The 52,595-nt window shown below is 57.2% G+C and carries 46 protein-coding genes, 1 tRNA gene and 6 pseudogenes; 20 read left to right on the top strand and 33 right to left on the bottom strand.

Features of this window, described 5'->3' with window-relative positions; all coding sequences use genetic code 11:
- The 3 genes and pseudogenes from F8N21_RS20140 to F8N21_RS20130 form a co-directional block, all read right to left on the bottom strand.
- A pseudogene (locus tag F8N21_RS20140) lies at positions 1-196 on the bottom strand (DNA lesion error-prone repair protein ImuA); the annotation flags it as partial.
- Positions 196-813: a transcriptional repressor LexA gene (gene lexA / locus F8N21_RS20135; RefSeq protein ID WP_150643771.1), complete on the bottom strand. Its 618-nt coding sequence runs from the start codon at positions 811-813 to the stop codon at positions 196-198. The pseudogene F8N21_RS20140 and the gene lexA, both read right to left, overlap by 1 nt.
- A 232-nt stretch (positions 814-1,045) precedes the next feature.
- Positions 1,046-1,933: a Dyp-type peroxidase gene (locus F8N21_RS20130; RefSeq protein ID WP_150643770.1), complete on the bottom strand. Its 888-nt coding sequence runs from the start codon at positions 1,931-1,933 to the stop codon at positions 1,046-1,048.
- A 359-nt stretch (positions 1,934-2,292) separates the two neighbouring features.
- On the opposite strand from F8N21_RS20130, the gene F8N21_RS20125 reads away from it, so the two are divergent.
- Positions 2,293-3,918: an NADP-dependent glyceraldehyde-3-phosphate dehydrogenase gene (locus F8N21_RS20125; RefSeq protein WP_150643769.1), complete on the top strand. Its 1,626-nt coding sequence runs from the start codon at positions 2,293-2,295 to the stop codon at positions 3,916-3,918.
- Between the two features lie 55 nt (positions 3,919-3,973).
- A complete protein-coding gene (locus F8N21_RS20120; protein WP_191624362.1) occupies positions 3,974-5,029 on the top strand; it encodes an FUSC family protein in 1,056 nt (351 codons plus the stop codon).
- Positions 5,030-5,036: 7 nt separating this feature from the next.
- Here the strand turns inward: F8N21_RS20120 and F8N21_RS20115 are convergent, their stop codons facing one another.
- Positions 5,037-5,930 (bottom strand): DMT family transporter, encoded by an 894-nt coding sequence (locus tag F8N21_RS20115; RefSeq protein ID WP_150643768.1) that lies wholly within the window; start codon positions 5,928-5,930, stop codon positions 5,037-5,039.
- 132 nt (positions 5,931-6,062) lie between these two features.
- Here F8N21_RS20115 and F8N21_RS20110 point away from each other — a divergent pair, with 132 nt between their 5' ends.
- Positions 6,063-6,500 (top strand): Lrp/AsnC family transcriptional regulator, encoded by a 438-nt coding sequence (locus tag F8N21_RS20110; RefSeq protein WP_150643767.1) that lies wholly within the window; start codon positions 6,063-6,065, stop codon positions 6,498-6,500.
- Positions 6,501-6,624: 124 nt separating this feature from the next.
- Here the strand turns inward: F8N21_RS20110 and F8N21_RS20105 are convergent, their stop codons facing one another.
- Positions 6,625-7,296, bottom strand: a complete 672-nt coding sequence (locus tag F8N21_RS20105) for a Bax inhibitor-1/YccA family protein (RefSeq protein ID WP_150643766.1) — start codon at positions 7,294-7,296, stop codon at positions 6,625-6,627.
- Positions 7,297-7,420: 124 nt separating this feature from the next.
- Between F8N21_RS20105 and F8N21_RS20100 the strand changes: the two genes are divergently transcribed.
- From F8N21_RS20100 to F8N21_RS20090, 4 genes are all read left to right on the top strand, one after another.
- Positions 7,421-7,508, top strand: a tRNA-Ser gene (locus tag F8N21_RS20100).
- 207 nt (positions 7,509-7,715) lie between these two features.
- Positions 7,716-7,892, top strand: coding sequence for a hypothetical protein (locus F8N21_RS30525; RefSeq protein ID WP_191624361.1), 177 nt, complete (start codon positions 7,716-7,718; stop codon positions 7,890-7,892).
- Positions 7,893-8,265: 373 nt separating this feature from the next.
- Positions 8,266-9,192: a transporter gene (locus tag F8N21_RS20095; protein WP_150643765.1), complete on the top strand. Its 927-nt coding sequence runs from the start codon at positions 8,266-8,268 to the stop codon at positions 9,190-9,192.
- A gap of 243 nt (positions 9,193-9,435) precedes the next feature.
- The gene (locus F8N21_RS20090; RefSeq protein ID WP_150643764.1) at positions 9,436-10,272 is read left to right on the top strand and encodes a hypothetical protein; all 837 of its coding nucleotides are present in this window, start codon (positions 9,436-9,438) and stop codon (positions 10,270-10,272) included.
- 37 nt (positions 10,273-10,309) lie between these two features.
- On the opposite strand, the gene F8N21_RS20085 is transcribed toward F8N21_RS20090, so the two are convergent.
- The 6 genes and pseudogenes from F8N21_RS20085 to F8N21_RS20055 all read right to left on the bottom strand — a co-directional run bounded on the left by F8N21_RS20085 (position 10,310) and on the right by F8N21_RS20055 (position 16,170).
- The gene (locus F8N21_RS20085) at positions 10,310-11,191 is read right to left on the bottom strand and encodes an HlyD family secretion protein (RefSeq protein WP_150643763.1); all 882 of its coding nucleotides are present in this window, start codon (positions 11,189-11,191) and stop codon (positions 10,310-10,312) included.
- A gap of 27 nt (positions 11,192-11,218) precedes the next feature.
- Positions 11,219-11,425, bottom strand: coding sequence for a DUF1656 domain-containing protein (locus tag F8N21_RS20080; protein ID WP_150643762.1), 207 nt, complete (start codon positions 11,423-11,425; stop codon positions 11,219-11,221).
- Positions 11,412-13,374: pseudogene (locus F8N21_RS20075) on the bottom strand (FUSC family protein). Before F8N21_RS20075 ends, F8N21_RS20080 begins: the two are co-directional and overlap by 14 nt.
- An 867-nt stretch (positions 13,375-14,241) precedes the next feature.
- A pseudogene (locus F8N21_RS31035) lies at positions 14,242-14,352 on the bottom strand (maturase); the annotation flags it as partial.
- 106 nt (positions 14,353-14,458) lie between these two features.
- The gene (locus tag F8N21_RS20060) at positions 14,459-14,908 is read right to left on the bottom strand and encodes a potassium channel family protein (RefSeq protein WP_150643761.1); all 450 of its coding nucleotides are present in this window, start codon (positions 14,906-14,908) and stop codon (positions 14,459-14,461) included.
- Between the two features lie 176 nt (positions 14,909-15,084).
- The gene (locus F8N21_RS20055; RefSeq protein WP_150643760.1) at positions 15,085-16,170 is read right to left on the bottom strand and encodes an AI-2E family transporter; all 1,086 of its coding nucleotides are present in this window, start codon (positions 16,168-16,170) and stop codon (positions 15,085-15,087) included.
- Positions 16,171-16,519: 349 nt separating this feature from the next.
- On the opposite strand from F8N21_RS20055, the gene F8N21_RS20050 reads away from it, so the two are divergent.
- Positions 16,520-18,379 carry an ABC transporter ATP-binding protein gene (locus F8N21_RS20050; RefSeq protein WP_150643759.1) on the top strand — a complete coding sequence of 620 codons (1,860 nt, stop codon included), beginning with the start codon at positions 16,520-16,522 and terminating at the stop codon, positions 18,377-18,379.
- 332 nt (positions 18,380-18,711) lie between these two features.
- Here the strand turns inward: F8N21_RS20050 and F8N21_RS20045 are convergent, their stop codons facing one another.
- From F8N21_RS20045 to F8N21_RS20005, 7 genes and pseudogenes are all read right to left on the bottom strand, one after another.
- On the bottom strand, positions 18,712-20,847 hold the full coding sequence (locus F8N21_RS20045; protein WP_150643758.1) for a calcium-binding protein: 2,136 nt from the start codon (positions 20,845-20,847) through the stop codon (positions 18,712-18,714).
- A gap of 492 nt (positions 20,848-21,339) precedes the next feature.
- Positions 21,340-21,504, bottom strand: a complete 165-nt coding sequence (locus F8N21_RS31030; RefSeq protein WP_224788258.1) for a DUF6527 family protein — start codon at positions 21,502-21,504, stop codon at positions 21,340-21,342.
- A gap of 23 nt (positions 21,505-21,527) precedes the next feature.
- The gene (locus tag F8N21_RS20035) at positions 21,528-22,037 is read right to left on the bottom strand and encodes a glycoside hydrolase family 104 protein (protein WP_150643757.1); all 510 of its coding nucleotides are present in this window, start codon (positions 22,035-22,037) and stop codon (positions 21,528-21,530) included.
- Positions 22,037-22,444 carry a DUF1353 domain-containing protein gene (locus F8N21_RS20030; RefSeq protein WP_150643756.1) on the bottom strand — a complete coding sequence of 136 codons (408 nt, stop codon included), beginning with the start codon at positions 22,442-22,444 and terminating at the stop codon, positions 22,037-22,039. Before F8N21_RS20030 ends, F8N21_RS20035 begins: the two co-directional genes overlap by 1 nt.
- Before the next feature lie 44 nt (positions 22,445-22,488).
- Positions 22,489-25,243 (bottom strand): annotated as a pseudogene (locus tag F8N21_RS20020) (host specificity protein J); the annotation flags it as partial.
- A gap of 59 nt (positions 25,244-25,302) precedes the next feature.
- Entirely contained in the window at positions 25,303-25,884 is a 582-nt protein-coding gene (locus tag F8N21_RS20015) for a tail assembly protein (protein WP_150643755.1), read from the bottom strand.
- Positions 25,885-26,297: 413 nt separating this feature from the next.
- Positions 26,298-27,233 (bottom strand): hypothetical protein, encoded by a 936-nt coding sequence (locus F8N21_RS20005; RefSeq protein ID WP_150643753.1) that lies wholly within the window; start codon positions 27,231-27,233, stop codon positions 26,298-26,300.
- 618 nt (positions 27,234-27,851) lie between these two features.
- Between F8N21_RS20005 and F8N21_RS20000 the strand changes: the two genes are divergently transcribed.
- Entirely contained in the window at positions 27,852-28,376 is a 525-nt protein-coding gene (locus tag F8N21_RS20000) for a retropepsin-like aspartic protease (RefSeq protein ID WP_150643752.1), read from the top strand.
- Between the two features lie 196 nt (positions 28,377-28,572).
- On the opposite strand, the pseudogene F8N21_RS19995 reads toward F8N21_RS20000, so the two are convergent.
- Together F8N21_RS19995 and F8N21_RS19990 are read right to left on the bottom strand one after the other, a co-directional pair.
- Positions 28,573-29,334: pseudogene (locus tag F8N21_RS19995) on the bottom strand (C40 family peptidase).
- A gap of 3 nt (positions 29,335-29,337) precedes the next feature.
- Positions 29,338-29,487 (bottom strand): annotated as a pseudogene (locus tag F8N21_RS19990) (phage minor tail protein L); the annotation flags it as partial.
- 449 nt (positions 29,488-29,936) lie between these two features.
- Between F8N21_RS19990 and F8N21_RS19985 the strand changes: the two are divergent.
- A complete protein-coding gene (locus F8N21_RS19985; protein WP_150643750.1) occupies positions 29,937-31,157 on the top strand; it encodes an RtcB family protein in 1,221 nt (406 codons plus the stop codon).
- Positions 31,158-31,329: 172 nt separating this feature from the next.
- Complete coding sequence (locus F8N21_RS31300; protein ID WP_263597305.1) at positions 31,330-31,455, top strand: hypothetical protein; 126 nt, start codon at positions 31,330-31,332, stop codon at positions 31,453-31,455.
- Positions 31,456-31,486: 31 nt separating this feature from the next.
- On the opposite strand, the gene F8N21_RS30520 is transcribed toward F8N21_RS31300, so the two are convergent.
- The 3 genes from F8N21_RS30520 to F8N21_RS19970 form a co-directional block, all read right to left on the bottom strand.
- The gene (locus tag F8N21_RS30520) at positions 31,487-31,723 is read right to left on the bottom strand and encodes a hypothetical protein (RefSeq protein ID WP_191624364.1); all 237 of its coding nucleotides are present in this window, start codon (positions 31,721-31,723) and stop codon (positions 31,487-31,489) included.
- A gap of 88 nt (positions 31,724-31,811) precedes the next feature.
- Positions 31,812-32,795 (bottom strand): GlxA family transcriptional regulator, encoded by a 984-nt coding sequence (locus F8N21_RS19975; protein WP_191624363.1) that lies wholly within the window; start codon positions 32,793-32,795, stop codon positions 31,812-31,814.
- 136 nt (positions 32,796-32,931) lie between these two features.
- Entirely contained in the window at positions 32,932-33,912 is a 981-nt protein-coding gene (locus tag F8N21_RS19970; protein ID WP_150643748.1) for a 4-hydroxyproline epimerase, read from the bottom strand.
- Between the two features lie 133 nt (positions 33,913-34,045).
- On the opposite strand from F8N21_RS19970, the gene F8N21_RS19965 reads away from it, so the two are divergent.
- The 3 genes from F8N21_RS19965 (at position 34,046) to F8N21_RS19955 (ending at position 35,415) form a co-directional block, all read left to right on the top strand.
- Positions 34,046-34,285 carry a hypothetical protein gene (locus tag F8N21_RS19965; protein ID WP_150643747.1) on the top strand — a complete coding sequence of 80 codons (240 nt, stop codon included), beginning with the start codon at positions 34,046-34,048 and terminating at the stop codon, positions 34,283-34,285.
- 396 nt (positions 34,286-34,681) lie between these two features.
- Entirely contained in the window at positions 34,682-34,993 is a 312-nt protein-coding gene (locus F8N21_RS19960) for a hypothetical protein (protein ID WP_150643746.1), read from the top strand.
- A 215-nt stretch (positions 34,994-35,208) separates the two neighbouring features.
- The gene (locus tag F8N21_RS19955) at positions 35,209-35,415 is read left to right on the top strand and encodes a hypothetical protein (protein ID WP_150643745.1); all 207 of its coding nucleotides are present in this window, start codon (positions 35,209-35,211) and stop codon (positions 35,413-35,415) included.
- 108 nt (positions 35,416-35,523) lie between these two features.
- Here F8N21_RS19955 and F8N21_RS19950 read toward each other — a convergent pair whose 3' ends face one another.
- Positions 35,524-36,699 carry a cytochrome P450 gene (locus F8N21_RS19950; RefSeq protein ID WP_150643744.1) on the bottom strand — a complete coding sequence of 392 codons (1,176 nt, stop codon included), beginning with the start codon at positions 36,697-36,699 and terminating at the stop codon, positions 35,524-35,526.
- Positions 36,700-36,897: 198 nt separating this feature from the next.
- Here F8N21_RS19950 and F8N21_RS19945 point away from each other — a divergent pair, with 198 nt between their 5' ends.
- Complete coding sequence (locus F8N21_RS19945; RefSeq protein WP_150643743.1) at positions 36,898-37,245, top strand: hypothetical protein; 348 nt, start codon at positions 36,898-36,900, stop codon at positions 37,243-37,245.
- 94 nt (positions 37,246-37,339) lie between these two features.
- Here F8N21_RS19945 and F8N21_RS19940 read toward each other — a convergent pair whose 3' ends face one another.
- On the bottom strand, positions 37,340-37,567 hold the full coding sequence (locus tag F8N21_RS19940) for a hypothetical protein (protein ID WP_224788257.1): 228 nt from the start codon (positions 37,565-37,567) through the stop codon (positions 37,340-37,342).
- A 278-nt stretch (positions 37,568-37,845) separates the two neighbouring features.
- Here F8N21_RS19940 and osmE point away from each other — a divergent pair, with 278 nt between their 5' ends.
- Both osmE and F8N21_RS19930 read left to right on the top strand, forming a co-directional pair.
- Complete coding sequence (osmE, locus tag F8N21_RS19935; protein WP_150643742.1) at positions 37,846-38,217, top strand: osmotically-inducible lipoprotein OsmE; 372 nt, start codon at positions 37,846-37,848, stop codon at positions 38,215-38,217.
- 688 nt (positions 38,218-38,905) lie between these two features.
- A complete protein-coding gene (locus tag F8N21_RS19930) occupies positions 38,906-39,220 on the top strand; it encodes a c-type cytochrome (RefSeq protein WP_150643741.1) in 315 nt (104 codons plus the stop codon).
- Positions 39,221-39,423: 203 nt separating this feature from the next.
- On the opposite strand, the gene F8N21_RS19925 is transcribed toward F8N21_RS19930, so the two are convergent.
- From F8N21_RS19925 to nosR, 6 genes are all read right to left on the bottom strand, one after another.
- Complete coding sequence (locus tag F8N21_RS19925; protein ID WP_150643740.1) at positions 39,424-39,936, bottom strand: nitrous oxide reductase accessory protein NosL; 513 nt, start codon at positions 39,934-39,936, stop codon at positions 39,424-39,426.
- A gap of 24 nt (positions 39,937-39,960) precedes the next feature.
- Positions 39,961-40,791, bottom strand: a complete 831-nt coding sequence (locus tag F8N21_RS19920) for an ABC transporter permease (protein WP_150643739.1) — start codon at positions 40,789-40,791, stop codon at positions 39,961-39,963.
- Complete coding sequence (locus tag F8N21_RS19915) at positions 40,788-41,711, bottom strand: ABC transporter ATP-binding protein (protein ID WP_150643738.1); 924 nt, start codon at positions 41,709-41,711, stop codon at positions 40,788-40,790. Before F8N21_RS19915 ends, F8N21_RS19920 begins: the two co-directional genes overlap by 4 nt.
- Positions 41,708-43,006: a nitrous oxide reductase family maturation protein NosD gene (locus F8N21_RS19910; protein ID WP_412071655.1), complete on the bottom strand. Its 1,299-nt coding sequence runs from the start codon at positions 43,004-43,006 to the stop codon at positions 41,708-41,710. Before F8N21_RS19910 ends, F8N21_RS19915 begins: the two co-directional genes overlap by 4 nt.
- A 30-nt stretch (positions 43,007-43,036) precedes the next feature.
- Complete coding sequence (gene nosZ, locus F8N21_RS19905) at positions 43,037-44,983, bottom strand: TAT-dependent nitrous-oxide reductase (RefSeq protein WP_150643736.1); 1,947 nt, start codon at positions 44,981-44,983, stop codon at positions 43,037-43,039.
- A 77-nt stretch (positions 44,984-45,060) separates the two neighbouring features.
- Positions 45,061-47,250, bottom strand: a complete 2,190-nt coding sequence (gene nosR / locus F8N21_RS19900; RefSeq protein WP_150643735.1) for a transcriptional regulator NosR — start codon at positions 47,248-47,250, stop codon at positions 45,061-45,063.
- A gap of 512 nt (positions 47,251-47,762) precedes the next feature.
- Here nosR and F8N21_RS19895 point away from each other — a divergent pair.
- Positions 47,763-48,308 (top strand): DUF488 family protein, encoded by a 546-nt coding sequence (locus F8N21_RS19895; protein WP_150643734.1) that lies wholly within the window; start codon positions 47,763-47,765, stop codon positions 48,306-48,308.
- Between the two features lie 31 nt (positions 48,309-48,339).
- On the opposite strand, the gene F8N21_RS19890 is transcribed toward F8N21_RS19895, so the two are convergent.
- Both F8N21_RS19890 and F8N21_RS19885 read right to left on the bottom strand, forming a co-directional pair.
- Positions 48,340-48,693 (bottom strand): hypothetical protein, encoded by a 354-nt coding sequence (locus tag F8N21_RS19890; RefSeq protein WP_150643733.1) that lies wholly within the window; start codon positions 48,691-48,693, stop codon positions 48,340-48,342.
- Positions 48,694-48,835: 142 nt separating this feature from the next.
- Positions 48,836-49,555 carry a metallophosphoesterase gene (locus F8N21_RS19885; RefSeq protein WP_150643732.1) on the bottom strand — a complete coding sequence of 240 codons (720 nt, stop codon included), beginning with the start codon at positions 49,553-49,555 and terminating at the stop codon, positions 48,836-48,838.
- 525 nt (positions 49,556-50,080) lie between these two features.
- Here F8N21_RS19885 and F8N21_RS19880 point away from each other — a divergent pair.
- Together F8N21_RS19880 and F8N21_RS30515 are read left to right on the top strand one after the other, a co-directional pair.
- The gene (locus F8N21_RS19880) at positions 50,081-51,874 is read left to right on the top strand and encodes a DAHL domain-containing protein (protein WP_150643731.1); all 1,794 of its coding nucleotides are present in this window, start codon (positions 50,081-50,083) and stop codon (positions 51,872-51,874) included.
- A 284-nt stretch (positions 51,875-52,158) separates the two neighbouring features.
- Entirely contained in the window at positions 52,159-52,311 is a 153-nt protein-coding gene (locus F8N21_RS30515) for a hypothetical protein (protein ID WP_191624360.1), read from the top strand.
- Positions 52,312-52,595 lie beyond the last annotated feature (284 nt).

Raw genomic sequence — 52,595 nt, 5'->3', positions numbered from 1 at the left:
CCAGCCGCAACTCGCCGACGCCCGGCCCGGCGATGAGGATTTCGGTCAGGGCCGACTCCGGCCAGCCGCCAGTGGGCAAGGCTGCGTCCAGCGCTGCATGGCCAGTGGGTTGAGGACTGGCCGGCGGCGCGGCGGGCCGGCCCTTCCAGACCTGACCGCCATTGAACAGCGTGTCCAGAGCAACGACGGCGCCCATCACCCTTGCCTCACCAGGCCACAGAACACCCCTTCGATGGCCAGGTCCTGATCGGCGCGCACAACGATGGGTGCATAGGCCGGGTTGCGCGGCAGCAAGCGCACACTCCCGGCGACCCGTTCAAAACGCTTGATGGTGACTTCACCGTCGAGCCGCGCCACCACGATCTGGCCGTTTTCAGCCTCGGGGCTGCGCCGTACGCCCACCAGGTCGCCGTCGAGAATGCCGTCCTCGATCATCGAATCACCCTGTACCCGCAGCAGGTAATCGGGGGTTCGCGAGAACATCGCCGGGTCCAGCATCAGCCGGCTGTGCACCTGCGCATCGGCCCCGATCGGCGCCCCGGCGGCCACCCGCCCCAGCACCGGAACATCCAGCAGCTCGGGCCGGGGCGGCTGGTTCAACAGCCGGATACCCCGCGCCTGATGGGCGTTGACCTCGATGAAACCGGCCTCGGTGAGAGCCACCACATGCTTGCGCGCCACACTGCGCGAGGCAAAACCAAAGGCCTCGGCGATCTCGGCGAGGCTCGGGGGCTGGCCTTGCTGCGCGATACGGTCGCGGATAAAGGTCAGGATGGCAGTACGGCGGGGGCTTAAAGTCGTCATGGAGTACATTTGTACTCCTGTCGGGTTTTTCTGACAAGAGCCGCCAGTCGTCAACGGCATCGATACGGGTAAGGATCGCCTGGGCGAAGATCAAAAGATCGCAGCCTGCGGCAGCTCCTACGGGGGATTGCCGTACACCCGAGAGTTCACGGGTGTACTCGGTTGGCGTAGGAGCTGCCGCAGGCTGCGATCTTTTGGGCATAAACACGCCCTGAAGGTATTCGGTCCGCAACTGCCTCACTCAGCCAATCCGCAACGCCCGCAGATCCAGATAACCGTCCTTGAGCGGCGGGCACCAGTAGTAGCCACCGGTAATCGGCCGGCTCATCCGATAGAGGCCATCAACGATGCCGTCCTCCAGACCGCTCATGCGCCGCAGCTGGACTTCAAAGGCATCGAGGGAATAGCCGAAGGCAAGGAACATCAGGCCCGCGCGCTCACCTTCCAGCCACGGCATCGAACGGCGCACGACGAAGGCTTCAGGGGCGAAGCTCTCCTGGGCGGTACGTTTGACGTGAGCGGACGCCGGTGCGTCTTCAAGCTCTTCATTGTCGCTCTTGCGCCGACCGATGATGTGATCCTGTTCCTCGGCCGGCAGCGCGGCGAAGCCATCCAGGTCGTGCTGCCATTGCTGAAGCGCCGCAAAGCTGCCGCCATGCAGGCCATCAACGCCCTCGCCCACCAAGGCTGCCGTCACGGCCGCTTCGTTGAGGGGGTTTTCGGTGCCGTCTTCGTAACCGCTCAGATCGTGCCCGGCCTTGTGGCGGAAGGCCTCGGTCATCTGCACCAGGCGCAAGGCCGGGGCCAATGCCATTTCAATGGCGCGACTGCGGTGCAGCAGCTCGCCACGGTCTTCGCCGTGCAACCAGCACCAGAGCGCGTGTTGGGTCGACGGGTTATCCACGCCGACTCCGGCCATCGCCGGAAACGCCCGCAGACCATCGATCCGGCCGCCAAGGGCCCTTACCAGTGACTCGCCGAAACCGACTACCGCGGCTTTCCCGTCCACCAGCTGCAGCAATTTGTCGATCGCCGCCGGCAGTGCTTCGACGGATTCGAGGGTAAAAAACAAATGACGTGCCTGCGGCGGTACTGGAGTGGCGAGGATGCCCGGCTGGTAGTAACTCATGTGAACTCCTTGTGAAAACCCGAAGTTTAACCGGCACGCGGGAATATGCGCTTGCCGTTTCAAGGGAAATGAACCCTGCGCGACAAAAAACCGCGACAAGGATTGCCGGGGAACGACTTGCTCAGTGTCAATGATCAACAGTGTTTTCAGTAGCCTGCGCCCTCCTCTCAGGGCGGCATTGAGCTAGAGTCGAACAGACTTGGATAAATGGCGCATGACAACCCCTGTCGCAATCAGGTAAAACGATTCAGCAAAGTCGATCGAGGGGCACAGCGAACTGCCTGAAAACCTTGACCCTCAGCCAAAGCTCCGCGATAACAATTCTTGTCTGCATCACCCAATCCATACGGGGTAGCACCATGACCACAGATAACCTTCTCAGCCAGCTGTTTCCTGCCGCCGCCGACATTCCGGAAAAGTACCGCCTCGATGGCCGGATCGAACAACGCGAATACCTGGTCGATGGCACCTTGCAGATCTGGCCCGGCCCCCTCGCGCAGGTGCGCAGCCCGGTCTACCTGGCCGGTGACAACGCTGATGAACAAGTTATCCTCGGCAGCACTCCGCTGCTGGACGCCAGCACCGCCTTGACCGCCCTGGATGCCGCCGTGCGGGCCTACGACAAAGGTCAGGGTGAATGGCCGACGATGCGCGTCGCCGAGCGCATCCGCCATGTCGAAACCTTCCTCGGGCGCATGCGCGAACAACGCGAAGCGGTGGTCAAGCTGCTGATGTGGGAGATCGGCAAAAACCTCAAGGATTCGGAAAAGGAATTCGACCGCACCTGCGACTACATCGTCGACACCATCAACGCCCTCAAGGAACTGGACCGTCGCTCAAGCCGTTTCGAGCTGGAACAGGACACCCTCGGCCAGATTCGCCGCGTACCGATGGGCGTGGCGCTGTGCATGGGACCTTACAACTACCCGCTGAACGAAACCTTCACCACCTTGATCCCGGCCCTGATCATGGGCAACACCGTGGTGTTCAAACCGGCCAAGCTCGGCGTGCTGTTGATTCGCCCGCTCCTGGAGGCCTTTCGCGACAGCTTCCCGGCCGGGGTGATCAACGTCATCTACGGCAGCGGCCGCGAAACCGTCAGCGCGCTGATGGCCAGCGGCAAGATCGATATCTTTGCCTTCATTGGCACCAACAAAGCTGCCAGTGACCTGAAGAAACTGCACCCAAGACCTCACCGTTTGCGCGCCGCCCTGGGCCTGGATGCGAAAAACCCCGGCATCGTCTTGCCCGAGGTCGACCTGGACAACGCCGTCAATGAAGCGGTGACCGGCTCGCTGTCGTTCAACGGTCAACGCTGCACCGCCTTGAAAATCCTCTTCGTCCATGAGGACGTGGTCGACAGCTTCATCGAGAAATTCAACCAGAAGCTGAAGTCCCTCAAACCGGGCATGCCTTGGGAAAACGGCGTGGCGCTGACACCGCTGCCGGAATCGAGCAAAGTCGATTACCTGCACTCGCTGGTGGCGGATGCCGTGAGCAAAGGCGCCAAAGTGGTAAACGCCAACGGCGGCGAATCCCGAAGCTCGTTCTTCTATCCCGCCGTGCTCTACCCGGTCACCACCGAGATGCGCGTGTATCAGGAAGAGCAGTTCGGCCCGGTGGTGCCGATCGTTCCCTACCGCGACCTGGAAACCGTGATCGACTACGTCCTGGAATCCGACTTCGGCCAACAGCTGAGCATCTTCGGCACCAACTCCACCGAGGTCGGACACCTGGTCGACACCTTCGCCAATCAGGTCGGCCGCATCAACATCAACGCCCAGTGCCAGCGCGGACCGGACACCTACCCGTTCAATGGCCGGAAAAACTCGGCCGAAGGCACGCTCTCGGTCCATGATGCACTCAGGGTATTTTCGATCCGCACCCTGGTCGCGACCAAGTTCCAGGAGAGCAACAAGGAACTCATCAGCGATATCATCCGTAATCGCGAGTCGACCTTCTTGACCACCGATTACCTATTCTGAGAGCGCCTTTGGAGGACAGCACCTGAGCCCGATAAGCTACCTGCGATCATTTCCAATGCCCGCGCTGTTGCGCCGATTCCTGCGTCCGCTGCTGGACCCTTATCGGCGCTATCGCCATGCCCGACTGATCCACGCGGTGCGGGTCTCACTGGGGTTGCTGGCGACTATCCTGCTGACCAGCGGGATCAACCTGCCCCATGGCGAGTGGGCTTCGGTGACCATGCTGGTAGTGATCGGCGGGCTGCAACATCACGGCAATATCGGCAAGAAAGCCAAGGAGCGAGCCTACGGCACCTTGATCGGTGCCGGGGTCGGCCTGTTGCTGGTGGCCCAGCATGCCTGGCTGGGGATGCCATGGCTGACCTATCTGGGCATGTCGGTGGTCTGCGGTTTCTTCTCCTACCATGCGATCGGCAAGGGCGGCTATACCGCGCTCCTGTCGGCGATCACGGTGTTCATCGTCGCCGGTCACGGCGACAACCCGGTGACCGACGGCCTCTGGCGCACGGTCGACATCCTGATCGGCATCGCCCTGGCCCTGGCGTTCTCCTTTGCCTTGCCGCTGTATGCGGTCTATTCCTGGCGTTACAACCTGGCCAGCGCACTGCGCGACTGTGCAGCGATCTACAGCCGAATCGTCAATGGCCGGTCAGTCACCGACGACGAATATCACAAACTGATGAACCGGTTGAACGGCGTCATGCTGCAACTGCGTTCGTTGATGCCATCGGTATCCAAGGAGGTGCGGATCTCGATGACCGAACTGGATACCTTGCAACGCCACCTGCGGATGTGTGTCAGCACCCTGGAAATCCTCGCCAACACCCGACCGGATGCCAGCGACGAACAGGCCATGGCCCAGATGCAGTCGGCGCTGAAACCCGAACACCGGCAAATCCGCGTGCAACTGATCGGCATGGCCCGCGCCCTGAAATCCGGCGCCACCCAGCGGCTCGAACGTCCGCTCGATGGAGCCCATAACGACCCGCCACTCAATGCCCCGGTCTACAGCGCATTGGATGGCTATCGGCTGTTGACCCGCCAACTGGCGGCCAACATCGCCGAAATGCACCAGCGGCTGGGGAAAACCGCGACGCACTGGAAGATCTGAAAGCCAGTCACTGCACCGCAGTGCGACGCAAACCAAAGCCCCACCCCTGCTGCATGCCTGCCGCCGCCAGCAGGATTGCGATCACCCCAACCCACTGCAGCAGTTCAAGGCTATGGCCGAAGGCGAACCAGTCGACGAAAATCGCCGCGATCGGGTAGATAAATGACAGCGCACCGGTCAAGGCAGTCGGCAGTTTCTGAATAGCCCCGTAAAGCAGCACATACATCACCCCGGTATGCACCACACCCAGTGTCACCAGGCTGGCCCAGGCTGATGATTCCTGTGGCAGCGCGGCGATATTCGCCCACGGCGCCAGCAACAGCACGCCGGTGCAGACCTGAATCAATGCGATCAAATGCGGTGGAGTGCCGGTCAGGTGCTTGATGATCAGCGCGGCGATGGCATAGAGCAGTGCCGCCCCCAACGCCAGGCCGATCCCCAGCAGGTATTCATTGCCGCCGGCGCCCTGCTCGCCATGGGCGCTGACAATCGCCAGCATCCCGACAAACGAAATACTCAGCCAGAACAGTTTTTGCGCAGTGATCTTCTCACCGAGAAAGAGCGCGGCCAACCCCACCAGCATAAAGGGCTGGACGTTGTAGACCGCAGTGCCGATCGAGATCGAGGCTCGGGAATAAGAGGCAAACAGCAGCACCCAGTTACCGACAATTGCCACGCCGCTGAGGACCGCCAGCAAAAAGGTGGTGCGACTCAAAATACCCGGACGCAGGAATCCCAGGACCGCGCAGATCACCAGCAAGGTCACCGCGCCAAACACGCAACGCCAGAACACCACGTCCAGCACCGGTTGCCCGGACACCAGCACAAACCAGCCAATGGTCCCTGAAATCAGCATCGCGGCGGTCATTTCAAACGACCCACGACGTATCGACTTATCCATCATCCACCTCCTCAGCAAGTGGCTGAATTATGCCAATCCTCAGCCAGGCATCTCCAGCGCCAAAAGCAGGCTAAAATCTATTTCTACCTTTCTTATCAAGGCATATCGAACCATTTGCCTAACGAGGTTTATATGACCGACGACATTGACCAAGTGTTGATCGCCGCGCTGATGGCAGACTCGCGACGCTCACTTAAAGCATTGGCCCAGATCAGCGGCCTGTCGTCACCGAGCGTCGCCGAACGGCTGCGCCGCCTCGAAGAACGCGGCGTGCTCAGGGGCTACACGGTCGAGATAGACCCGAAATGTTTTGGCTATCAACTCCAGGCCATTGTCCGCATCCGCCCGCTTCCGGGCCAGTTGCAGGAAGTCGAACGGCAGATCCAGGCCATCCCCGAATTCACCGAATGCGACAAGGTCACGGGTGATGACTGCTTCATCGCCCGCCTGCACGTGCGCTCAATGGAACAACTGGACACCCTGCTCGACCGCCTCAACAGCCACGCCGAAACCAACACCGCGATCGTCAAGAAGACCCCGGTCAAGCGCCGGTTGCCACCGATGCTGTGAATGCTTTGCAGCATTGTCATCAGCGAATGCTATTGCCCTGCCGGGCACCACTTGATGATCGATGAGCCGATTTTCAGACAATAAAAAACCCGCCGAAGCGGGTTTTTTTATTCACGGCTGGTGATCAGTCATCGCGGCTCATGATGCCGAACAGCTGCAACAAGCTGATGAACAGGTTGTAGATCGATACATACAGGCTGATGGTCGCCATGATGTAGTTACGCTCGCCGCCATGGATGATGGCGCTGGTCTGGAACAGGATGCAGACCGAGGAGAACAGCACGAAGCCCGCGCTGATCGCCAGTTGCAGGCCGCTGATCTGGAAGAACAGGCTGGCCAGCACCGCGCCCATCAGGACAAAGAAACCGGCGGTGATGAAACCACCGAGGAAGCTCATGTCCTTGCGGGTGATCAGCACATAGGCCGACAGGCCGCCAAACACCAGCGCAGTCATCGCAAAGGCCGAACTGACAACTTCAGCGCCGCCCTGCATGCCCAGGTAACGATTGAGGATCGGGCCCAACAGGAAGCCCATGAATCCGGTCAGGGCGAATGCCGACACCAGGCCCCATGCCGAATCGCGCAGCTTGTTGGTGAGGAAGAACAGCCCGTAGAAGCCGATCAACACCACGAAAATGTTCGGGTAGCCAACGCGCATCTGCTGCGCCATGAACGCCATCACGCCGCTGAATGCGAGGGTGAGAGCGAGTAGGCCGTAAGTGTTGCGCAGGACGCGGCTAACCTCTAGCTGCTCAGCCTGCACGCTGTTATTAACTGCGTAATCCTGTTCGCGCATGGCGACACTCCTGTTGGTTTGAAACGTTCAGTCGCAAAGATCATAACAGACCCCCTGCAACAAGCTACGCAGAGAGTTTGACAGTGTGTTTCATTCAGGTATTATGGCGCCCGCAACGCAATACGGAGGTGTGGCCGAGTGGTTTAAGGCAACGGTCTTGAAAACCGTCGACTGTAACAGGTCCATGAGTTCGAATCCCATCGCCTCCGCCATATTTGTACGACAAAGCCCTGATTTTTCAGGGCTTTTTCGTTTCTGGGGTTTGGCGAAAATCCGACCACACCCGAAGCGTTACAAAACTTTTCGGGTGGCGTTACAAAACTATCCCGTTTTCCCCGCCTTCCCGCATCCTGCCAACACCCCCGATTAGCATCCGAGAAATCCTGCTGCTACGCTGAAAACTCCACGGAGGATTCGCTATGCCAAACTCAGATCTGCTCCCTTCCCTGCTCTTCAAGATCAACGAAAACCAACTCGCCCTTGAGGCTGCCATCCTGGAGCTTTCGAACTGGGTGGAGATGCGCGGATCGGCCGACGTTGGCGACAATGTGCGCGGCGCCCTGGACACGATCGACCGGAATGAGGAGTTCATCTAGATGACACTCGCGGTACTCATGACACCTGAGTGATTTCCCGTCTCCAGCTCTAGGCTCCGACGTCGTACCTGCTGAGCGAGACCAGTTACAAGCTGAGTGAAGCTGGCCCAATGATGGATTGGGCGTAGCTCTCCCCCAACGCCCCAGCCAGACTGGCTAATCCGCTGCAACTTCTTCGCTTTGTAGCAATTTCTAAGCAAGCCGTAATAACTGCCTGACAGGGGCACTGCCGGTACTATGCTTGTACTTTTTATCGAAAGGAGTCGACGCTATGCTTGGTGATTATTCGCTGTCGGATGTGCTCGAGAGGATGCAGATGCGCTACAACAATACGTAGAACTCTGGGGTCCTCACAGGAAGCGAGCGAATGTGAATGAAACACAAACTCCGCGTCGTCAGGTTGGTCCGGTTCACGTCCGCTTCGCTCATCATAGTAGCCCCCGGTGCAGTCGCAGAGGATCTCGAACCCAGGTCCTACGCCAATACGCCGGTCGGAATCAATTTCCTGCTCATGGGCTACAGCGATCTCAACGGCAGCGTGACGGCCAACCCGTCAATCCCGCTCCAAGATGCCAAGCTCAACATAAAGACTGTCGTGTTTGCCTTTGCCAGATCTCTGGACGTCTGGGGTCGCTCCGGGAAGTTCGATATCGTCGTGCCTGAGGCAAGATTGACGGGCTCTGCTCTGCTCGCCGGTGAACCCAAGGAGCGTAATGTTACTGGGTTGATCGATCCAAGATTCCGCTTCTCGGTCAACTTACATGGCGCCCCGGCGATGTCCCTGGCTGAGTTCCCCAGCTATCAACAAGATGTGATTATCGGCGTCAGCCTGGCGATCACGGCGCCGCTCGGCCAATACGACGCTAGCAGGCTGGTAAATCTCGGCAACAATCGCTGGTCATTCAAGCCTGAACTTGGGGTTTCCAAGCGCCTGGGGCAAGTGACCCTGGAATTATCCGGCGCGGGAACCTTTTACACCGACAACGACGAGTTACTCGGCGACCACGTACTTTCCCAGAACCCGATTTACCAGGTACAGGGGCATCTTATCTATGCCTTTAGCAACGGTGTTTGGGCGTCGCTGGATACGACCTACTTCGCTGGCGGGAGTAGCTCAGTCGATGGAGTCGGTAACCACGATTATCAGGAAAACACACGCTACGGATGCACCCTCACGCTACCGTTGAACCGGAACCATTCGCTAAAGCTGAATGCGAGTAATGGCGGGCATACCCGCACGGGCAGCGAATACGATGTCATTGGCATAGTCTGGCAGTATCGCTTCGGCGGAGGGCTTTGAAACAAAGGATTTACGCTACATTCCATTCATGCCTTCGTGAGACATTTATCTGATGCTGTTACCTGCCATTTGTGACAGGCAACTATCGGCCAAGAGCGGCCGGTCGAGAATGACCACAAGCGGTCATAGAAGGTTTGGCGCTGAAATCGCGCGACACCAACATTATGCCTACGTCTACACTCCATCAGAGCAACTTACGATGTAAGCGTGTGGACTGCTGGCCACGGTGGTCGCGTTGCTCGCATGCGGCGCAAACCTTCTCGACGACGGTATGAACGCCAAGGTGATGGCTATGCGCAATTTTCACTCATGAACCATTTAGCTATCGGACTGATCGCCTTCGTAGCTATCTTCGGCGGCGCTATGATCGGGATCTTCGCTGCGCAGTCTCTGCCCGAGCATCACCTCAGCAATGAGTCGCGCAATGCAATCTCTGTTTCAGCGGCGGTTGTCGGCACGCTTTCAGCCTTGGTGATCGGCTTGATGATTTCGACAGCGAACAGTTCGTTCTCGACACGATCGAGTGAAGTGTCCAGGATCGCCGTCGACATCGTCCGCCTCAACCGCGTGATGCAGCGCTACGGGCCAGAAGCGGATGATGCGCGTGCCAAGCTGCGCACCTACGCGGAAGCGAAAATGCAGGAGTTGTTCCCGGCGGTTGGGGAACCGTCACCGTCAAGCGAAGCGACTGTCCGGATGATCGAGGCGACACAGGAATCGATTCTACTGCTTGTTGCGACTGATTCCAGACAGAACTGGCTGCGCTCACAGGCTCTCACGCTGTCGGACGATGTGTTACAGGCGAGCTGGTTGCTTGCGGAACAACGTGGCAGCAATATCCCGATGCCGTTCCTGATTCTGCTGATCTTTTGGCTTAGCCTTGTTTTCTCCAGCTTCGGCTTGTTCGCACCTCGCAATGCCACGACGATCGCCGTTTTCTGCCTCTGTTCTATTGCGGTTGCGGGAGGCATCACAATGATCCTGGAGCTGGACTCGGCCTTCTCAGGTCTCGTCCGTGTCTCTGGCGAGCCGTTGCGCCAAGCGCTGGCCGAGATCATTGTCAGAAAGAGTGCTCTGTAGATTTCCTATCTATCCTATCAAGGCGTAACAGTACTGTTTACTGAGAATTTAGAGGTTTTTCTGCGCCCTCCAGGATGTTCACACTGGCTGTCATACCGGTGCTAAGGTGAGTGTTGGCAGGCACTTTAACCAGTTTAATCCGTACGGGAATTCGTTGCGCTAACCGGACCCAGTTGAACGTTGGCTGAACATTGGCCAGCAACTGATGATCGGGTGTCGTATTGCTGTCGGTGATACCGCTACTGATGCTCTCAACTCGACCCTCCAAAGGGACCCCGCCGCTCATCAGCAGGACTCGTGCCGACATACCCAAGTGAATCCTGGGTAGTTTGGTCTCTTCAAAGTAAGCCGTGACGTAAAATGATTGCTGATCAATCACTGCCATGACGGCCTGTCCGGCCTGCACATAATTGCCTCGGGTCAACCGAAGGTTCGTCACCTGGCCGTTGCGCGGCGCACGTACATCGCTGCGCGACAGGTTCAATTCGGCCAACTTCACCTGGGCCAGCGCTTCCTGATATTGACTGCCAGCAATCGAGGCGTTGAGTTGCGCTGTTTCCTTGTCTTCGGCACTAATGGCGGTGAGGCCCAATTTACTTCGCCGCAAAGATTCGTTGCTGCGCTGCAAAAACTGTTGATGGTGAGTCTGGGCCACTGCCTTTGCATAATTCAGGTTTGCCTGATAGCGATCTCGATCGATACGCATCAATAAGTCGCCGGCCTTCACTTGCTGATTGTCCTGAACGGGTAGTTCTGTGACCCAACCCGACACGTCCGGTGCAATCACCACTACATCGGCGCCTACGCGCGCATCACGTGTCCAGGGCGACAGCATGTAGAAATTCCATAACCAGATCGCCGCGAGTACGGCGGCGCCAGCGACCAGGACGGTGAACAATACGCGAACATAGATACGCATAGTTTTTCTCTTTATGCCCTACACACTCTACGAACCTGAGAGGGTCCAGGTGATTGTCACGAAGATCAATATGAACACCGCGCACTCAAATAACGCATCGTGCCAGACCCATCGCCATATAGGCGTGAACTCCAGCAGCCAGAACACGCCGAAGGTCAGGCCGAGTGCCAGAACCGCGTAGACCAACAGAGGACTGAGATACACTCCGCCCCATGACCACTCATGCAATCCCACATTCGTCCTCCCGCTGGCACCAATGCTTCCAGAGTGTCTGAATTTCAACCAATGATGCTTGCGCCAGTTGCGAGGCTTGCGAATGGGTGCGCTGCAATGCCTTGTTGAGATGCTGACTCAGGTCGCTTAATAGAAGAGCGCTTTTAGGGACCGGGCCGAATGCGAACAGCTGGCCAAGCTGTGCCAGGAACCAGTCACACTCGTTACGCAAACTGCTGTCTGCATCGTTCAAGCAAGTACGTAACTGAATCAACTCATTACCCAGATCCATAGCCAATAGTCCATCATTCCAATGTTTCGAATCACCTCCAGGTGATAGTTGAGCCAAACGTAGCAGGCGATCCGCCATGCGCCCACCGAACCAGTTGTCAGCCTGTGCCAAGGGATAGCGTGTCAGTCGAGCGAGATCATTACAGACCGAGTTGAGCAGTCGTCGGTTAAACCAGCCCGATGGCAGGGTTAACAAACGAAAGACGAGCACCGCGAAGCATCCCCCTACCAGTGACCCTACTGCCGAATTGAGTAATGCGGAGAAGTCGTAATGCATCTGATTGCTCGGCGACACCAGAATAATGAACTGCATGACAAACGCCGTGGGCGTTGGCGTCAGACGTGGTTCGGCTACCCCCAACGCACCAAGGAATAACGGCACACCGAGGGCTAGACAGAGCAGTGGAAAACCACTCCATTCAGGCAACATCCATTGTGTAACGATAGCCGCAACCGGGATTGCATAGAGGAAGCCGCGGACCATACCCATGGCGATGGCAGCCCCATTCTCGCGGTTGGCGAACAAGCTACAGAGAACGGCCGATAGCACGATTGCCCCAATTGCGGATGGCCAAGCGCTGGCATACCAAAAGGCCGAAAGCCCAAGCACAACCAAGGTGCTGCGCAAACCATAGAACAGAGACTGCATCCCATCTCGGTGCCAGGATAAAGTACCCGGATCACCAGCGACCCTCTCGCCGCTGGTAACCGCCGACATTGATTGCTCAGCCCTTGTGGAGTTGAGCAGCAGTGCTGAACAGCGGTCCAGACAACACCGCACGACGTTGGAGCGCTGTTCTTGCGCCGAAGCTTGCGCCAAGCGATCGCGCAGGATTGAAATCGCGACAGCGTTTGGTTGCTCAAGCTGCTCGGCGACCTGCTCAAGGCAAGGTTGCAAGCGCTGAATATCTTCAGTTGATAGCAGATTACGCTGAAGCGCCACGCCCCGTGCCGTGCGCAACAGGCCAAGCAACTCGCGCGATAGCACGCGCAACACCCGCGCGCGATGGCGTCCACGAAAACCTTCGAACCGAACATGGTCGCGCAGCACATCCGTCGCGACAATCTTACTCAGCGCAGCAAGCAAGGTTTTGGTTTCGCGTACTGCGGTGCTGATTTCTATCTTTGCGGCCTGCATGCTGGCCAGCCAGGTCATGCGTGCTTGTTTTTCAAGATTTTGTTCAACCCGCTGCGGCCAGATCAAAGCGCTGAACAATGATGCGCAGATAATTCCCAGACTGATTTCAGTGGCGCGGGCAACGGCTTGATCGAACACATGCAGCGGCTGGTTGAGCGTCGGTAAACCAATAATCGCCACGGTATAGCCGGATAGCACGAAGGCATAGGAAACGAAGTTATGCAGGCTGGTCGAGGCGACGGTACACAGCCCCAACCATAGAGAAATCGCCAGCAGAAAGAGCCAAGGGGTCTGCGCGAACAGACCCGTTATCAACACCGACATGACGGCGCCAACCAACGTGCCTGCCAAGCGGAAGATGCTTTTCGACACCACCATCCCTGACAAAGGCTGGGACACGATGAAGACGGTCATCAAGCGGCTCCTGCAAATCGAAACGAAACGCCAGCCAAAGCGCCAGTTCCGCGGCGAGAAGTGTCTTGATTGCGAACTTTAGCGCCAAGGGTGTCGGCGCGAAAAAAGCTTTCCATGAGTCACTCACCGGAGTTTCTTCCAGGAATTCACCGTTTTGATGCTAACCAGAAAATTCCACAAGGAAGCCTCCCAGTTTGTCGCCGCTGAGACCATCCTTGGCTGACACTGACCACGGTTTGCTCAACCAGTGACGTATGTGCGCGAAACTGCTTTTTTTTTACTGCAACGACCGCAGGTACCAGTCTTCCTGGACTCGTTGATCTTCGTAGCTGAATTTAAGTCTAGGTCGTTTTTTGCATGGGTGAACGAAGACGCACGATGCTCTCAAATCTATCCAGATGCCGGCATTCTCAGTGGAAACCACCCGAGCGATTCATGCCCTTCGAGTCCGACATGGTGTGCTCGAAATGTTGGGGTTGTACGCCCCCCAAGGCGCGGTTGGATGGCTGTCACCTGCAGTCCTCCTTTCGAGAAAATGGCGTTCAAGGGGAGCGAAGGATGCTTTCCGAAGGTCGACGACTTTCACGCGTCCTAGTTGCCTTGCCGTCAATCGACTAGATTGAAGCGACACCTCCATTGCTGCAACTGTTGGGTGTCTGGGCCATAAAGCCATGGCGGTTGTTCGCGCCAATTGAGGGCGTGACCGGGATCCTCATGTACGGTTTATCCACAGGCATCTTCTTCGCGATGGTTAATCACATTTATCAACTGGCTCACACGAAAACCAACGACAATCACAAGTCCTGATGGATTCTTATTTGCAGGCACTCCTATGTGGACGCTTAAGCTCACAACTCGGGCCAAAGTACATCGTGGTCATGGGTTGGTAGTTGATCGCCAGCGCGGACATGCTTTTCTACAGGATCGAGTAGGAGGCGAATTTATATCCGCCGTCCTTTCACACCACCGTACGTACGGTTCGGTATACGGCGGTTCAGGTTAAGCGGCTCAGCCGGGTTATCGTGTCCAGTATTGAGACCAGCCCGAGTCGATCCCATAGTTTCTTCGTCAGCGCCTGATTCATATGGGGTGCTCCCGAGTTCCACCGCTCATCACAAGTACTAGGTCCCAAAAAAACCCTCAATCCAGTCAACGCTGATACTTTGATGAGTGACTGTTTCTAGGCCGATTACAGCTTTTCCCTGTCTCGCCTATGGACGTTCGCGATGTTGTAACCTGTCCATGTTGTGTTTTATGACATCCATCACCGCAGCTGTCATCACCGAGGTGGAGACACCAAACATCAGGATACCGTTGGCCGCTTCTAGTGGTCCGAGCAGACGCCAGCGTGTGGACATAATGATATCGCCGTAGCCCAGCGTGGCGAAGTTGACCCCTGAGTGATACAGCGCAGCGGCGAAGTTGTCGAACTCATCGAGAAACATGAACAGCGCTGCCCAGATGGCAATCTGCATGAAGTTACTAAGCAACATTAGTAACATCACCATAGACAACATTAGGATATTCAGCAGATGTGATGCTTGACCTGGTTGGACGTGCCTGAATCGCACGTAATAACGCAGGCATATGGTCACGAAAATGGCCTGCATTAACAAACAGAACAAAGTCACCGGGAGGCCAGCCATTAGATTGAGCAGCATGAGGACCTCCTCAACAGGTGGACTGCCGCACGGGGCGGCGTTGATCGAGCAAATTGACCGTTAGGCTGGCATTCAGGGCAACGATGATTGAAAGCCGAGGTCCAGCCCTCCCATCAGGAGTAGCCGGCCTGGGCGAAATGATAGAAACATAGGCCGGTCAGGTCTTCGGCTGGTCGTCAGGCGCGCTGGCTTGCGGGCTGGTCCTGCACCCACTGCCAGAACAGCTGATAGCCGACCGCAAGCACCACCGGGCCGATAAACAGACCGAGGATGCCGCTGGTGACCATGCCCCCCAGCGCCCCGATCAACACCACCGGCATCGGCACATCGACACCGCGCCCCAACAGCAGTGGCTTGAGTACGTTATCCACCAGGCCGGCAACGAACACATAGATGGCGAACACAATGGTCGCCGTACTGGCACCCTCGGTGGCAAAAACAAAGACAATCACCGGCAGGGTAATCAGGGTCGCCGGTAACTGCATGATCCCGAGCAGCAACACCGCCAGGGCCAGCAGTCCGGCGCCGGGGATTCCCTTGAGCACGAAGCCAGTGCCCACCAGCAGCATCTGGATAAAGGCGATGCCGACCACCCCCAGCGCTACGGCACGGATAGTGGCGGTGCACAGTCCGGCGAATTGCGGCCCCTTGACCGGACCGTGGATGCGCGAAGCGATCTGCACCGCACTGCGGCTGCCACCCTCGCCATAGGCCATGAAGATACCGGCGATGATCAGGGCGAAGATGAAGCTGATCAAACCCATGCTGACCCCGGCGAGTTTGCTCAACAGGGTCAGGCTGATCCCTTTGATCTGCGGGATGAACTTGTGCATCAGTTCCGACAGATCGGTGGTGGCTTGCAACCAGAAGCCATACAGAGGCTTGCCCACCAACGGCCAATCGGCTACCGAATCGGCCGGTGGAGGAATATGGATACTGCCGCTTTTGAGCATGGTCATCACATGCCCCACCGAGTCAGCAATCGAGGTGCCCAACAGGTAGATCGGTACCATGAGTATGCCGATGGCGATCAGCACGATCAGCGTCGCGGAGCGCCCCTCGTTGTTACCCAGCATACCCTTGAGCCGGCCTTGCAGTGGGTAGAGGGTGATCGCCAGGATCAGCGACCAAAGCATCAGGTGAAGGAACGGGTGGAAGATCTGGAAGCAAAAAATCACCAGAACGGCGATTAGCCCGGCGCGAATCAGTACATCGAGCAGACCACGGGAAAATGCCTTCTCGGAGATGGGCGCGGGCGTCATTGATTGCCTCCCAGCAGAGCGCTGCAAAGGTACGAGATCGGTAAGCCAAGCATAGACGCTCAACTGTTGGTCGTAGACAACTACGTTTTTCCGTACGCGATTCCTCTCGACCGTCCGCTCCCTGGCCACAACGACCGAGCGCTGCAACGGTAGCGAACGGCTGAAATGGGTCGAGAGCGGCGCTCCGAGACCGCCCCGTCTTGGCCCCGCCGAATGTCTGAGTTCCCCCACTCGGCAACCCAACTTCCAGGGCAACATGCCAATAGAGCCATACCCGCCACTCCACATAACCCTCAAAGTAACCTTTAAATGGCAGAATCTCCTTAACTTGATCGTTCCGGAGACCACCATGCTTCGCGCATTTGAACAAAAACTCGACCCCTTCCCGCCCGACGAGGTACAACCGCCACCCGAAGGCCTGGCTCGGTTCCTTTGGGCATGCACACGGGGCGCCCGCGGCTATATTATTGCGTTTGCGCTGCTCAGTGCCGGTGTGTCGATCTACGAAGCCTGGTTGTTTTCTTTCCTCGGTCAGGTCGTGGATCTGCTCTCGACCTGGCAGGCAGGTGGTGATGCGGCTGCGCAGGAAAGTCGCGTGTTGTGGGGCATGGGCATCGTAATGCTTACCAGCATCGGGCTGGTGGCGTTGCGGACCATGGTGCAGCACCAGATATTGGCGATCAATCTGCCGTTGCGGCTGCGTTGGGACTTCCACCGCCTGATGCTGCGGCAAAGCCTTTCGTTCTTTTCCGATGAGTTCTCCGGCCGGGTCACCACCAAGGTGATGCAGACTGCGCTGGCCGTGCGCGACGTGCTGTTCACCCTTATCGAGATCGCACCCGGAATCGGGGTGTATTTCATCGCGATCATCGTACTGGCCGGCGGCTTCGCACTGAAACTGATGCTGCCTTTCGTTGCCTGGATCGTGTTGTTCGGGCTGGCCATGCTCTACTTCGTGCCCCGCCTGGGGAAAGTCGGACAGGAACAGGCCCATGCGCGCTCCTCGATGACCGGACGTATCTCAGACGCCTACACCAACATCACGACAGTGAAGCTGTTCTCCCATTCCAATCGTGAAGCGCACTTCGCGCGCGCGGCCATGGAGGATTTCAAGCAGACCGGCTTTCGTCAGATGCGCCTGGTCAGCCAATTCGAGATCGTCAACCAAGCGTTGGTGGTGGCGTTGATCATGGCAGCAGGCGGTTATACGCTTTGGCTGTGGCACCTGGGCGAAGTCGGCACAGGTGCCGTGGCGGCGATTACCGCCATGGCGTTGCGTATCAACGGCATGTCGCACTGGATCATGTGGCAAATGACCTCGTTGTTCGAGAGCATCGGCACCGTGCAGGATGGCATGGCAACCCTTACCCGCGGCCCAAAGGTGCAGGATGCGCCGGACGCGGGCGTCCTGGTGACCTCCGGCGGGGCGGTAACCTTCGACAATGTGAGCTTCAACTACAATGGCGAACGCCAGGTGCTCGATGGCCTGAGCCTGAACATTCGCCCGGGCGAAAAAATCGGCCTGGTAGGCCGCTCCGGCGCGGGCAAATCCACGCTCATCAACTTGCTGCTGCGCTTCTATGATGTCGACAGGGGGCAGATTCGCATTGACGGGCAAGACATTGCGCACGTGACGCAAGACAGCCTGCGCAGCGCCATCGGCATGGTCACCCAGGATACTTCCCTGCTGCACCGTTCCATTCGCGACAACATCGCCTACGGCCGACCCGATGCAAGCGACGCACAAATCCGCAGTGCCGCGGCCAATGCCCAGGCCGATGAGTTCATCAGTCAACTGAGCGACCGGCAAGGTCACTGCGGCTACAACACCTTGGTGGGCGAGCGCGGCATCAAGCTTTCGGGCGGCCAGCGCCAGCGCGTCGCGATTGCCCGAGTGATGCTCAAGAACGCCCCGATCCTGCTACTTGACGAGGCTACCAGTGCGCTGGATTCGGAAGTCGAAGTGGCCATTCAGGAAAGCCTCGATAAAATGATGCAGGGCAAAACCGTAATCGCCATCGCCCATCGGTTGTCCACGATTGCGGCAATGGATCGACTTATTATCATGGATGATGGACGCATCATCGAACAGGGCACCCACACCGAATTGCTCGCTAAGAACGGCATCTATGCGCGGCTGTGGCACCATCAGAGTGGCGGGTTCCTGGGTGAGGATCGGGGGGTGACCGAGGCTATGGATCAGGTATGAGCGTGAACGGCCCGAGGATGATCTGCAAGCGGCTGCTTTGGGTCGACTCAGGCCAGTCACGGCCGGCAGCAGTCGACCGGGGCTGTGTGAAAACGTTTTAAATACCCAGCACTGATGGTTTGCTGATCAATTTTGGCGTTACCTCGCAAATTCTGAGCAATCCAACTTGGTCAAACTCCAATGATTTCGCGTAGCAACGCGAACCTTGAATTTCATCGGGAAGTTTTCACACAGCCTGGAGCCAAAGCTGGCATTCGCAGCAAGAAAATAAATCAGTCCCCTTTTCCTCTGCATGCTCACGCCATCACCGGGCGTGAGCATGCGCCGATCACTTAGGTAAAGGCGAAGTCCGCCTCGGTGATGGCGGCCTGTGGGACGCCGATCAAGGTTATGCTTCCCACACCCGGCTGGCCAGTGACGCTAATGACAGCCTCGCCGAACTGTTCTCCAACGGTGAGATTCGCGAAGGCCAAACCGCTGGTGCTCAGGTCGATCAGGTCAGTGCCGTCCTCGAAGTCGGCGATAGTGTCCGTTCCCCAGAGGGCACCGAACTGGAACCTGTCCGCATCGAGGCCGGGTTCGAACTGGACGCTGCCGACCATGAAGTCATCCGCCGCACTGCCCACCAGCAGGTCTTCCCCCGTGCCACCAATCATGAAGGCGCCAGCACTGCCGGACTGCAGTGTGTCGTTGCCTTCATTCCCCTCAAGGGTCGTCTGGAAAGCGAACTCGGCGCTGCTGCCGATCACCAAGTCGTTCCCGGCACCGCCGAAGGCACTGCCGAAATCCTCGATGGTGAGCGTGTCGTTACCCTCGCCGCCGAACAGATTATCCAGGCCAGTGCCGCTCAGCAGCACGTCATCACCGGTACCGCCATCGAGCAGGTCCTCGCCCGCCTGGCCGAACAACTGGTCGTTGCCGCCGAGGCCGAAGATTTTATCGTCCCCATCGGTGCCGACGATGATGTCGTTTCCATCGGTGCCAGCCGTGACGAAGACGGTATTGTTACCGAAATCGTCCACCGTGAAGTTCTTGACGCCGAGGAACTTCACCGTGAAGTCGGTGCTGTCGAGCCGGCCGTTGTCATCCTCGTCCGCTATCAGCCAGGTATTGCCCTGGCGGACCGTGTAGAGCAGGTCGGTGATGCCGTTGCCACCGCCGACCAGTACCGCGCCAAGCTGTGGATTGAGCGTGACCTGACCACGAAATACGAACTCATCGACCAGTTCGATCGTATCGCCCCCGGCCACACCTGCGCCCTGGAAGTCCTGGACCGTATCGAAGGTCGCGAAGGGTGAGTTCGGGTTGAACGAGCCGAGGAAGAACTCGAACTCGTCATCGCCGGCGCCGCCGTTCAACTGGTCTGCCCCGGCGTCGCCTTCGAGCACGTCGTCACCATTGCCGCCGAACAACTGGTCGTTGCCGGCATCGCCGAACAGTTCGTCGTTGCCGTCCTCGCCAAACATCTGGTCGTTGCCGTCTTCGCCGAACAGGTCATCGTTACCGACCCCGCCGAACAGCTGGTCGTTACCGGCATCGCCGTCTAGCGTGTCGTTGCCTGCACCGCCACTCACTATGTCATTGCCGTTGCCGCCGGCAAGCAGCGGGTCATTACCGGCACCACCGTCAATGATGTCGGCGCCGTCGTTGCCCGTGATGCTATCGCGGTCGTCGCCACCGTTCAGGATGTCATTGCCGAGCCCACCGGTCAGCAGATCGTTGCCCGCGCCACCGTTGAGGATGTCGTTGCCGGCGCCGCCGTCGACGATGTCATTGCCGTTACCAGCGTTAATCACATCGTTTCCACCGAGCGCGAAGATCCTGTCGACCTCTGCGGTGCCGTTGATCACGTCATTGCCTTCGGTGCCACGCAGGACAAAGGGCGTGGTGCCGAAATCGGCTTTTACGAGGTTGTGCCGACCCGTCAGTTGTACGGAGAAGTCCGTGGCGTCAAACACGCCGTTGTCGTTGGAGTCCGCGAACAGCAACGTGCTGGCGGCACCTGCGACATAGAAGACCTCGGTGAAGCCGTTGCCGCCGAAACCGAGCGCAGCGCCCAGCGTAGGTACCGTGGTGCGAGCCCCCTCGAAAACCAGCCGGTTGCTCGCGGAGAGGACCAGGGTGTCACCACCAGCAACGCCAGCGCCCTGGAAGTCGGTCACCGTGTCGCGGGCCAGGGAAGTGGAGTCCGAGCCACTGCCGACAAACCAGCTGAAAGTGTCATTATCCGCGCCACCGGTCAGCGTATCTGCACCGGCATTGCCCGTGAGACTGTCGAGTCCGATGCCACCGCGAAGCAGGTCGTCGCCGTCACCACCGGAGATATCATCGTTGCCGTCACCACCTTCTATTGTGTCGTTACCTCCTTCACCCAGGATAAAGTCGTCGCCACCAAGGCCGAAGATCTGATCGGCCTCCGGGTTGGCAAATATAAAGTCGCTTTGTGCGGTCCCATTGATTACAGCCATGGTTCTACCCTCCCTGAAGGAGATAGTAAGCGTGAATTGGCGTACAGCGGGTTGAGGCAAGTTAACATTAGCTACTGATCCTCGGTATGGGAGGCTGGAGTCACATCTTTTTGCATCTCTCCCCAATGACCGCCCCCTGATGAATACATCAAGGCATCCCGTTTTTTGGATGGCCTGACTGGGCCGATTTCTGCCCGTCGCCATCGTCAGCTTTGGGTCGATTGTGTTGAAAAAGTCGACCCGGCCTGGCTACCCATTTACTGAACGGTGAACATGCCATGTTTGCACGCTGCTACGCCAAATCTGAGCCTTAAACCTTCTGCGCAAAGCACGAATTTCAAGCTCGAGCGCGTACTTTTCTGTTGTGAAAACAGAAGTCGACTTTTTCAACAGAATCGGTCGATTGCGGTCAGTCAGACTCGCCCAGAAATCGCGTTTGGATGGGTATTACCACGCCTTCTGCCTGCATCGCCCTTGCGAACGCTCAGGCCATCAGAATCTACCGCGCCAGCACCTAAGGGGTGTGAAGGTCGGCTTCTCGACATCGCCGTTCCAGCCCCAGCGTGGCCCTGGGCCTGGACCGCGCGAAATGCCGTGGATAATGTCGCAGCCCGGGCATTCGAAGAAAAGCCGAACCTTTTCGGACTTGGCCAGCACACGCGACAATCTCCGAAAGGCGGTCACGACAGCAGCCCACCCGCCAGGCGGTACCGCCTGATCAGATCGTCAACCCGATGCTCACGCTGCCCATAACCTGCGCCCGGCAGGCTGGTCCAAATGTTTCGGCACTTGGCGATCGACGTCTCGATCCGCCCGGCATGAGCGTCTGGCAAAGCACGGCATTCCCGAATGTGCTGGAGGGCCAGCAGGTCCTGACTGATTGGACTGAAATCCGGCAGAGCGAGTTGGGCGCGGTAGTGCGGCCAGTCCTTGAGCATCTGCTGATAGCGGCCAGAGGCGTTCGAAGTCAGCCCGCGGCTATTGATGAGCTTGGACTTCCGGCCCCGGGCAAAGGGGTGATCGGTGAAGTCCTTGAACACCTCCGGCTTCTTGTCGATGCCGGTGACGATCACGTCGTAGCCATCCATGGCCGTAGCCGGCGAGATGCTGGTGCCCTCCGCCCAGGCCAGCATGTCGAGGAAGGCAAGCGCATTGCGGTTGCCCGCCCGGCTCTCTGAAAGTCTTGTCATCACTTATCTCCAGACCTAAAAAACCCCGAACTGGTCGGGGTCTGCTTGTATTGTTTGGAACCACCTATTCGGACGCCAGCCCAGAACAGCCAGGCTCGCCATCGTGCAACGCCCTCAGCCCTGAGCGCCCGGTACAGAACCGCGTCAGCTTCCTTGCGACTGACATGGCCGACCTTGTAAAGCCAGTCATGCACCGTCGCGGCGTAGTTGCCGTAACTGGACACCAGGGCGAACAGCACGAACAAAAAGGCGTTGTGCAGTACCTTGATGCTCGCAAAGTCCGTGACGAAGCCGGCAGGCACGGTGATTACGCGCTCCTGCTCGTCGGCCAGCACCAGGTCGGCCAAGAGGATGTGTGTCCACTTGCCGGCCTGTTCGGTTTTCAGCTTGGTGACGAATCGGCTCATGTCGGCCAGCCCTCTTCCAGCATTTCCGCCGTATAGGTTCCGGCCTCCATCGCAGAGAGCAATTCAGACTCCCGGGTGTAGCACGTCTGCACGTAATCGCCGACAGCATCACCAATCGCAATAAGCTGATCAGCCGTAAGCCGGACGAAGGTGTTGCTGGACAGCTTCCAGTCGACCGTATAGGCGGGATCGCGCTGGGCGCGCATGGAGGCGGCGGTCAGTTTGTTCGCTGCGACCTTTTGCACAACAGAGCCGGCCAGAGTTGGCGGGCCATCGATCAGCTCGATGCGCTCCAGCAGGGTCTGGCCCAGTTCGGTCTCGCTGATCTGACCGGCAATCTGTTCAAGGATCGGCCCGGCGTCCGCACTGGCCTGCCCCACCACTCCATTGCCAACTGGATAGAACGGACCGATGTTGCCAGTCCGATCGATCAGGCGCGCCCAGAAGAAGAACTGCGCACCTGCCTGCAGGCTCTGCATGGAGTAATCGGATTGCGGGTAGGCAAGGTCTGCCAGCTTGGTTGCCGATCCAACTACTGGAGTAGGCCCATACCAGATCTCGGTGCGTTGAGTGTCCTCCGCGCCAGCAGGGAAACCCCATTTGAGGCCAATACCGAACAGCAGGCTGGTGGCGGTCAGCGATGTAACTGCCGGCGGCGTGCCTACCTTGCCATTGAGTTGAGTCAGGTTTGAGCTTTTCCAGATCGACGCAATCTCGAAGGAGCTCACCGCGCGGACACGCGCCAGGTAAGCACCGGAGTAAATGCCGATTACGTCAACGCCCAAGGCACCCGTGCGCTGGACCTTGATCCAGTTGCCATTGTCCTTACGCCATTCCACGTCATACGCCACGGCGCCCGGTACGGACGGCCAGGCAATGGTCATCGTGGTGACGGCCAGGCCCTGGGCAATGATGGAGTTCGCAGTCAGGGTAACGCTGGCAGGCGCCGGAACGACGCTGATCGGAATCACGCTGATTGGTCGTTCTTCCAGGCGCGCGCCGGTGTCGATGTGCGCGAACTTGCTCGGGTCGTACTGAATCGCGGTGATTTCGAAGACGCCAGGCTCTGGCCGCGAAACGCTGGTGACGCGATACAGCGGGATAGCCAGGTCGTCGGCGTCCAATGCCCAGACAAGCTGGGGCTCGGGCGCGACGAAATAAGTAGCGGTCACCGTCACGGCGCGACCACTAACCGATTGCACGGTGCGCGCCTCGCACTTGCCGCTGGGCAGGTTCAGGATCAGCCGATCACCGGCCTTGGCCTGAGTGTCGCGGTCCAAGGTGACGACGCGCCCTGCCACTGCCGAGATTCGGCCGCCAACTGCGCGGCCCGCAAGCAGTTCATCCGCCACCGGGATGACGTAGCCAGGCAGCGGGATACGACCGTCGAGGCCCACCTTGAAGGAAATGCCACGATCTCGGGAGTTCGTCAGCAACGCCCACTTGCCGCGGCGCTGGGCTTCCGATTCCCGGGTGCAGCCGATCGCACTGAGTTCCAGCGGATTGTCGCCATAACGGCGCTGTAGTTTCGGGTCAGTCACCGACGTGACGTCAGTGTCGTAGTTGTTCGCCGGGTCGTCGTAGCTGATCAGGGCGCGACTGTAGCGGGTGCGCTCCGATGCGCTCGAGTAGCTGAACTTGCCGTCGATGACATTCGCCCGGGTATAGGCGAAGTCGAAGTCGGTCGCGCGCGGCATGTCAGCCAGAGAGAAGACCTGGCATGCCCCGGTAGATAGCTGAGATGTCACGCAGCAGAGCCCAGGCGTCAGCCTTGCCCTGCAGGTTCAGGTTGCATATGAAGCGTGGCTCTTGCGCGCCCTTGCCGTCCGGCACCAACTGATCGCAGTACTGGGCAATCCGGTACAGCTCCCACTTGTCCACCTGCCACGGTTTGATGCGCCGGCCGAGGCCGAAGCGGTCGTTGGTGGTAATGCCGTAGGTGACCCAGGCCGGGTTATCGGTCCACGCCAGCTTGAACGTGCCGTCCCAAATCCCGCTGTAAGTGCGGGTTTCCGGGTCGTAGCTGGTCGGCACCTGGAACTTGCGAAGCTTGCACTCAAGCGTAACGGCAGGGATGTTGCGGAACTGTTCGGCAGAGAATTCGACATACAGCAGTGCCGTGTTCGGGTACCGCAGCTTGGCGTCGATCACCTCGGTGAAGCCGGCGATCTGCATGGTGTCGGCGATTTTGTTGTTGTTCTGGTTTACGGTGATGCGCGTCACTCGGAGCAACCAACCGCTGGTAGCCCCCGGCAAATCGATACGGCGACTGCGCTCGTAGGTGCTGGTGGTCTTGCCATCTACAGCTTCGCTCAACACCTGCTGATAGGCGCCGCCATCAGTGGCCAGTTCGACTTTGTACTCGATCCGATAGCCCTTGATGTTGTTGCTAACATCTACCGACTGCAGGGCTGGCCAGGCGAAACGCAGGCGCACGGCCGACAGTTCAGTGTTGCTGATTGCTCGAACCCATGGCGTGCCGCTGCGCAGCTCGATGCCCAGCGACGTTTCGTTCTCGACCGATGGAATGCCTTGGATATAGCTCTGATCTACCGAGCCGTTGCGGAACTCCCACTTCACATTAGGGAAGTTCATGTTGCCTTGCGGGTCCTGCAGCGGCGTGTTGTCGAGATAGATGTCCTGCGCAGTCGGCTCTCCGGCAAATTCGCCCTCACCCACTGCAATCAGGATCTTGGCTACAGCCACCGAGCGAAGGCTGTCCGGGGCTTCTGTCGGAGACTTTGGCTTGTCGGACCCGCCCTTGGCGCCGTGAATGTCGAGCTGTTGTGCTGCGCCCATGCGTTTCTCCAGGCAATAAAAAACCGCCTCATGGGCGGTTGCGGTATTCGATGGGCGAGCTACATCTGGTCTTCAGCGTAAATCGCGGCACTGATGATTGCTCCGCCCACCCGGCGCTTGCCGATGCAGAGCGGTACCGGGTTGCCGGATGCAGTGGTGTTCTTGGCGCTGCCGAAGGCGTAGCCGGGCGTGTTCTCGGGCGCAGCGCTGGTCTTTAGGCCCTTGGCTTGCGGGCTAAGCATCTGAATTACGCCGCCAGCTACCATCGCAATACCAACGGGCAATAAAGCCTGAAATCCCGGAATGAACGACGCGGCGATCAGAATCACGCCAACAATTGTCTGGAGTATCCCCGCCCGCTTGCTTCCGGTGATGACAGGGACAATTCGAATATCACCCTCCCCTTGATAGCCAAGCTCGCTCTCACCAATGTTCTTTTTCCCGCGAAACACGGCAAATTCAAGGCCGCGATCCCTACTTGAACTGATGAACCGCTCAAGCCCTGGAATCTGGACACATAATGCTTTGATCGCCTCTATCGGGGTACGGACGGACAGCCTGTAAGACTTGCCGAACTGACGAAGCAGGCCGCAAAGCCAGATTGTTGTCATTGGGTGATACTCGGTGGCGATAGCTGCCATGCGTTTCTCCAGGCAATAAAAAACCGCCCGAAGGCGGCCTATGGATTCTTCTTTTACAAGCAGTCGCGTACTGACCTCTCGATTTCGCTGCGACCATACCCGGGCGACCACGCCATACGCTGATACAGGGCAACGCTGCTTCCAGATGCGGACCGATTAACCTCAAGAAGTTCGTCGGTCGTCATGTCATTGCCGACGAGAAGCCTGTAACCACTCGTAGTTTCTGACATCGACGCCCCTGATCTAGCGTCCTGCCACCTTGGAAGAACACATAGAGCGTACTGTTTTGGTGTCTTTGCGGTCGATGCGCTGATGGTTGACTTTCCGCTTTTAAGGTCGCTAGGCGTAGAGCACCCCGCCAGCATCGCTACCGCAACCGCCCCTATCAAAATCCGCATGTAATCCCTCCCTAATCAATCAAATCGCTTAACTACACCATACTCCCCGCTGGAAAAATCGTTGAGATTTAACTCCGACGGTAAAGCCTGGCAGGAGTACGTCACATACTTTACTGGGGGGTTTCCGAAACGATCTTCTCTCCGATTGGCGCACTCTTTCCTGGCAGCAATAATGTAAAGAGGTTTCACTACTTCCTCATTCTGAACTTGCACCCCCATCGAGAAGCGAATCTTTTCGGAGTGAGCAAAGTCATTACCTGAGTCATGGTAATTACCTAAAAAGGTGGCGTAACTCTCCCACTTTACAAACTCGAAACCCATCTCACCCAAGCGTTTTAGCTTTCCATCCCGTGGAGCATAAACCGCCATAGCCATCAGGCTTGGATCTTTTTCTTTTGAGGAGTACGTCACCTGCGCTGTAACATATTGCGCACCGCGCTCTGCGTTTCGGTACTCGTACTCATCTCCGTGATCATTGTACTGCCATCTGCCGCCTAGCTTAGCGGAAAGCAAGTTGACGGAAGTAGAAGTTCCTATGAACGTGTTCTTTACTGGAATGCCCTTGAAGCCTGAAGCGGCCAGCCTCGCAAGCTCCTTTTCTTTAGTTTCGCGCTCAGAAACCAGATTATTCAATAGCTTAGTAGCCAAAGCGCTTTCTGGCGAGTCAGGATATTTGTTCCTCAAAGCATCAACAGCAGCGCTAACATCAGACTCGTTTTTGTGGGCTATTGCTTCGCGAACATTTACAAGAAGGAGATGTGGGCTTTGCTTTAGTTGTAAGTTTTCAGACTCCAGTTCTTTCACACGATTATTGGCAAGTGAAAGCTGTGAGCGCAGCTGCTCTATTCCAGAGCGAAGCTGAGCAGCATCTTTCCTATATTTTTCTCCACCATCGCCACAACCAGACAGCAGCACCGCCCCTGTAATCCCTGCCACCATCAGACGCTTCATGCCGACCCTCCTAATTGAGGGCAGCAATCTACCACTATCGAGAGGATTGACCAAAACACCGCCGACGCGAGGTAAGGACATGAGCGAAGGGACAAGGCAGGTCGGCCCAGAATGCAAAAAACCCAGCACAAGACTGGGCTTTTTCACATCAGGGCATTCGAGATCTCAGGTCTGGCCAGATCAGATGCAAAATAGCCCAGCGATAGGCTGGGATATTTTCTGAGATTGGACGCCGTTACTTTTGCGGACGAACTTCAAGAATCGTGCACCCGGGATGCTTCTGCTCCAACTTCCTTTCGGCGTCCCGCTGATCCGACCCATTCTGGAGGACGTTTGCCATAGTGCTTCCGCTCTTCGTCTTCAACTTACAAACATAGGTGATTACTGCCATCTGTCTCCACTCCCTGAGTTTAGTGGCGGTCACTCTACATCATGAAAATGGCAAAGTGCCACTCTACGGCATCACATTCGCCCCGCCTGTACGAATACCCAGTAACGCCCCGCCACCCTCCGTAGTAGCCTCCTGCCTCCACGCAACGGATACCCCAGTCCTTTGCCTGCAAGCCCAAGGACTGGGATTGCGCCAATCTCGGCGCGGATAGGACCTAGGAGGTCAGAATGGAATCACAAGCAGAGAAGTCGAAGTCTCTTCCGCCAGAGGCATCTGGAACCCCAATATGCTTCCTACTTTCAGGGGAAAAACTATCGGAACAACCCATAGAACATAACATGATACCAATTCTTAGGATCGCGATTGCCCCGGTTTCGCTTGAAGACTTTAATCAACCGGCATCGGAAACTAGCGGTGAGTACATCGTTAACGCCTTGGTGGACACCGGCGCCGATGGCGTCTTTATAGACGAAGATTTTGCCAAGGCATCAGGGTTCCTGTCGAACCGGTCCACAGAAGTGTTTTCGGCAGGGTCAACAACAGAGCAAAAGATTTACCCTGCGGGCTTCCTGCTTCAAGACTCAAAATCGCACTACCGTCAGAATGCACAATTCATATCCATGCCACTCCGAAAAAACGGTAGGAAATACGATGTGGTGCTGGGTATGCAATTCCTAAGTAACGGCATTCTCACAATGGACTTTGACTCAAAGATTTTCCGGTTCGAGTTCACTACAAAGTCCAATAAATAGCATCTCGGAGGCATCTAGGACCTCGGGCTGCCGTAGCGGAACAGCTTTGATGGAGTCGTCCCAAAAGAAAGTCGGAACCGCAAGTTGTGTCGCTGGTGGAACTCCTGGACACAACCTTGCTGTCAACGCACTTGCTGCGACAGCTTGTCCTTTATCTATTTTTCCCACGCCTGTCACCTCCTGCGGCCCTGCCGCATCATGTGGTTGGTTGTGAGTCTTTGTGCCTGAGGATCAGGCGTGCGCGCTCCATCCACGGCCCGCCGAAGACGATCACCTCGGATGGCCGCCCATATAAATGGTGCAGTAGGAAAGGCCCGGGGCCGAACATGCCCGACTCTTCGCCTGGCAGTGCTGGGTCGGCGCCGAGGTAGATTCCTGCATGGTTCGGATGGACCGTCCGGCCGACAGCCATGACGATCATGTCGCCTCGCTGCGGCTGGTCGACCTTCACAAAACCAGCGGCTTCGTAGTTGGCTTCGTACAAGCTCGCGCTGTCAGTCCCACCAGACGTCTTCGCGCTTGAAGGCCTCGAACTCCAGCCTCCATTGTCGCTTGTACCAATCCGCGCAGACCTGCCAGCAGTCCCAGGCCCCATGCACGAACGGACGCTTCAGCAGCGGCGTGTCGCCGGTCGGGTTGATGGTGCGAAGAGGTCCGCCTCGGGCCAGCTCAGAATGTGCCAGGGCAATACCGTGGCCTCGCACATGGCCAAGTCCCGCGGTGACGGCCGGCTGGTGGCATCCGGATGCGAATGAAAGATGCCAATTACTTCGCCTACGTCTTCCGCTGCAGCGTAGTCCTCCGGATCAATCCGAAACTCTTCGCTCGGTTCGGTCGCAGTGTTGCGGCACGGGAAATACTGCTGCTTACGACCGATCGCCAGCAGCAACCCGCAAGCCTCTTTCGGGTACTCGGCCACCGCGTGCGCGTGCATCGCGTTCAAGATGTACTTGCGCATGGGTTAACTCCGAGCGATTAGGGAGACGGCTGGGAATCCGCCGTGGTTGAGTTCGTTGTTCTCGCCGAAGCGCAACTTGCAGGACTTCAGTCCGCCCTTGCACTCGTCCAGGCTCGGATCAGCAGTTGGTGCGTCGTCGTCATCGAGCATCGCTGACCAAGAATGCCCTCTATTTGCTGGAACGTGAGCGTCACAGAATCATCTGTTAGGTCTTTGAAATAATTGCCTAGGGGTTGGTACTTGCTCAATTTAGTGCTTCCCTGCGTTCGTACGAAAGGGACTAAGCATACTTCAAGTGTTCTAGCGGCAATAGCGTCAGCAGCTGTCGTCTAATTCCCCTATCCGGCTCCATGCTGGGCCGAACACAAATACCCACTTCAACGAATCACGCCAGCCGGCGAGGATCCGTTATGCACGCAAACAAGATTGCCATCTTCCTCTGTGACCTGACTGGCGTGTTGGCTGCGCCTTGGGTTGAAGCTGGATAAGAGCGGATGAACGAAGTTCTGTAGGAAGTTAATATATCCACGACAGGCCCGCCGTGCCCGGGCCTTGCAAGCACACCCAATCGAGAGCGTCGCCAAGTGCGCGAAGGATCTACCGTGACCACACGTAGTTTTGAACTCATCGAAAGCAATGGCAAGCCGATCAAGGCCTGGACTCGCGGCGTTCCAGTCGAGGACTCGGCGAAGCAGCAACTGCGCAACCTGTCGGGCCTGCCCTTCATCCACTCTCACATCGCGGTCATGCCGGATGTTCACTGGGGCATGGGCGCCACCATCGGAAGCGTCATCGCGACCAAGGCAGCCATCATCCCGGCCGCCGTGGGCGTGGACATTGGCTGCGGCATGATGGCGATTGAAACCACCTTGACGGCATCAGACCTGCCTGATTCGCTGCTGGCGATCAGAACCAGCATTGAGCGAGCAGTCCCGCACGGTTTCGTCACCACCCCGGGTTGGGCTATCAAGGGCGGCTGGCACGTCGCGCCAAACTCGGCGATCACCCGCTACCGCAGCCTTGGCGAGCGCCATGCAGAGATGGTCGCCAAGCACCCAAAGATCGACCACAAGAGCCCGATTTCCCAGATGGGCACCCTGGGCGGGGGCAACCACTTTATCGAGGTCTGCCTCGACGAACGTGACACCGTCTGGGTAATGCTGCACTCGGGGAGTCGCGGGCCTGGCAACATCATCGGCCGGTACTTCATCGAGAAGGCCAAAGAGGATATGCGTCGCCACTTCATCAACCTGCCAGACAATGACCTGGCCTACCTGGTTGAGGGTACAGAGCTTTTCGACGACTACTTCGAGGCGCTGGACTGGGCGCAGGAATATGCCCTCGAAAACCGGAACCAGATGATGGAGGCGGTCCTGCGCGTACTGCGCGAGCACTTGAAGCCGTTCGCCATCGGCAAGCATGCGGTGAACTGCCACCACAACTATGTCGCCCGTGAAAACCACTTCGGCGAGAACGTGATGGTTACCCGCAAAGGTGCGGTGCGTGCGCGGGAAGGCGACCTCGGCATCATCCCCGGCAGCATGGGCGCTCGATCGTTCATCGTGCGCGGCAAGGGCAACAAGGACTCTTTCTGCTCATGCTCCCACGGCGCTGGCCGGGCCATGAGCCGTGGCGATGCTGTCCGCCGATTCACGGTTGAGGACCACATCGAAGCCACCAAGGGCATCGAATGCCGCAAGGATAAGGACGTCATCGACGAAACTCCGGCCGCGTACAAGAACATCGACGCGGTGATGGCCGCTCAGGCCGATCTGATTGAGATCGTTCATACCTTGCGCCAAGTCGTGTGCGTGAAGGGCTGACGGGCACCTTAATCCCGCTTCATCACTCCACCGCCCGGGCATGACCCGGCATAGGACGCCCCATGCCCACATAAACTAGCCATGCCTTTTTGTAAAAGGCCTAGGTTGGCTCGCGCAGTTTTGTTTGGGTTTTCTGCCGCCCCTGCCCTGATCGCTTGGGCGCAGCGTGAGGATGCTGGCGGCACTGACGGGCCAGCGCCGAGAAGACATTGCGTCGATGCTATTCAAGGACGTGCATGACGATTTCCTGCACGTCATCCAGAAGATCGGGCGCGCCCGCGAATTTCCACCCGTCTGAGACTTGAGTCCATCGGGCTGGATCTGTTTTGTTATTCGGCAATCCGCGCTACCGGATCGATGTCGGAGCTCTGGGTTTGGGTATGGCTACCTGGCTCGCCAGCGGCCGCTGTCAGATTGGGTGTACTGGAGTTCGCACGTACTGCGCCTGTCCAGTCAACTTCTGTCGAGCTCATCATTTTATGCTTCCAGTTGGAAGCCACGGCGACTGCGCATGCCAGTACAAACAAAAAGATCATCTGCATCGCCAGCTTTGAAATGAGTGGCATCACCCTCTCCTACCTATCTATATTATTTTTATCTGATCATAGAACTGTTTCAGTGTGATGGCAGCCAAGCCTCGATCGGCAATAGTTTTTATTTGACGAGTCGCGTTTCCTTGGAGGGTCGGTATCCGAAGTACGAGCTATAGCACTTGCTGAAATGACTGGGCGAAACAAAACCACAGGCAACCAGCACGTCGACCTGGGATAGCTCTGTGTGTTGGAGGAGTCGCCGTGCCTCGGTGATACGCAGCTCCAGGTAATACCGTTGCGGCGTTGTCCCGAGCTGTTCCTTGAACAAACGTTCGAGTTGTCGACGTGAACGGCCAGCGTAGACGGCCAACTGCTCCAACTCCAAAGGCTCTTCGAGGTTGGCATCCATCAGCTTCACCACCTCGCGCAAGGGTGCGCTCACACAGATATTTTCAGCCGGTTTGATACGCCGATAACGAGACTCCTCGAAAGCCAGGATGTCCTCGATACCCTCGACGAGGGCTTTATCGTGCACGCCTTTGATCCAGTCCAGTGCCATATGGAAGGCCCCCGAGGGACTGGAAGCAGTGAGCCGGTCTCGATCAATGACATAGGGCTCACTGCTGACCTGCGTCGCCTTGGCGATTTCCGCGAGCGCGGGGCGATGCTCGGGGTGAATGGCGCAACGATATCCGTCAAGCAAGCCTGCCCTCCCCAGGAACCATGCGCCATTCCACAACCCGGCCAGACTGACACCCAGGCCTGACGCAGTCCTCAGCAGGTGGATGAACTCATCATTAGCCTTCAGTTCTGTCCTGTAACCACCACAAATGACCAGCAAATCCAGCGCTTGAATCACTGAAGAATCGATACGTGCGTCTGGCCGAATGACCAGGCCCAGATCGCTGACGACTTCCCTGTCATTCAGGCCAAACGTTCGGGAAGAGAACAACCCGGGTCGTAGAAGATTCGCGGTGACAATCGTATCCAGTGCCTGGGTGAACGCAGGCAGCGAGAAATGCTCGAGCAGCAAAAAGCCGGTCCGGGTCATTTGAGCAGGCTCACCAGGGTTTTCATTCAGATAGCGGAGGTTTTTCCCCTTCATGCCTCCGCTGAATTGGCGTCGTTCGATCAATGTTCGATCCACTCGGTTACGTTAACGGACCTGTCGTCAGGTGCGTTGATAAAGCGTAATGCTAACCGCAGAAGTTCCAAACACCCTAACGCCATTATGCGACTGATCAGGCAAGCTGAAAGCCGTGACGAAGCGGATCCTTATCATCGACAAAAATGGTGTTGTGTCCGGTGATCTGCGCCCAGCCACCGATACTTGGCCTGATGCCGTCAAAGGTTCCGACTTTTACCGAGGCTTCGACTTTTCCTTCGAAGATCGTCCCGATCAGGCTTTCATTGCGGAACGTATCGCCCACCTTCAACCGTCCCTTGGCAAACAGTTGGGCCATCCGCGCCGAGGTACCGGTGCCACCCGGGGACCGATCAATCGCCTTGTCGCCGTAGAACACTGCACCGCGTCCATCGGCTGCCGTGCTGTGTGTGTCGTCGCACCAGATGACATGGTGGACGCCGCTGATCCTGCTGTTCTCGGGATGCACGGGATCACACACCTCTGCCAGGGCCGAGCGCAGTTTCTGGCTCAGATCAACGATGTCTGCTGTCGTCAGCCCTTGCAAGCCGGCCCAGTTCTCCTGCGGCTCGACCACCGCATAGAAATTGCCACCATAAGCAATGTCCACGATGAGCTCGCCGACGCCAGGCACGTCCACTACCACATCGGCACTGTGCAGATAACTGGCCACGTTGAACAGACGAATAGAGTCAACAAACTCGCCGTTCATGGTGTAGTCGACATCCACGCGGCCGGCCGGCGTTTCGATCGCCAGTTTGCCGGGTTCTCGAGGCGTAACCAGGCCTTCTTCGATGACCACGGTCGACAACCCGATCGTGCCCGCCCCACACATCGGCAGACAGCCACTGACCTCAATAAACAATGCACCAAAGTCACAATCATCCCGCGAGGATGGATAGATGATGACGCCAGACATGATGTCGTGCCCCCTGTGTTCGAACATCAACGCGGTTCGAATCCAGTCATGATCGCGAACGAAAATATCTCGTCGTTCGGCCATCGAAACGGACGGCAACAGAGGCGCCCCGCCCGCCACCACCCTCCAGGGAGCGTTTGCGACATGCCATCGAGGCAGTGGGGAGGGGGAAAAAGAAAATTCAGCTTTGGGTTAGCCTGGTTTTACTTTTTTGGGCGTTTCGGTTGGGCCAGAGAATCGAACTCAAGCCTTACCGCGGTATCCAATGTGTAGGCCAATGGAGGTCAGCGATATGAACAACGATGACAATGTTAACGACGTCGACTCAGCAACAACGTCAAACGCCCCGCCCACCGATACGACTGGCAAACCCGTCAATGTGGTGGAAAGAGATCTTGAGGACAGCGACAGTGATGCCAAAGACGTGGATCTAACCATTACCCCCTCTTCACCTCGAACCAAGGAGCAGGAGGCTGAGGAGCTCAGTCGAAAAATAGCTGAGATAGAACGGAAGGTGGCCGACGGTAACTAGCCAAATGCTTGAAACCACTTGGGATCGATGTGGCCGTGGGCAATCTGCGGAACCAGGGGGCTGGGCTTATCGAGCCTCCCGCAACGATCCAGGGAGGAGATGAATCAGGCAATGTGAGCAGTTAAAAAAAACACCACCCATCAGTACCCATCAGCTCCCCCACGGCAAAACGGTACAACCTGGTCCAAACTTATCTAATGCCATATGCCGTGAGGGTCAGGAGCGAGTTTGTTCAAAGCGACGGCTTTTCACCTCAGCTATACCTTGTCACGAACGAGTAACTGAAGTTTCAGCAGTCATGAATTTGTCAAGCTTGAGGGCATGACGCCATCATTTATACCGGTAGTACACGGCCAAGGATCGAGAGCTGTTTCCCTCCCCAGGACCCTCCTGCAAATGGACACACTCAATAAAGTCGAAATAGAAGCAGCCTTGGCTGCGCGGCTTCCCAGCTACCAGGTCGAGTGCAGCCTTCATCCGGACGGCACCCTCTCAGCAATTTTGACCGGACCCGCCTCGGATCATTTCGCGATCACCGGCATCGTCAGGTCGAATTACAGCGGAGCCGATTCAATCGCCAGGCTTGCACGGGAGATTCTGGAAGAGATGGTCCTCTCGAGGCGGGGAATAAGATCAGCACGGTTTCGATCATTCTCTGACCTTGAGTTTTCCAGCTATCACCCCATCGCTAAAATGGGTCAGGTATAAATGCTTCGAAAAAGTACTCGTCAGCATTGAAACCTCACCTCACACCACCATTCGTCGCATCGGGAAAGCTGGTGCCGATTTCTTGACCTTGACTGGCTCACAGATTGCAGAAGACGCCTGTAGCGGCCCCAGATCGACGTAATTCTGACGCGGCGGCAATTAAATTAATTCAAGGACTCCAGCGAAGCGCTTGGTCAGTCACCGGGAGATGTAACGTGTCAACTCTCAATGAAATCGCAGCGAACCACGCGAGAATGGCTCAGGCACTGGTAGAAGCGCCGGTCGAGCCCAGCGAGCGACATTCTCCGATGGTGCAAGGTTTCGAAGCTCCACCCACTCATGCGCAACCGTACATGCCGCTGCACCTCCTCGCTGGAATGAAGGACAACCACCCCGCACAGGTCACTGGCTACTTGCTCTGACTCCTCAGGATCCGGGCGCCTTACCCGTCCCGCACGTCGGTCCCGCTGCCTGAACCGTCCAGCCTGAAAGACCAGTCCCGGGATCATCGGATCTCGGGGCCGGCAGGCTCACAAAGCCTGGGAACAAGGTTTCTGTATCCTCAGGAATAGAGAAGAAAACCCACTGGCAGGGAAAAATGCGTTCACGGGTTCCTGATCCGGCGCCAGGGTAATCCGGCGGGTGCGGCCAAGCAGTTCTTCCATCACGATCCGCAGCTCCAGCCTGGCAAGCGGCGCACCGGGGCAGACATGAATGCCGGCACCATAGAGCAGGTTCAGCTCGGGATCGCGATCGAGGCGCAATTCATCGGGATCTCCAAAGACCGCTTCGTCCCGATTGGCGGACGCCCAGTTGAGGGCGATACGCGAACCCTTCTCCAGCGTGCGCCCGCCCAGCGTGACCTGTTGCGTAGTAACCCGACGGTTCATGATCAGCGGTGCGTGAATACGCAATATTTCATCGATGGCGGCAGGTATCAGCGAGGGTTGGTCGCGCAATTGCTGCTGGCACTCGGCGTTGGCGGCCAGATAATGCGCGAGAATGCCGATCGAGGCGGAAATGGTTCCGAGTTCGCCGACCGTCCAGTTACGTAAAATGCTGACGATCTCGTCGTCTGTCAGAGGCCTGCCCAAGGATTGATCGCGGAGCAGGATGGTCGTGATATCGTCTGGCGCAGCAGCGCCGGCGGTACGGCGCACGTCCAGCAGATCCTTGATGTAACCGTCAAACTCGAGGGCCACGGCACTCAGGGCCGCGTCGTCTCTGGCCAGCGTGGCCGCGTGATTCTTCAGCGTCCACAGGCGCAGCGGTTCATGCAGATCGGCCGGCCAGCCCAGCCACGCACACTGGATCTGCAACGCAAAGATCTGGGCAAATTCCCCTATCAGCTCTGAAGGGCCTTCATCCGGTAACGCTTGCACCAGACGCACAGCGATCTCACGGCACGCCGGGGCAAAGGCATCCATATACTGCGGGCTGAAATAAGGCTCGATGAGGCGCCGGTACGCCGTATGTTCGGGCGGATCCATGCCATTGGGGACGGAGGGAAAACGCGAGACGGCATTACTGAACGTTGCATGATCCTTCAGAACCCGCATCACATCCTCATGCCTGAATAATGACGTATAACCATATTGACTGTACGCGACCGGGCAACGGTGGCGCATGTCGTCGTAGGCTGCCGTCTGATCCTTTAATACGGCCTCAGACCTCGGATCCCAATCAGGTAGTGATTTCTTGTCCATCGTTTACTCCATAAACCCGTCCGCTGAATCCGCAAACAAGTTAGCGAGGTTTGTCGACCTGCCCGTACTCTCAGGGGCATGTCGGAAAAGCCCGCTAGACTGAAACCGTGCATGACGTCCATTACGTCGGCATCACCCGGGTGAAGTCTGTACGGGCTAATAGGGATAATCGGGCCACTAGCGGGCCAGGGAGACGTGATGAGCAAATTACAGCGGTGGTTAAATTCGCAGGGCAGCACTGCGCTGTGGGTGGTGTTCTGGCTCTACGGCGTAGTGTTCAGCAATGTACTGTTTGGCCTGATCCTGATTGCCTTCAACAAAGTTGCCCCCTCTCTGTTCGGCCTGATGCTGCTGGGATTTGTGGCCTACAGCGTTTGCATGCTCAATGCTGTATGGCGCAATTCGGATAATGTCCGTGACCCCATCTACGGTCAGATCGCTCGTTTCCTCACGGTGGCCTGGTCGATCAATGCGGTACTGGTTTCCGGGTTTCTCTTCCTGAGCCATCTGAACGCCATGGCCTCCCCCCTGCAGCTCCCTTTTTAACCCCAAATAACCAGGGCCCTCAATGTGGGCCTTTAACGTTAAAGCCCTGATTATTTACCTTCTCGATCTGGTCAAGCCTCAGCAGAACCCTCAGCTAATGCGTCGAAGACAGCGGCAGGCGCGCAATGTCTGCCTGGGCCATTTCAATCTCGGCGATGGCATCCTGAGCGTGATCGGCCTTTACCCAGGTCATTGCGGAGTCACCGATTATCGCGCCAATTGATTGTCTGCATAGTTGATCAATATCAAGTCCATGATTTCTGGCGATCGCCATCACCGTTTTCAACGCTATCTCAAGCGCAACAACTCGATCTTCGCTCATGACGCATACCTCTCTGTGGAACGTTAAGCGTAGCCAATTGTTGGCGACAAACAGTTTTCTCAACCAGGGTTTCTACCGCATCGAGTTGCGGTTACTTTGTTGGCAGACGCTGATAACCGATTCGCTGCCGGCGCTCGGCCAGCAGCGCCCATCCCCAAACGTTCCAACACCTCCAACCTCGGCTCCGAGGATATTTGGCGCGCCCCGCAGAACTCGACTTTAATTCAATGGATGCACCCAAGAGCCTCTTCACGACACTCGCTACCGGGAGCCTCGCCATGAACAAATCTGTATGCGCGCTGGTCGCCGTGCTGTCGGTGCTGGGCAGTTGCACCACTGACTCACACGTCTATCGTGACCAGCCGCTGGTCGCCAAGGTCGAGACGGGCATGAGCCAGGATCAGGTTCAGGCTATCGGCGGAAAGCCGTTATCGGTCACTGACCGCACAGCGGAGCCCGGCACCTGCTTTGACTATATGTTTACTCGAGCCGGCCATAAGCAGCCCTTTAATGTCAGCTTTGATGGATCTGGCAAAGTGGACCATACGAGCTTCATGAGCTGCGCGGAATGGAGTCGAGTCCAGCAAAAAGCCAGACATCCACGCAGCCATACGGGCGGAATGGGCGGAATGGGTGGCGGAGGCTACTAGTCTATCGTTCGACCAGAAATCGCAGCTTGGCCACTACCAGATTTTAAAAAAATCACGTTGACTTTCTGGATTCTTTCCAAATAAAAAACAACCACTTCAGCAAACTTCTCCAGTAACGCCTTACTTCCAGGAAGTTTTATTTTTTCGAACAGTGTTTTTTAAATCCCACGACCGAAGCCATTCTCCCCACTGCACCAACACGTCAAAAAAACGACCATCGACTGTTGGGTTGACGCTAACTTGCCCGGCAGCTCGCCGAGCACCTTCTTTTCGCACTTTTAACTTTAAATTCAATATATTCAATATATTCAATAACTTGCACCATGCAACCGACTAAGCAGGCGAGTACTCCAGCAAGATAAGCGGACAACCCACCCGCACTTCAATTTCGGAACTGCTGAATACGAACCAATCAGCAAATAGCCATTAACTTACCCGCCGCGACAATTAGCCGCGCGCCGAACAATTCAGACTGAGAAAATTGAACGATTGCTGAAAATCGCAAATCTAATAAAGGTGCAAAGTCGGTTTTTATCATAAACTGATTGTCCACCAACAATAATCAGCACCTGTAGAAATGAGTTTGCTTGACCGGTAAATTCAACCCTAATAATATTCAACACGATGCCTGTTGGATAAACCGGAAGTGGGTCATTTCGAATCCGCTTCGTAGTCTGAGGAATCAATAATGAAAAGAATTCTTGTTCCACTGTTGGCCCTGGGTGCAGCACTGACCCTGCAATCAGCTCTGGCCGTTGACGGCGAGGCGCTCTTCAAGAGCAAAACCTGCGTTGCCTGCCATACCATCGACGCCAAACTGGTCGGTCCGGGGTACAAGGAAGTAGCGGCCAAATACGCTGGCAAGGCCGACGCGTCTGCCACCCTGGTCAAGAGCATCAAAGAAGGCAGCACCGGCAAATGGGGTGCGATAGCAATGCCGGCCAACCAAGTGACCGACGAAGAAGCCAAGATTCTGGCTGACTGGATTCTAACGCTGAAATAAGACTCGTAGCAGCTGGCGGAGCCTGCGTTCGGCTGCGAAGCAGTCGTAATCCGGTCGCCGCGTTGCACCTGCCCCACCGCGGTGGCAGGTTTTGCGTCTGCTGCGCAGCCGAACGCAGCCTTCGGCAGCTGCTACGCCATCGCGGGCATTGTGTCTTGCCCCCCTACCCAACCCGGGAAATTTCAAGCTGCAATGCTGGCCTGCTACATCGCGGGAGCTTGCTGCAAGAGTGCCAGGTCGATCTCCTCAAAGCGCAGTACCCTGCCGCCCTGCTCGCTGGCCAGTTTTCCCGCGGCCGCCTCCTCGGAAAATGACGCAAGAACCACACCCATCGAACCTTTGAGTTTGGTCCCGACCACGTACCAGGCTTTGGTTGCATCGATCAGATAATGGTCGTCGGGTTTTTCCCAGACGCTTTTACCCATGTCGTGCACATACAACTTGGCCTCAGTGAGATGGTTCTCCGGTTGCAGCCACCAGCCGAGCATTTCTGCGGTAGAGCAGAACTTCTTGACTCCGCCTTTTTCCACCACCTGGCCTTTGGGGCCTGGAAAATCGGCGATGACCATGCCGCAGACATGGCACTCGTCCGCCTGATGAAAAGCCACTGGCTGCAGCGCCTGCTTGACCTCTGCGGGCTCGTTACAGGCCGCCAACCCCAGGCAGGTGATGATGACCATCAGGGCTCGCGCCCCGGTCAGGTACAGAGTGTTCATTTGAATCTCCCAAAGCTTGGAAAATCAGGTCAGCCGACGGCGAAACATCCAGTAAGCCAACAGCAGCAAAGCCCCGACCCACAGCAGCAGGCAGCCCCACAACATTGAACCCGGCACCGGCAGATCGCTGCTCAACGCCATAAGGCCGACGGCATTGCCGCTGCCCTCGAAACCGGAGAGGTTGATCAAGCGATAGACGTCAGTCGGGTTGAGCAGCAGTAACCAGGGCAACAGGTCCGGGTTGAACCGGCCTTTGCTGAGGACGAGCAATGCCAGCAGCGCCAGGTCGAACACCAATACGAAGAGGAACCACACGCCCAGCGCCATCCCGGCTGCGCTGGATTTTTCGCTGGCCTTGCTGCTCAGCACATAAGCCAGCGCCAGGAACACCCAGCCCAGCAGTGTGGAGGAGACCATGAAGCGGCCGAACGCCCAGAGCAGCAGACTCAACTCGACATCGTCGACCAGCAAGGCAATGGCCAGCGCGGCACAGCCGAAGCCGATCAGCGTGGCCAGGGCCAGGATCAACCCGTGACCGACAAACTTGCCCAGCAGGATTTGCCCGCGCCCCAAGGGATAGGTCAGTAACAGCATCAGCGTGCCACCCTCGTCCTCGCCGACGATGGCATCGTAAGCCAACAGCAGAGCGATCAGCGGCATCAGGAAGGTCGCCAGGCTGGCCAGGCTGGCGATGGTTGCCGGAATGGAGGTGAAGCCCACTTGCCCGGACGCGGCCGCGCCCAGCCAGGCGATACCCACCGCCAGAATGGCGAACAGTAGACTGATCGCCAGCAGCCAGCGGTTGCGCATCCCGTCGCTGAACTCCTTGCTGGCGATGCTCCAGATCTGCTTCATGGATGAGCGCCTTCTGTGTCGACGGTGGCACGACTCATGTAGTAGCCGTAAAGGTCCTCGAGGGAGGGTTGCAGTATCTCGATATCCTGCGGTTGGTCCTCGCGGAACAACTGGCTGAGCAGATCGACTTTGTGGCCGTTGACCGCCATCACCTCGACCCCGGCGCCGCCCATGGCCTTGGCGCTATGACCGGCGGCATTCCAGCGTTGCAGCCACTGCTCGCGCCCCTGCAGTCCGCTGGCGCGGATACGCGCCGGCAGGTCGGCTTCTTCACGCAGGCTGGCCAGACTGCCAATCGCCCGCAAGCAGCCATTGGCCAGAATCGCCGCGCGGTTGATATGCGCTTCGACCCCCGCCAGCACATGGGAACAAAGAATGATGCTGGTGCCCTGCTGGCGCAGACGGTCGATCAACAGGTAAAGCTCGTGGGTGGCGATCGGATCGAGACCGACCGTGGGCTCGTCGAGCAACAGCAGACGCGGCTCGCCGAGCACCGCCTGGGCCAGGCCCAGACGCTGACGCATGCCCTTGGAGTAGGTTTTCACCCGACGGTCCGCGGCTCCGGCAAGGCCGACCTGTTCCAGCAACTCACCCACCTGCGACAGCGCGGCGCCCTTGAGGCGAGCGAAATAGCGCAGGGTTTCGCGGCCGCTGAGTTGCGGGTAGAAGGTCACGTTTTCCGGCAGGTAGCCAATCTGGCGACGCACTTCGGTGTGTGCCGGCGGGCAACCGAGCACGCGCACCTGACCGGCGCTGGCCTTGAGCAGGCCGAGGATCAATTTCATGACAGTGGTCTTGCCCGCGCCATTGTGGCCAAACAAGCCCAGCACCTCGCCTTCTCCCAGACTCAGGGTCAGATCGTGCAACACGGTCATGCTGCCGTAACGCTGGCTTACGCCTTGGATCTCGACTGCGTTCATAAAATAGGCTGCTGTATTTGAGGCATGGTCGGCAGGTTCATCAGCGGGTAACTGTCCTTGACCCCCGGCGACTTGGTCACCGGGAAGCTGTGCTGCACCCAACGCAGTAACTGGATGCTCGGGCTGTTCATTAACAGACGCACCTGTGGGTACAGCCATAACAGCCGGTCAACGTTGTCGTTGGGTTCATAGATTACGTCGCCCACCGCGTCGTTATTGCGATCCCAGCCCAGGTAGTCGCTCCAGTAATTGCCGTGGCCGTCGACCGACCACTCCTGGGTGCGGCTGGCGACGTACTTGACCTGCTGTTGATTGTCGACAAACGCGTTATCGGCGATGCGGTTGTCTTCGGAGCCGGCGGTGAGATGAATGCCCAGGGCACTGCGCTCGAAGTGATTGTGCTCGATGACATTGAACAACGAGTTGTAGATGAACAGCGCCTTGCCCTCGCCACCGCTGACCATGCCGCCGTCGGGGGAACCGCTGCGCACGTCGCTGACGAAGTTATCGCGCAGCTCGGAATAGGTGATGTAATTCATCAAAATGCCATAGCCCTCGTCCTGCTCGGAACGATTGCCGATCACCGTCAGTTTGCGACTTTGCATCAAGGCATAACCGGTGCGGGTACGGCGAGTGGTGTTGCCGAGCAATTGGTTGTCGTTGGCGTACATGTAGTGCACGCCGTAGCGCAGATCCTCCAGGGTATTGCCCTGCAGCAGATTGCCGTTCGAGGTGTCGATATAGATCCCGTCGCGGGTCAGCCGGACATGATTGCCGATCACCCGCGCACCCCGTACGGCAAACAGGTGAATGCCATTGCCGCGATCCTGGGAACGAATGCTCGGATCGCCTTCGATATCGTTGTCAATCAAGCTGGCGTCGTGGGTTCTATCCACCCAGATGCCAAAGCCTGGACCTTTCATGCGGTTGTTGCGTATCACTGCGCCACGGGCCTCTGGCCCGATGAAAATCGCCGAGTTCATGGCTGTCATGTCGCGCCCCCAATCGAGCAACGTGCAGCCCTCGATTCCCACGTCAGGCGCGCTGATGAACAGTGCATTGCCCTGCCCCTGGGCGTTGATCACCGCACCTTTCTCGCAATCGATCTGGATCGGCTGATCTACAGTGAACTGCCCTTGGTATTCTCCGGCAGGCAGCTTCCAGTGGTTTTCGCCAGCGGCTTGCAAGGGCAGCTCGGTGATGGGTCGTGGCGAGGCCTGGGCGACAACCGATAGAAATACCAACAGCAAAAGTGCCATGCCGTGTCGTGGATCGGTTGTCAGATTTCTGAACACTGCGTTTACCTTTTTTGCGGCCCTGAGGCGCTACGCCACTGCAACCCGCTCGACCTTCATACGGCCGACCATTTCCATGTGCAGCGCATGGCAGAACCAGCTGCAGTAGTACCAATGCAGGCCGGGCTGGTCGGCGACGAAGGTGATCGAGGAAGTCTGCTGTGGGCTGATCTCCATGCTCACGCCGTGGTTGGTCATGACGAAACCATGACTCACGTCTTCAATCTGGTCGATGTTGGTGATGGTCACGGTGACCTCATCGCCCTGATTGACGGTGAACTCGGGCATGCCATAGGCCGGGGCCATCGAAGTCATGTAGACCCGGACTTTCTTGCCGTCGCGGATGACCTTGTTGTCGGTCTCCAGCTTGACTCCGTCCTTCACGGCGATTGCCACGGTTTCGGCAAAAAACGGGTCGTTACGGTCCCAGATCTTCTTGGTCCTGATCTGGTCGCGACGGGCCATGACGCAGTCGTGGGGTTCGGCAAACGCCGGGCCGTCGTGCACCAGTTTCATCTCGTCACCGGAGATATCGATCAACTGATCGTTTTCCGGGTGCAGCGGGCCGGTCGGCAGGAAACGGTCCTTGGAGAACTTGCTGAGCACCACCAGCCATTGGCCGTCGGCCTCGCTGGTTTCGGTCAGCGAAGCATGGTTGTGGCCCGGCTGGTACATCACATCGAGTTTCTGCTTGATGCAGTTGACCTTCTCGCCGGTGTAGGCGCGAACGGCCTCGTCCATGTTCCACTTCACCACCTGGCTGTCGATAAACAGCGTGGTGTAGGCGTTGCCGCGACCGTCAAAGGTGGTGTGCAGCGGACCGAGACCCAGTTCCGGCTCGCCGACCACCGCGTCGCGTGGGTCCTTGAGTTTGTCGTCGAACAGATCGTCCAGTTTGGCAGTGGCGATGATGGTGCAGGTCGGCGAGAGTTTGCCGGCGGCGATGAAGTACTTGCCGTCGGGCGACATATTGATGCCATGCGGGTTCTTCGGCACCGGGATATAACGGGTGAATTCGCTGTCCTTGCCCTCGGTCTTGCGACCGTCGACCACCGGTGACTTGGAGTCGCCCAGGGTGATGAACTTGCCGGCCTTGATCGCTGCTTCGATGCGCGGAATGTTGAACACCACCACCCAGTCGCGCTCGTTGCGCATCATGCCGCCCAGGTCGTAGGCCTTCTCCGAGTTGTAGCAGGTCGAAGCCGCATACTTGCCGGTGTAGTCGGCGTCGGTGTTGTCCAGGTTGCCGTCGACCATGACCTGGAACGCCACCTCCATTTTCTCGGCGTCGATGACGTTGAACATGGTGTAGCTGTTCTTGTCCAGCAGGTCGAAGGTGCTGCCGTCATTGGGGTGGGGAATGACGAATTCGGCATTGGCGAACACGTACTTGGTGTGCGGCATTTTCTGCAGGCGCAGACCGTGTATGGCCTGCACGTTCGGCACGGTGAGCATCTTGTCGCACTTCATGATATCCAGGCGGATACGCGCGATGCGGCTGTTGGCCTTGTCGTTGATAAACAGGTATTTGCCGTCGTACTTGCCGTCGGTCATGGACAAATGCGGGTGGTGGCAGTCGCCGTTCTGGAATTTGGCGCTGTCGCCCATGATCCGCTTGCTTTCGTTGGTCAGGCCCCAACCGGTGGCGGAATCGATGTTGAACACCGGAATGCGCAACAGCTCGCGCATCGATGGAATACCCATGATCCGTACTTCACCCTGGTGACCGCCACTCCAGAAACCATAGTAATCGTCCAGATCACCCGGCCCCACGTGAATCTTCGATTGCGCGTCCTTGGCCGCTGCCGCCCAGGTTTCACGGGTGAATACCACGCTGCCAAGGGCCGAGGCACCGGCCAGCGCGACGCTGGCCGCGGCAGTGGTGCCGAGGAAACCGCGACGGCTGAGGCCGGTCGATTCCGGCTCCTGCGTTGTTTTCACGGCTTCATGATCGTTTTTCGACTTGTTATCGCTCATGGGTCTTGCTCCATCGGGGGCAGATATGAAATAGCTCAGTCAATCGATTCTTGATGCCTCGTTTGCAACGAGGGGGCTCAGGGCTCGAACACTTGCACAACCGGAATCAACTCAGCGCGATCCAGCACTGGCGCAGGCTTGCTCCGCGTCTTGCGCTTGTTCTTGATGACCAGTGGCGGGCATTTGTTTTCGTTGTGATAGGTCATCTGGCAATCGAGGCAGTAATGGCACTCGTTGGCGTTGATATGGCCATCCGGGTGGATCGCCTGGATCTCGCATTCCTTGGCGCAGAGCTGACAGGGGGTGCCGCACTCCTTGCGGCGCTTGAGCCAGTCGAACAGCCGCAGCTTGGTCGGAATCGCCAGCGCCGCGCCCAACGGGCAGACGTAGCGGCAGTAGACCTTGCGGGTAAAGATATTGATCACCAGCAGCGCCACCGCGTAGGCCACGAACCACCATTGGCGGTCGAATTTCAGGGTGATGGCGGTCTTGAACGGTTCCACCTCGGCAAATTGCTCGGCAGTGGTCATCGACTCCAGGGAGATGCCGAACAGCAGCAGCAGGATGATGTACTTGATCGCCCACAGCCGCTCATGGACCGCGAATGGCAACTCATATTGCGGAATCTTCAGCTTGCGCGCGGCTTCGTTGATCAACTCCTGCAAGGCGCCGAACGGGCACAGCCAGCCGCAGAACACGCCACGGCCCCAGAGCAGGATGCTGGCGGCGGTAAAGGTCCAGATGATGAAAATGATCGGGTCCGTGAGAAACAGTTCCCAGCGGAAGTTCTCGAACAGGGCATGGACGAACGTCAGCACGTTGACCACCGAAATCTGCCCCAGGGCATACCAGCCGATGAACACCACGGTGAAGACCAGATAGACGCGACGCAGCCAGTGGAGGAAGCGCGGGTATTTGGTAAAGGTGTCTTGCAGGAACAAAATCACCATCAGTACTGCAAGGGCCGTGCACAGTACCCCGATCTGAAACGCTTTCTGGTACCAGATATTCACCCAGGTCGGCCGGTTGGCGACCTCGATGGCGGCCAGTTCTTCGGCAGTGGGCGGTGGCCGCAGGAGGTATTGCTCAGGCAGTTGGTAAGACAGTTCGAAGCTGCTGAACATACCGGCAACCGCACCGGTCTGACGCCGCACCAATAGCTCCAGGGACCAGGGTGATCCCGGATCGAACCGGGCCGGTTCGCGCACAATGAAAATCGACATTTCATCGAACTCGGGCATGCCCTTGGCAAACACGTCGGAAAGGCGCTGATGGTCCATGTCGCGGAAGCTGATGATGTTGCCGAACTGGCGCAACTGTACCCGGTCGAAGATCCCGCCGCGCACATAGCCCGAGCCCTTGTAGGAGAACATCCCGCGTCCCAGCACGGCGATGGCCTGCTCGCCCGGCTTGAGATCCTGCATAAGGAAACGGTATTGATTGTCGCCCAGCAGATTGCGGCCGATGGCCGGTGGATTCAGGTCGGCGACGTAGAGTTCGATAAAGGTCTCATCGACTTGCTCGGGACTGGCGTTGTCGATGCCTTCGGCCTCGGTGCCCTTGAAGGCTGCGTCGACCTGGCCACGGGTCAGGTTCAAGCGGCGAATGGCGCCATTACCGGTCATTTGCTCCCAGGTGGCGGGCTCGAAAAAGTCTTCGCGCACGGTGGCGGGCTTGCGCGCCACACCGCCCGTGTCCTCAACCAGCTTGAGCGATACGGCCACCTTGTGCGCAGCGCGCATGATGATTTCATTGACCACCATGACGGTCACCGTAGCCCCGGCAACCCCATCGACGGTCACCGCCTCGGGATCACTGGAACGACCGACCACCACTCTCCGGTCGGCCTTGACCCCCTTGTATTTGGCATCGAATGCGTGGAGCTTTTCCACGGGAATGCCAATCAGCAGGATCGGCTCATGGTGCTCCAGCACGTAGGCATCCTGGATCACACCGCCGGCATCGAGGATGACCTGCATGTTGATCGGTTTGCCCGAGTAGGCCGGAATAGCCACCACGTCCTGACTCTGGAACACATAACCCAGCACCTTTTCTCCGGTGCTGATGGTGCGAACCTTGAAGTCGCCTGTCGGCGCGGACACGCTAGCGCCGCCTGGGAAGATTTTTTCTATACGCTGCTGCTCGATTTCTCCGTATTCCTTCGCCTGTAATCCGCAAAACCCACCGAACACCAGGCACAACAAAATGAACAGCCCATATTTAAATGGACGCAGGACACAGGGCAGTAAGAGCTTGGAAGCACGCATGGGTTCGCTGAGCGATCGACCTCTGGGGAATGAGTAACGATGATGCCCATCGCCTCTTAATTAGAATTATGTGATCAACACTCCTCCTTACTCACGGACATAGCAAATTTATTCCATCAGCAGATCAAAATAATTTCAGTCCCCGTTTTCTTCTATAGTTCAATATTTATTTAATGGGGCTTGAGCACCAATAATGCCTATAGATAAATCAGTTATTTTTGGCCAATTTCACAAAAAAACCGCCTGAATAATGGTCACGACCCCCTCCCGTGGCGAGCTTTCAGGTCTAATACTCATCGCGTTTTCGTCTAAAAAACTGGCCTGAATAAATTTTTTTCTTGACCAAAAACGGGAATTCTCGAATTGTCCCCCCTTGCGAATATACTCACCGGCATAACACCATCAAACGAAGTGAAGCAGTCAACCCCGACACCTGAGCATTCAAGGTGACGGCAAACGAAGGAGATCAACTATTATCCAGTCAGCCCTATTGATCTTTCGGACCCGGATTAATGCTCGAACTTCCAGCTATTTATACAATAGGTCATTCCACCAGGACCCTTTCCGAGTTCATCGAACTACTCCAGTCAGGGCAGGTAGAGCGGGTCGTGGATATTCGTACCGTACCCCGATCTCGAACTAACCCTCAATTCAATCTGGATACATTAGCGCAGGCACTTGCTGCGCAAAACATCGATTACCTACAACTACCGGAACTTGGCGGATTACGAAAAAAATCAAAAACTGTGGCACCAGATATTAATGGATTCTGGATCAACCAAAGTTTCCATAACTATGCCGATTATGGGTTGTCCGAAGAATTCGAACAGGGCTTGTTACGGTTGCAGGAACTCAGTCAGGACCAGCGATGCGCGATCATGTGTTCGGAGGCCGTCTGGTGGCGATGTCATCGCAGAATCGTCGCGGACTACCTTCTCCATCGCGGCAGGAGGGTTGTGCATTTGATGGGCCGGGGCAGAGCCGAACCCGCAACGTTGACTGCGGCCGCGACCCCTTTGGGAAATTCGCTGGTCTATCCGGCGCCAGCTGCCAGCTGAGACGTGTCCGGCATAAGGGTTGCTGGCGCGCTCATGACTCGGATAGCTTGCGAAATCGCACCGCACGATCCACGCTATCGACCATCTGCGAAGCCGCATGAATCGTCAGAGGATGCTGGGTGAAACCCGGTCTCGGCGTGATGTAGGAGGCCATTTCGCGGGCGACGGCCAGCTGTTGATCCGAACCTTGGGCGAGCAACGCGATCACCAGGTTTTCCAGGGCAATTACCCGGATACGAAGATGGACCAGTTCGGCATTCGACAACTCTGGAATCTCGGTAGCCGCCGTGATTTGCAGATCTTCTGCTACGCCCTCGTTACCCCATTTCGAAAGCGTCGTCTGGAGTTGCTCGGAAGAATCCGGGGAAGCTGTCTTTTCAGACATAAGAGTTCTCCAAGTGGAGGTAGATGTCGGGTAGGCCGCAAGCCAATTGTAGGAGCGAGCTTGCTCGCGATGGACGTTAACGATAACGCGTGTTTTCTGGATAAACGAGCCGCCTTTGAGTCCATCGCGAGCAAGCTCGCTCCTACAGGCGCCGTTTCGAAGTGATCGTCGGGTAGCACTCAAGCGTGGACAGCTCCATCAACGTGAAGTGGCCGCCCATACAAACGCCGGTATCTATGTAGTAAACATTGCCCAACACCACAGGCTGGTGCACCACAGTATGGCCGACAATGACTGCCCGGATGTCGCTTACACTGTCGTGGTTTTCGTTGGTGATTCGCCTTCGCGACCACAGACACATGGCCGCCACGTGTTCGGCCTCTGTATCGTCGCCAGCGAGCGCCTCAATCAGATCGCTCCAGCTGCCGCGGGGTACATCGGCGTGAACAATGCCTACCAGACCGTTCGTAGTCTCCACCTCTATCACCAGTGGCAATTCCGCGAAAAGGTTTGAGTAACAGGCCTGCTCGACACGTGAAAGCCCGTAGAACCATGCGCCGCCATTGATGAAGTGCATTGCGCACTGATCACTTGTCCTTCCTGCGTTGTACGAGTCGATTGTCATTTGCTCATGGTTGCCGCGAACCGCATGGAACCAGGGCTTGCGCAGAAGCCAGGTATCAACATCCAGCGACTCGGGACCACGATCAACCAGATCGCCGACGCTGAACAGGCGGTCGACTGCCGGATCGAAGTCGATGGCATCAAGCGCCGCTTGCAGCCTGGTGAAATGGCCGTGGATGTCACCCACCGCAAAATCACGGCCGGTGGTGTTGATATTGAAGCGTTGAACTTCGTTCACGCTGACTCCCGTCACCCACCCAAAAATCGATGGTTCACATGACGCCTCCCCACATCACATCTTCATTATGGCCCCTTTTAATTCTGATTTGCTCAGCTGTACGTAGCTCGCCAGTCTGATCGGCGGCACCCGCTGCGTCCCGCTCAGTCTAAATCCGGGTTCAGCAGCGTCTCACGCAACAGGCTGGCGGCAGGTGAGTCAGGTGCGCCTTTGCGTGAAACGAGTTCACAGGATTTCAAGCCAGCCCTCGCTCCCGATAGTCGATCAGACTGGAGAAGACTGCCAGCAACGTACTCAAGCTATAGCTACGCGCTGGCGCCTCAAGCCACCATGACGATCCAAGGTATTTGACACATATCAATGGTTTGCAAATGATTCGATGCCAACCAGGAACAAAAATAATTGACGCCATCTTCCTGTCACGCTCCATAAAAGAACGCTACTCTCACGCTCGTGCAGTGATTGGTTTTCTATACCGTCGGGAAAGACCTTTCCTGGTGCTACCTCGCAAAGGACCCGACCAAGATGAAAGCGCCCAGCATTTACAAATGGTCTGCGCTTGCCGCGACAACCCTGGTTCTTTTCACGGCACTGGTGTTTTTGCTCATCAAGTCGTACTCGTATGAAACGTCGACTTACTTTGAGTCGCGGGACTTTGTCCGTCAACTCAAGCAATTTGATGCGAACTGGAATGTCAAAATCCTCAGAGCAAAAACCGGCCTGAACAACAATCTGCTGCTGGGAGCCCCAGCCGAATCGAACAGTCGATGGGAGCAGTTGGAGAACCTCAATAATTCAGGAGCCCTTCCAGTGCTTTGGCAAGCTCGACGACAGGGTTATCTGGATGCGGTAAAAAACAAGACCCAACTGGTCGAGCAATTTCAACAGCATAACAGGGCATTACGCACTGCTCTGGATGCCCTGCCGGTGGCAGAAGACGACGTTCAGGCATTACTGGAGGATGCCAAGGATAAGCAACAGCTCGACTATTTGGCCGCGTCATCAAACGTCTTTGATCTTACCTTGACGACGCTCGAATATACACTCTCCGTGTCCGATGAAAAAGCCGAAGAAATTGAAAGTCAGTTAAAAAAACTAATCGAACATATACATCAACTACCGGCTATCCAGCACCCCGTATTCAATACATTCGTCGAGCATATAAATTCAATAGTTCTGGAACAACCCATCGTCAACGACCTTATTGATCGCATTAGCGTCATCCCTGTCGCCCAACAGTTGGACAGCATCAATGAATTATTGAACGAGACACAACGGCGAACGACTGCGGTAGATCGCCAATATCACCTTTACCTGGCCGTGTGCGCCAGCATCATGGCTCTGTTGCTGTTGTATCTGGCAGGCCGGTTGATTCGGAGTTATGCATTGATCAACAAGATGAATAACGACTTGCAATCGGCAAACGAGCGGCTGGAACAGCGTGTGGAGGAGCGCACCCACGAACTGATAGAAGCCGAGCGCGAACTGGTGGATGCGGCGCGGATGGCTGGTATGGCGGAAATCGCGACCAATGTGCTGCACAATGTCGGCAACGTGCTGAACAGCGTCAATATCTCTGCTGATCTGGTCACTCGCAGGTTATCCAGCAGCAAAGCCCTGGGTCTTGGTAAAGCGGTGAAGCTGATGAACGAGCATGCCGAAGATCTGGGGGCGTTCATGACCCACGACAAAAAAGGCCAGCTGCTTCCCCTCTACCTCAATCAACTGGTGGATGCCATCGCTGCCGAGCAATCGGGCATCATCGACGAGCTGGCGCAACTCACCAAAAGCGTCGATCACATCAAGGATATCGTTTCCACCCAACAAGCCTATGCCGGCGCCGCCAGGCTGGTCGAACCGTTGAAGGTCGTCGACCTGTTTGAAGATGCCTTGCGCATGAATTCCGGAGCCCTGAGTCGGCACCATGTCACGGTGACCAAGGATTATCAGGACACCCCGACCATCATAGGCGACAAGCACCGACTGCTATTGATCCTGATAAACCTGATCAGCAACGCCAAATATGCGATGTCCAAGGTATCCGACCGTCAGCGCATGATGACCCTGGGCGTCAGAATCATTGATAACGCAACGCTGTGCTTCAGCGTCAAAGACCAGGGCGAAGGGATAGCCGCCGAGAACAAGACCCGCATCTTTACCCACGGTTTCACCACTCGCAAGGAAGGTCATGGCTTTGGCCTGCACAGTTGCGCACTCGCCGCCGTAGAAATGAATGGACACCTTGGCGTCCATAGCGATGGACCAGGCCTGGGCGCTGTTTTCACCCTGGAAATCCCCCTGGAGATTGCAGGAGCATGATGGAGGTTCAGCTGAAACTTGCTTCGCCAGCCAAGCTGCCGTTTTCCTGAAATTTCCCATGGGATCAACAACTAGCGGTGATTTATTTGGTTGTGGCACCTAACGAACCAGCCAAAGCATTGTCCTACACAGGGTCGGGCGGATACCCCCCGCGCCCGCGCGAAAGGAGACAACAGTGCTTACTCGATTTTCAATGCTTGCCCTGGTATTAGCGGTCCTGGCGTCCTCGGGATGCGTCTACCACGACCACGACAGGGATCGTGATCGTGATCGCGGAGGTCGCCATGATCACGACCACCGCCATAAAAAGGACCGGGATTCGTATGACCGTCGCGACGATGATCGCCGGGGAGACGACTATCGCCGAGGCTAGTATTTTTCGGTTTCGCTCAAGCCCATTCAAGAAGCCCGCTGATTGCGCAATGCTGTTCACTTAAGAAAATGGATGGCGGCCTGAAAGCCGACCAGGTTTTTTCTTTGGTGTACATATCCGTTTCTGCGGTCACGGCCACTCAGGGTTCCGCTCTTACAGCGGGTCACTTTCGAAAAGCGCGAAAGTAACCAAAGCGCTTTTGCCCCACCATTCGGTGCCTCGCCTAGGCTCGGCATGCCCTCGCTCCGGCATTGCTCCGGGGGCCCGCCGCCATCGGCCATCCATGGCCGGGGGTGGCTACCGCGGCATCCTTGCCGCGGTGCCCCCTGCGCAACGCCTGCGTTCGGC

The organism is Pseudomonas fluorescens (assembly GCF_902497895.1).
Taxonomy (GTDB): Bacteria; Pseudomonadota; Gammaproteobacteria; order Pseudomonadales; family Pseudomonadaceae; genus Aquipseudomonas; species Aquipseudomonas fluorescens_BP.
This window is presented reverse-complemented; position numbering and strand designations above follow the sequence as displayed.

Coding starts and splice junctions, on each gene's coding strand:
- F8N21_RS31300 (WP_263597305.1), top strand. CDS start 31,330: ATGCTGGCGGCACTGACGGGCCAGCGCCGAGAAGACATTGCGTCGATG.
- F8N21_RS20095 (WP_150643765.1), top strand. CDS start 8,266: ATGAAACACAAACTCCGCGTCGTCAGGTTGGTCCGGTTCACGTCCGCT.
- F8N21_RS19920 (WP_150643739.1), bottom strand. CDS start 40,791: ATGAAGCAGATCTGGAGCATCGCCAGCAAGGAGTTCAGCGACGGGATG.
- F8N21_RS20130 (WP_150643770.1), bottom strand. CDS start 1,933: ATGAGTTACTACCAGCCGGGCATCCTCGCCACTCCAGTACCGCCGCAG.
- F8N21_RS19940 (WP_224788257.1), bottom strand. CDS start 37,567: ATGAGCGAAGATCGAGTTGTTGCGCTTGAGATAGCGTTGAAAACGGTG.
- F8N21_RS19925 (WP_150643740.1), bottom strand. CDS start 39,936: ATGAACACTCTGTACCTGACCGGGGCGCGAGCCCTGATGGTCATCATC.
- F8N21_RS20035 (WP_150643757.1), bottom strand. CDS start 22,037: ATGACAAGACTTTCAGAGAGCCGGGCGGGCAACCGCAATGCGCTTGCC.
- nosR (WP_150643735.1), bottom strand. CDS start 47,250: ATGCGTGCTTCCAAGCTCTTACTGCCCTGTGTCCTGCGTCCATTTAAA.
- F8N21_RS20015 (WP_150643755.1), bottom strand. CDS start 25,884: ATGGCAGCTATCGCCACCGAGTATCACCCAATGACAACAATCTGGCTT.
- F8N21_RS20120 (WP_191624362.1), top strand. CDS start 3,974: ATGCCCGCGCTGTTGCGCCGATTCCTGCGTCCGCTGCTGGACCCTTAT.
- F8N21_RS20085 (WP_150643763.1), bottom strand. CDS start 11,191: ATGCGTATCTATGTTCGCGTATTGTTCACCGTCCTGGTCGCTGGCGCC.
- F8N21_RS20060 (WP_150643761.1), bottom strand. CDS start 14,908: ATGCTGCTCAATCTAATGGCTGGCCTCCCGGTGACTTTGTTCTGTTTG.
- F8N21_RS30520 (WP_191624364.1), bottom strand. CDS start 31,723: ATGCCACTCATTTCAAAGCTGGCGATGCAGATGATCTTTTTGTTTGTA.
- F8N21_RS30525 (WP_191624361.1), top strand. CDS start 7,716: ATGCCAAACTCAGATCTGCTCCCTTCCCTGCTCTTCAAGATCAACGAA.
- F8N21_RS19960 (WP_150643746.1), top strand. CDS start 34,682: ATGGACACACTCAATAAAGTCGAAATAGAAGCAGCCTTGGCTGCGCGG.
- F8N21_RS19975 (WP_191624363.1), bottom strand. CDS start 32,795: ATGAAGGGGAAAAACCTCCGCTATCTGAATGAAAACCCTGGTGAGCCT.
- F8N21_RS19950 (WP_150643744.1), bottom strand. CDS start 36,699: ATGGACAAGAAATCACTACCTGATTGGGATCCGAGGTCTGAGGCCGTA.
- F8N21_RS19965 (WP_150643747.1), top strand. CDS start 34,046: ATGAACAACGATGACAATGTTAACGACGTCGACTCAGCAACAACGTCA.
- F8N21_RS20110 (WP_150643767.1), top strand. CDS start 6,063: ATGACCGACGACATTGACCAAGTGTTGATCGCCGCGCTGATGGCAGAC.
- F8N21_RS19915 (WP_150643738.1), bottom strand. CDS start 41,711: ATGAACGCAGTCGAGATCCAAGGCGTAAGCCAGCGTTACGGCAGCATG.
- F8N21_RS19930 (WP_150643741.1), top strand. CDS start 38,906: ATGAAAAGAATTCTTGTTCCACTGTTGGCCCTGGGTGCAGCACTGACC.
- osmE (WP_150643742.1), top strand. CDS start 37,846: ATGAACAAATCTGTATGCGCGCTGGTCGCCGTGCTGTCGGTGCTGGGC.
- F8N21_RS20045 (WP_150643758.1), bottom strand. CDS start 20,847: ATGGCTGTAATCAATGGGACCGCACAAAGCGACTTTATATTTGCCAAC.
- F8N21_RS20105 (WP_150643766.1), bottom strand. CDS start 7,296: ATGCGCGAACAGGATTACGCAGTTAATAACAGCGTGCAGGCTGAGCAG.
- nosZ (WP_150643736.1), bottom strand. CDS start 44,983: ATGAGCGATAACAAGTCGAAAAACGATCATGAAGCCGTGAAAACAACG.
- F8N21_RS19895 (WP_150643734.1), top strand. CDS start 47,763: ATGCTCGAACTTCCAGCTATTTATACAATAGGTCATTCCACCAGGACC.
- F8N21_RS20090 (WP_150643764.1), top strand. CDS start 9,436: ATGCGGCGCAAACCTTCTCGACGACGGTATGAACGCCAAGGTGATGGC.
- F8N21_RS20030 (WP_150643756.1), bottom strand. CDS start 22,444: ATGAGCCGATTCGTCACCAAGCTGAAAACCGAACAGGCCGGCAAGTGG.
- F8N21_RS20125 (WP_150643769.1), top strand. CDS start 2,293: ATGACCACAGATAACCTTCTCAGCCAGCTGTTTCCTGCCGCCGCCGAC.
- lexA (WP_150643771.1), bottom strand. CDS start 813: ATGTACTCCATGACGACTTTAAGCCCCCGCCGTACTGCCATCCTGACC.
- F8N21_RS20115 (WP_150643768.1), bottom strand. CDS start 5,930: ATGGATAAGTCGATACGTCGTGGGTCGTTTGAAATGACCGCCGCGATG.
- F8N21_RS20005 (WP_150643753.1), bottom strand. CDS start 27,233: ATGAAGCGTCTGATGGTGGCAGGGATTACAGGGGCGGTGCTGCTGTCT.
- F8N21_RS19945 (WP_150643743.1), top strand. CDS start 36,898: ATGAGCAAATTACAGCGGTGGTTAAATTCGCAGGGCAGCACTGCGCTG.
- F8N21_RS20050 (WP_150643759.1), top strand. CDS start 16,520: ATGCTTCGCGCATTTGAACAAAAACTCGACCCCTTCCCGCCCGACGAG.
- F8N21_RS20000 (WP_150643752.1), top strand. CDS start 27,852: ATGGAATCACAAGCAGAGAAGTCGAAGTCTCTTCCGCCAGAGGCATCT.
- F8N21_RS20055 (WP_150643760.1), bottom strand. CDS start 16,170: ATGACGCCCGCGCCCATCTCCGAGAAGGCATTTTCCCGTGGTCTGCTC.
- F8N21_RS19880 (WP_150643731.1), top strand. CDS start 50,081: ATGAAAGCGCCCAGCATTTACAAATGGTCTGCGCTTGCCGCGACAACC.
- F8N21_RS19890 (WP_150643733.1), bottom strand. CDS start 48,693: ATGTCTGAAAAGACAGCTTCCCCGGATTCTTCCGAGCAACTCCAGACG.
- F8N21_RS30515 (WP_191624360.1), top strand. CDS start 52,159: ATGATCACGACCACCGCCATAAAAAGGACCGGGATTCGTATGACCGTC.